Source organism: bacterium SCSIO 12741 (genome assembly GCA_024398055.1).
Classification (GTDB): Bacteria; Bacteroidota; Bacteroidia; order Flavobacteriales_G; family Salibacteraceae; genus SCSIO-12741.
Genome location: CP073749.1, coordinates 461373 through 519043, shown reverse-complemented (window position 1 = coordinate 519043; position 57671 = coordinate 461373). Strand labels below are relative to the sequence as shown.

At 44.4% G+C, this 57671-nt stretch carries 43 protein-coding genes (2 of these 43 cut by a window edge); 27 read left to right on the top strand and 16 right to left on the bottom strand.

The genetic code is table 11. From position 1 onward, the window contains the following. A protein-coding gene (locus KFE98_02255) for a hypothetical protein (GenBank protein ID UTW63003.1) crosses the window boundary here: on the top strand, positions 1-284 show its 3' portion. Its footprint begins 1 nt before the window's first position; 284 of the gene's 285 nt are visible here — the last part of the coding sequence; only part of the start codon is in view: it crosses the left edge, with 2 bases visible at positions 1-2; the stop codon is at positions 282-284. Positions 285-589: 305 nt separating this feature from the next. Here the strand turns inward: KFE98_02255 and KFE98_02250 are convergent, their stop codons facing one another. Continuing rightward, positions 590-1471 carry an alpha/beta hydrolase gene (locus KFE98_02250; protein ID UTW63002.1) on the bottom strand — a complete coding sequence of 294 codons (882 nt, stop codon included), beginning with the start codon at positions 1469-1471 and terminating at the stop codon, positions 590-592. 198 nt (positions 1472-1669) lie between these two features. Between KFE98_02250 and carB the strand changes: the two genes are divergently transcribed. The 3 genes from carB (at position 1670) to KFE98_02235 (ending at position 7493) form a co-directional block, all read left to right on the top strand. Beyond that, positions 1670-4492 (top strand): carbamoyl-phosphate synthase large subunit, encoded by a 2823-nt coding sequence (gene carB / locus KFE98_02245; protein ID UTW63001.1) that lies wholly within the window; start codon positions 1670-1672, stop codon positions 4490-4492. Beyond that, positions 4492-4785: a DUF4834 family protein gene (locus tag KFE98_02240; protein ID UTW63000.1), complete on the top strand. Its 294-nt coding sequence runs from the start codon at positions 4492-4494 to the stop codon at positions 4783-4785. Before carB ends, KFE98_02240 begins: the two co-directional genes overlap by 1 nt. A 68-nt stretch (positions 4786-4853) precedes the next feature. Further along, positions 4854-7493, top strand: a complete 2640-nt coding sequence (locus KFE98_02235; GenBank protein ID UTW62999.1) for a hypothetical protein — start codon at positions 4854-4856, stop codon at positions 7491-7493. 14 nt (positions 7494-7507) lie between these two features. Here the strand turns inward: KFE98_02235 and KFE98_02230 are convergent, their stop codons facing one another. Both KFE98_02230 and nadC read right to left on the bottom strand, forming a co-directional pair. Beyond that, the gene (locus KFE98_02230) at positions 7508-8443 is read right to left on the bottom strand and encodes a YihY/virulence factor BrkB family protein (GenBank protein UTW62998.1); all 936 of its coding nucleotides are present in this window, start codon (positions 8441-8443) and stop codon (positions 7508-7510) included. Between the two features lie 3 nt (positions 8444-8446). Beyond that, a complete protein-coding gene (gene nadC, locus KFE98_02225) occupies positions 8447-9289 on the bottom strand; it encodes a carboxylating nicotinate-nucleotide diphosphorylase (GenBank protein ID UTW64618.1) in 843 nt (280 codons plus the stop codon). Between the two features lie 52 nt (positions 9290-9341). Here nadC and rlmH point away from each other — a divergent pair, with 52 nt between their 5' ends. Next, positions 9342-9815 (top strand): 23S rRNA (pseudouridine(1915)-N(3))-methyltransferase RlmH, encoded by a 474-nt coding sequence (gene rlmH / locus KFE98_02220; GenBank protein ID UTW62997.1) that lies wholly within the window; start codon positions 9342-9344, stop codon positions 9813-9815. A 14-nt stretch (positions 9816-9829) separates the two neighbouring features. Here rlmH and KFE98_02215 read toward each other — a convergent pair whose 3' ends face one another. Further along, positions 9830-10747, bottom strand: a complete 918-nt coding sequence (locus tag KFE98_02215) for an NAD-dependent epimerase/dehydratase family protein (protein ID UTW62996.1) — start codon at positions 10745-10747, stop codon at positions 9830-9832. 4 nt (positions 10748-10751) lie between these two features. Beyond that, positions 10752-11774 carry a UDP-glucose 4-epimerase GalE gene (galE, locus tag KFE98_02210; protein ID UTW62995.1) on the bottom strand — a complete coding sequence of 341 codons (1023 nt, stop codon included), beginning with the start codon at positions 11772-11774 and terminating at the stop codon, positions 10752-10754. Between the two features lie 2711 nt (positions 11775-14485). Between galE and KFE98_02205 the strand changes: the two genes are divergently transcribed. Genes KFE98_02205 through KFE98_02195 form a run of 3 tightly spaced genes read left to right on the top strand, consistent with a single transcriptional unit; the run spans position 14486 to position 22462 of the window. Further along, the gene (locus KFE98_02205) at positions 14486-20560 is read left to right on the top strand and encodes a T9SS type A sorting domain-containing protein (protein ID UTW62994.1); all 6075 of its coding nucleotides are present in this window, start codon (positions 14486-14488) and stop codon (positions 20558-20560) included. Positions 20561-20606: 46 nt separating this feature from the next. Continuing rightward, a complete protein-coding gene (locus tag KFE98_02200; GenBank protein UTW62993.1) occupies positions 20607-21368 on the top strand; it encodes a hypothetical protein in 762 nt (253 codons plus the stop codon). Further along, positions 21365-22462: a glycosyltransferase gene (locus KFE98_02195; GenBank protein ID UTW62992.1), complete on the top strand. Its 1098-nt coding sequence runs from the start codon at positions 21365-21367 to the stop codon at positions 22460-22462. The genes KFE98_02200 and KFE98_02195 overlap by 4 nt, the downstream gene beginning before the upstream one ends. Here the strand turns inward: KFE98_02195 and KFE98_02190 are convergent. Together KFE98_02190 and KFE98_02185 are read right to left on the bottom strand one after the other, a co-directional pair. Continuing rightward, a complete protein-coding gene (locus tag KFE98_02190; protein UTW62991.1) occupies positions 22432-23337 on the bottom strand; it encodes a glycosyltransferase family 2 protein in 906 nt (301 codons plus the stop codon). The genes KFE98_02195 and KFE98_02190 overlap by 31 nt on opposite strands. Before the next feature lie 5 nt (positions 23338-23342). Then, positions 23343-24020, bottom strand: a complete 678-nt coding sequence (locus KFE98_02185) for an ATP-binding cassette domain-containing protein (GenBank protein ID UTW62990.1) — start codon at positions 24018-24020, stop codon at positions 23343-23345. A 294-nt stretch (positions 24021-24314) separates the two neighbouring features. Here KFE98_02185 and KFE98_02180 point away from each other — a divergent pair, with 294 nt between their 5' ends. The 3 genes from KFE98_02180 to gyrB all read left to right on the top strand — a co-directional run bounded on the left by KFE98_02180 (position 24315) and on the right by gyrB (position 31505). Next, positions 24315-27521, top strand: coding sequence for a tetratricopeptide repeat protein (locus KFE98_02180; protein ID UTW62989.1), 3207 nt, complete (start codon positions 24315-24317; stop codon positions 27519-27521). Positions 27522-27528: 7 nt separating this feature from the next. Continuing rightward, positions 27529-29262 carry a hypothetical protein gene (locus KFE98_02175; GenBank protein ID UTW62988.1) on the top strand — a complete coding sequence of 578 codons (1734 nt, stop codon included), beginning with the start codon at positions 27529-27531 and terminating at the stop codon, positions 29260-29262. 296 nt (positions 29263-29558) lie between these two features. Beyond that, positions 29559-31505: a DNA topoisomerase (ATP-hydrolyzing) subunit B gene (gene gyrB / locus KFE98_02170; GenBank protein ID UTW62987.1), complete on the top strand. Its 1947-nt coding sequence runs from the start codon at positions 29559-29561 to the stop codon at positions 31503-31505. A 65-nt stretch (positions 31506-31570) separates the two neighbouring features. Here gyrB and KFE98_02165 read toward each other — a convergent pair whose 3' ends face one another. The 3 genes from KFE98_02165 to KFE98_02155 form a co-directional block, all read right to left on the bottom strand. Then, on the bottom strand, positions 31571-32275 hold the full coding sequence (locus KFE98_02165; protein UTW62986.1) for a response regulator transcription factor: 705 nt from the start codon (positions 32273-32275) through the stop codon (positions 31571-31573). Continuing rightward, positions 32275-33750, bottom strand: coding sequence for a HAMP domain-containing histidine kinase (locus tag KFE98_02160; protein ID UTW62985.1), 1476 nt, complete (start codon positions 33748-33750; stop codon positions 32275-32277). Before KFE98_02160 ends, KFE98_02165 begins: the two co-directional genes overlap by 1 nt. A gap of 90 nt (positions 33751-33840) precedes the next feature. Further along, on the bottom strand, positions 33841-34671 hold the full coding sequence (locus tag KFE98_02155) for a T9SS type A sorting domain-containing protein (GenBank protein ID UTW62984.1): 831 nt from the start codon (positions 34669-34671) through the stop codon (positions 33841-33843). A 203-nt stretch (positions 34672-34874) separates the two neighbouring features. On the opposite strand from KFE98_02155, the gene KFE98_02150 reads away from it, so the two are divergent. Next, on the top strand, positions 34875-35186 hold the full coding sequence (locus tag KFE98_02150) for a hypothetical protein (GenBank protein ID UTW62983.1): 312 nt from the start codon (positions 34875-34877) through the stop codon (positions 35184-35186). On the opposite strand, the gene KFE98_02145 is transcribed toward KFE98_02150, so the two are convergent. The 3 genes from KFE98_02145 to KFE98_02135 are packed head-to-tail and all read right to left on the bottom strand — an operon-like array spanning position 35187 to position 36582. Then, positions 35187-35660: a periplasmic heavy metal sensor gene (locus KFE98_02145; GenBank protein UTW62982.1), complete on the bottom strand. Its 474-nt coding sequence runs from the start codon at positions 35658-35660 to the stop codon at positions 35187-35189. 2 nt (positions 35661-35662) lie between these two features. After that, a complete protein-coding gene (locus tag KFE98_02140; GenBank protein ID UTW62981.1) occupies positions 35663-35929 on the bottom strand; it encodes a hypothetical protein in 267 nt (88 codons plus the stop codon). After that, the gene (locus tag KFE98_02135) at positions 35926-36582 is read right to left on the bottom strand and encodes a sigma-70 family RNA polymerase sigma factor (protein ID UTW62980.1); all 657 of its coding nucleotides are present in this window, start codon (positions 36580-36582) and stop codon (positions 35926-35928) included. The genes KFE98_02140 and KFE98_02135 overlap by 4 nt, the downstream gene beginning before the upstream one ends. A 97-nt stretch (positions 36583-36679) precedes the next feature. Here KFE98_02135 and KFE98_02130 point away from each other — a divergent pair, with 97 nt between their 5' ends. The 6 genes from KFE98_02130 (at position 36680) to KFE98_02105 (ending at position 40536) form a co-directional block, all read left to right on the top strand. Then, positions 36680-36949, top strand: a complete 270-nt coding sequence (locus KFE98_02130; protein ID UTW62979.1) for a hypothetical protein — start codon at positions 36680-36682, stop codon at positions 36947-36949. 451 nt (positions 36950-37400) lie between these two features. Next, a complete protein-coding gene (locus tag KFE98_02125) occupies positions 37401-37820 on the top strand; it encodes a hypothetical protein (GenBank protein UTW62978.1) in 420 nt (139 codons plus the stop codon). Positions 37821-37933: 113 nt separating this feature from the next. After that, positions 37934-38380: a hypothetical protein gene (locus tag KFE98_02120; protein ID UTW62977.1), complete on the top strand. Its 447-nt coding sequence runs from the start codon at positions 37934-37936 to the stop codon at positions 38378-38380. A gap of 44 nt (positions 38381-38424) precedes the next feature. Beyond that, the gene (locus KFE98_02115) at positions 38425-38982 is read left to right on the top strand and encodes a DUF1572 family protein (protein UTW64617.1); all 558 of its coding nucleotides are present in this window, start codon (positions 38425-38427) and stop codon (positions 38980-38982) included. Between the two features lie 16 nt (positions 38983-38998). Next, complete coding sequence (locus tag KFE98_02110) at positions 38999-39685, top strand: methyltransferase domain-containing protein (protein UTW62976.1); 687 nt, start codon at positions 38999-39001, stop codon at positions 39683-39685. Between the two features lie 59 nt (positions 39686-39744). Next, positions 39745-40536 carry a hypothetical protein gene (locus KFE98_02105; protein ID UTW62975.1) on the top strand — a complete coding sequence of 264 codons (792 nt, stop codon included), beginning with the start codon at positions 39745-39747 and terminating at the stop codon, positions 40534-40536. 32 nt (positions 40537-40568) lie between these two features. Here KFE98_02105 and KFE98_02100 read toward each other — a convergent pair whose 3' ends face one another. Further along, the gene (locus tag KFE98_02100; protein ID UTW62974.1) at positions 40569-40988 is read right to left on the bottom strand and encodes a VOC family protein; all 420 of its coding nucleotides are present in this window, start codon (positions 40986-40988) and stop codon (positions 40569-40571) included. Between the two features lie 224 nt (positions 40989-41212). Between KFE98_02100 and KFE98_02095 the strand changes: the two genes are divergently transcribed. The 8 genes from KFE98_02095 to KFE98_02060 all read left to right on the top strand — a co-directional run bounded on the left by KFE98_02095 (position 41213) and on the right by KFE98_02060 (position 52288). Beyond that, positions 41213-42574 (top strand): serine hydrolase, encoded by a 1362-nt coding sequence (locus KFE98_02095; GenBank protein UTW62973.1) that lies wholly within the window; start codon positions 41213-41215, stop codon positions 42572-42574. A gap of 257 nt (positions 42575-42831) precedes the next feature. Beyond that, a complete protein-coding gene (locus KFE98_02090) occupies positions 42832-44193 on the top strand; it encodes a serine hydrolase (GenBank protein UTW62972.1) in 1362 nt (453 codons plus the stop codon). Between the two features lie 24 nt (positions 44194-44217). Further along, positions 44218-45360, top strand: coding sequence for a histidine kinase (locus KFE98_02085; GenBank protein UTW62971.1), 1143 nt, complete (start codon positions 44218-44220; stop codon positions 45358-45360). Continuing rightward, entirely contained in the window at positions 45344-46108 is a 765-nt protein-coding gene (locus KFE98_02080; protein ID UTW62970.1) for a response regulator transcription factor, read from the top strand. Before KFE98_02085 ends, KFE98_02080 begins: the two co-directional genes overlap by 17 nt. A gap of 152 nt (positions 46109-46260) precedes the next feature. Continuing rightward, complete coding sequence (locus tag KFE98_02075) at positions 46261-46704, top strand: MarR family transcriptional regulator (protein ID UTW62969.1); 444 nt, start codon at positions 46261-46263, stop codon at positions 46702-46704. A gap of 1 nt (position 46705) precedes the next feature. Beyond that, positions 46706-47827, top strand: coding sequence for an HlyD family efflux transporter periplasmic adaptor subunit (locus KFE98_02070; GenBank protein UTW62968.1), 1122 nt, complete (start codon positions 46706-46708; stop codon positions 47825-47827). Between the two features lie 2 nt (positions 47828-47829). Continuing rightward, positions 47830-50979 (top strand): efflux RND transporter permease subunit, encoded by a 3150-nt coding sequence (locus KFE98_02065; protein ID UTW62967.1) that lies wholly within the window; start codon positions 47830-47832, stop codon positions 50977-50979. 1 nt (position 50980) lies between these two features. Continuing rightward, on the top strand, positions 50981-52288 hold the full coding sequence (locus tag KFE98_02060) for a TolC family protein (GenBank protein ID UTW62966.1): 1308 nt from the start codon (positions 50981-50983) through the stop codon (positions 52286-52288). A 41-nt stretch (positions 52289-52329) separates the two neighbouring features. On the opposite strand, the gene KFE98_02055 is transcribed toward KFE98_02060, so the two are convergent. Then, positions 52330-53334, bottom strand: a complete 1005-nt coding sequence (locus tag KFE98_02055; protein UTW62965.1) for a hypothetical protein — start codon at positions 53332-53334, stop codon at positions 52330-52332. Further along, positions 53334-56834 (bottom strand): S8 family serine peptidase, encoded by a 3501-nt coding sequence (locus KFE98_02050; GenBank protein ID UTW62964.1) that lies wholly within the window; start codon positions 56832-56834, stop codon positions 53334-53336. Before KFE98_02050 ends, KFE98_02055 begins: the two co-directional genes overlap by 1 nt. A 181-nt stretch (positions 56835-57015) precedes the next feature. Here KFE98_02050 and KFE98_02045 point away from each other — a divergent pair, with 181 nt between their 5' ends. Then, a protein-coding gene (locus KFE98_02045; GenBank protein UTW62963.1) for a hypothetical protein crosses the window boundary here: on the top strand, positions 57016-57671 show its 5' portion. Its footprint extends 520 nt past the window's final position; only the first 656 of its 1176 coding nucleotides appear in the window; the start codon lies at positions 57016-57018; the stop codon falls past the right edge of the window.

The window sequence follows — 57671 nt, the reverse complement described above, 5'->3', positions numbered from 1 at the left end:
TGAGTATGATCAAAGCGGTTGTCCGTTTGAGAAAAATGGACAGCTTAATTCGGCGGGAAGCAACTGGGTCACCAGAAGAATTCGCTCGAAAAATGGAGGTATCTCTCAGAAGGCTCTACGAACTCATAGAAGAAGTCAAATCCATGGGAGTTCCCATTACCTATTCCCGATGTAAAAAATCTTATCGTTATTCAGAGGCTGGTAAAATTCGAATGTTTTTTGAAAATTCGCACCTGCAGGAGGAACAGCCCTTAGAACCGATAAGTAGAAAAACTTTGGGCTGAACCTCGCTGGTGCGGGTCGGGTGATGCTTGATTGTCACAAGTTTCAGCCTGCATACTAGTATTCGGTAAATTATTCCATTGGAATTTGGCCAGTGGTAACGGGTGAGAGGGACAGGAGGCCAGAAAATTCCAGTATTCGAAGAGCTCGAATTTAGTTTGCGTCATAGATGGAACGGTTTGTCCAAAATTGGATGCTAAGCTGTTTTAAGAATTAACCGTTCAGCTTTTTTAGAGGTTGGGTGTTTTTCACAAAATTCAAATCAAAGGTTCATTTCCAGGCTTAGAGGTGATTCATTCTACACCAGTTACTTGGAATCGCTACTCGAGGTTTTGGGTATAGCGAAACTGCCTTTTTCGAAGCCTACTGGCTCCATTCGTTCATCAATCAACTTGGCCACCTTTACAAAGGAGATTTGATGGCCACCCTCAAATTCGGTGATGGGATGTTCCCCATGCAATCGGGCGCAAAGTCGTTGCAAGGGTTTTAGAGGAATCAGCTGATCGCGGATACCAACAAAAAATTGAATGTTTACCTCATGCTTGGCCAAATCATTGACCAATTTATCCTGATCGGGAATCAATCGACGGTAGGTGAGCCAGGTATTGTAAATAAGGGTGCTGTGATCGTGGTCTTTCAGCATGTCGTAGGCAAACTGCGTCAGGTTTTTCGGTACGATTTTAAAACCCATCACTATTTGATATAGCCCGTCAATGACGGTATGGTTTTGAATAGACCAATGATGAAGACGTTGACCAAGAGCTGTCCGGCTCGAAAAATAGTACCAGGGGTTTATTCCTACTCCGTCGGGAGCAATGAGAAAAACGTGATCAATTTGCTCCGGTACCATCTCGGCCAAGGTGAGTACAAGTTTTCCTCCAAGGCTGTAGCCCAGCAACGAAAAGCGATCGAAACCTTCATCCTTTTTTAGCACATGAAGCAGTTCCATTAAGTCGCTGCGTTCAAAAGCAATGGGACGATTGGGAACTTCATCCGGAATGCTTTCCCCGTGAAAGAGTAGATGAACCGATACAAACCGAAATCGCTGTCCCAAGGTTGGAACCATAGCTTCAAAATCGCGAAAGTGCTTTCCAAAACCATGGAAAGACAACAAAACTTCAGGGCCCTCCCCGAAGGTACAGTACTCAATTTTCCAGTTTCCGAACCGGATTATTTTTGAATTGTTCATATTCATGGAAAACTTATTCTTTCCAGGCATATTCCGGGCCAACTAATTGCCTTAAATTCGCAGCCCGATAGTTGCGTTCAAAAGTCTGAATTTTTATCACTGCATCACAGTTCATATTGCAAAATTCAGGACTTGCATCCGGAAACTTAGGGACAACTCCCGGATGTCAAGAAAAATCTCTAATTCACCCCACTTATTATGCCAAAGGATACAAGCATTAAGCACGCTTTGATTATTGGAAGCGGCCCCATCGTTATTGGTCAGGCCTGCGAATTTGATTATTCGGGATCTCAGGCCGCAAGGTCTTTAAAGGAGGAAGGAATCGAGGTTACCTTGATCAATTCCAACCCGGCAACGATTATGACAGACCGGGTAATCGCGGATAACATTTATCTACTCCCATTGGAGCTGGAGAGTATTGAAAAGATTCTTCAGGAACATGATGACATTGATGTGGTGCTACCTACCATGGGTGGGCAAACGGCACTTAACCTCTGTATCGAGTGTGACAATGTTGGAATCTGGGAAGAATATGGTGTTCGCATCATCGGGGTGAACATCGATGCCATTGAAATTACGGAAAATAGACAACGTTTCCGTGAGTTGATGGATGACATCGGCGTGCCAATGGCTCCTCAGAGTACGGCAAAATCCTTCCTGGAAGGTAAGGAAATTGCTCAGGAATTTGGTTTCCCACTTTGTATTCGTCCGTCCTACACATTAGGTGGATCGGGAGCTTCTTTTGTACATGAGCAAGAAGATTTTGAGAAACTTCTCAACCGGGGACTGCACAGTTCTCCGATCCATGAGGTAATGATTGATAAAGCCCTTTTGGGGTGGAAGGAATTTGAGCTTGAATTGCTCCGTGATTCCAACGACAATGTGATCATTATCTGTTCCATTGAAAACTTTGATCCAATGGGTATTCACACCGGAGACAGTATCACTGTGGCTCCGGCGATGACCCTTTCAGATAGAACGTACCAGAAAATGCGTGACATGGCCATCAAGATGATGCGCTCAATCGGTGACTTTGCCGGTGGATGTAACGTACAGTTTGCAGTAAGTCCGGATGAGAAGGAAGACATTATCACCATTGAGATTAACCCTCGGGTTTCTCGTTCTTCGGCATTGGCTTCTAAAGCTACCGGATACCCGATTGCGAAGATTGCCGCTAAGTTGGCTATCGGATATACCTTGGATGAATTGGATAACCAAATCACCAAAACCACATCCGCCTTCTTCGAGCCTACTTTGGATTACGTAATCGTAAAAATCCCTCGTTGGAACTTTGACAAATTCAAGGGATCTGATCGCGAATTGGGTCTTCAGATGAAGTCTGTAGGTGAGGTAATGGGTATTGGACGTTCCTTCCAGGAAGCTCTTCAAAAAGCCTGTCAGTCTCTCGAAATTCGTCGAAACGGATTGGGTGCTGACGGTAAAGAGTTAACCAACCAAGATGAAATTTTGAAATCATTGGCGAGACCAAGTTGGAATCGCCTTTTCCATATTTACGACGCGATTAAACTCGGAATTCCTTTTGCAACTATTCATGAGAAAACCAAGATTGACTTTTGGTTCTTGAAGCAAATCGAAGAGTTGATCTCGATTGAAGCAGCTATTGAGAAGCATACCTTGGATTCCATTCCACGTGAATTGCTTTTTGAAGCCAAGCAAAAAGGTTACGCCGATCGTCAAATTGCACACTTGTTACGTTGTTTGGAAAGTAAGGTATACGAGAAGCGCCACGAAATGGACATTAAGCGGGTTTACAAACTGGTAGATACCTGTGCCGCCGAATTCCCTGCGCAAACGCCTTATTACTACTCGTCTTTTGATGGAGAGAATGAGTCAGACAATACCTCAGATAAGCCTAAAGTAGTAGTTCTGGGTTCTGGACCAAACCGTATTGGACAAGGAATTGAATTTGACTATTGCTGTGTGCATGGGGTTTTAGCTGCGAAAGAGTGTGGTTATGAAACCATCATGATCAATTGTAACCCAGAAACCGTATCCACCGATTTTGATACGGCCGACAAGCTTTACTTCGAGCCTGTGTTCTGGGAGCATATTTTCGACATTATCCGCCACGAGAACCCAATAGGCGTAATCGTTCAGTTAGGTGGCCAAACGGCGCTTAAATTGGCTGAGAAGCTTCAACGATATGGCATTAAGATTTTAGGTACTTCCTTCGAATCTCTGGATTTGGCAGAAGACCGCGGTCGTTTTTCCACGTTGCTCAAAAAATGCAACATCCCTTACCCTAAGTTTGGAGTAGTGGATTCTGCTGAGCAAGCCTTGGAACTTTCCGATGAGTTAGGTTTCCCACTTTTGGTTCGTCCAAGTTATGTATTGGGTGGTCAGAAAATGAAAATTGTGATCAACCGGGAAGAACTGGAACATCACGTGGTAGATATCCTTCGCGATATGCCTGAAAACCAAATTCTTCTGGATCACTTTCTCGATGGAGCCATTGAAGCCGAAGCAGATGCCATTTGCGATGGTGAAAATGTTCACATCCTGGGAATTATGCAACACATTGAGCCAGCGGGTATCCATTCCGGTGATAGTTACGCGGTGCTGCCTCCTTACAACTTAGGAGACTTTGTGATGCAGCAGATCGAAGACCACATGAATAAGTTGGCGGTAGAATTGAATACCGTTGGACTGATCAATATTCAGTTTGCCATCAAAGACGATAAGGTATATGTAATTGAAGCAAATCCAAGAGCTTCGAGAACCGTTCCATTTATCGCCAAAGCTTATCAGGAACCTTACGTGAACTACGCGACCAAGGTGATGCTGGGTGAGAAAAAGGTAACCGATTTTGATTTCAATCCGCACAAGAAAGGATACGCCATTAAGATTCCAGTATTTAGCTTCAACAAATTCCCGAACGTAAACAAAGAGTTAGGGCCAGAGATGAAGTCAACCGGAGAGGCAATCTACTTCGTGGATAACCTAAAAGATCCTTATTTCCGAAAAATTTATTCCGAACGGAACCTGTACTTGAGTAAGTAATGCTACTGGCCGTAACAAATGCGATAACGACCATATTAATCCTGCTTCTGACCTTTTACGGATTCAGGTTTTTGTTTCGCTATTTGACGCCAATCGTTTTGCGAATGGTGGCCAAACGGGTAGAGAAAAAGATGCGCGAACAGGCCCAAAATGGGCCTTCGCCATCCAACAGGGGTGAGCGGGTGAACAATACCCGTGATGAGGTGTACGTCAAGCGTCCGGCAGATAAGAAGAAAAAGTCGGGAGATGACTTTCCAGGTGGTGAGTACATCGACTTTGAAGAAGTAGAGTAGAAGAGGCCGGATTACCGGAGGATCTTATCTTTATTTTACTACGTTTGTAAACCTTAAATCAAGTACCTATGGCATTCTCCCTGGACTATAAAAAGCTATTGCCTCATGTGCTCGCAATAGTGGTTTTTTATGGGGTTATTTTCGCTTATTTCACCCCGGCCTTTCAAGGATATCAGTTAAAGCAAAGTGATATCTCCAAGTTTAAAGGTATGGTGAAAGAGATCAAAGATCACCGCGAAACCTACGAGGATGAACCCTTGTGGACCAATTCCTTGTTCAGTGGTATGCCTACCTTTCAAACTTCGGTATCCTATCCGTCCAATTTACTGCGCTTTTTAGACAGTGTTTTTACCGGATTTTTATATCGACCTATAGGCTCCTTGTTCCTTTGTTTTCTGGCCTTTTACTTTCTGCTGGTATCGCTCAGGGTCAACCCCTATCTGGCCATAGCCGGGGCACTTGCCTTTGGGCTAACCACGCATTTTGTCATATTGATCGAAGCGGGGCACAACACAAAACTTCGGGCCATTGGCTATCTGCCGGCCTTGCTGGCGGGAATCCTCATGATACTGGAAGGGAAGAGGTGGCTCTGGGGGCTACTCGTCTGTACGCTTTTTGCGTCCTTAGAAATCTTCGCTGGACACATTCAGGTGACCTACTATTTTACCCTGTTTATCATTGTATTGGTTATTGCTTACGGCGTGAAGGCGCTCAAAGAGAAGGTCCTCCCCGATTTTGCCCGAAAAATGGGATTGTTGGTGGTTGCTGCAGTTTTTGGAGTCCTTACCAATGCAGCCGTTCTTTATTGCTCGTATGAGTATTCCAAAGCCACCATGCGCGGTGGAAGCGAATTGACTTTACTCCCCAATGGTCAGGTTAATGAAAACAGGACCGAGGGTGGATTGGATGTAGACTACATTACCATGTGGAGTTTAGGTATTGATGAAACCTGGTCTTTGCTGGTTCCAAATGCCAAAGGTGGTGGATCCAAAAGCGTAGAAGTGAGACCTGGATTTCCTATTTACTCCTATTTCGGTGATCAGCCATTTACATCAGGGCCTACCTATTTAGGGGCTTTTGTATGCCTTCTCTTTTTCCTGGGATTAATTCTTGTAGAAGGCGAACTGAAATGGGCTGCGGCCATAAGTGTTCTGCTCTTCATCATGATCGCCTGGGGGAAGAACTTCCTGGCCTTTACCGAGCTTTTGATCAACATTCTTCCGATGTACTCCAAGTTTAGAGCTCCTACCATTGCGCTCATGGGAGTTAACCTTTTGGTGCCCTTAATTGGCTTCCTGGGATTGGATCGTTTATTGAAAAATCCAGAATTGCTGACCACCAAAAAGACCCGCGATGCTTTAGTAAGCGTGGTTGGTGGTGTGACTGTAGTTCTTCTCATTTTTACGTCTACACCTTCTACTTTGGTAGACCTGTTTAGTCAGGCCGAAATCAGCCAATACGATGGGCTGGTAGCGCAAGGAAAGGCCAGTGATGCCCAAGTGGCCAAGATGCAAGAGGAGATTGAAGATTTCCGTACCGATATGGTGTCTTCTTCAGCTACTCGAACCTTGATCATTGTCTTGATTGGAGCTGGATTAACTTTCGTTCTCGTTCGCCGAAAACAAACGATACCGCTCGCCATTGCAGTCGGTTTGCTGTGTACGGTGGACTTGTGGACGGTAGACAAGGAATACTTCAACAACGAAAAGAGTAGAGGTAAGTACGAAAACTGGGAAAAGAAACGAGACTACATGTACGCCGAATTGCCGGATGCAGCAGACCTTTCAGTGATGAATGCCGAATCTCGTGACAATAACCAATTGGCGGCTCAGATTCAAATGGCCGGAGAAGATGCTCGCAAGAATTTGGATAAGGATACTCGTGCTTTTGAGAAGTATGCAGTAGCTAACGAGCAGTTCCGTGTATTGGAGCAGAATACCAATTTCCGGGTGTTCAATTTAGGAGGCTCATTCGAAGATTCAAGAACTTCTTTCTTCCACAAATCCATTGGCGGTTATTCTCCGGTGAAGATGGGGCGCTACCAGGACTTGATTGACTTTTACCTAAGATCAGAAGGAAATCAGATCATCACTTCCTTGCGTGGAGGTGGTCAGGATATTATGCAGGTATTGGAGCGCTTAAAGGTGTTGAACATGCTGAACATGAAGTATGTGAAATACAATCCAGAAGCAGCTGTTATTCCAAACCCTTATGGCTATGGGAATGCCTGGTTCGTTCAAAGCGTGGTGACCGCAGAAAACCCGGATGAAGAGATTCAGAAACTGGGGCAAATTGATCCACGAAACACAGCTGTGGTTGATCAGAAGTTTGCCGGAAAATTGACTTCTCAGGATTTTGCCAGCAGCCAGGGTAAGATTGACATGCTTTCCTTCCGTTCCAATCAGATGAGGTATCAATCCAACAGTCCGTCTGGCGGGTTAGCGGTATTCTCTGAAATCTATTACGGTCAAGGGTGGAACATGTACATCGATGGAGCTCCGCAACCCCACATTCGAGTGAACTACTTGCTTCGTGCGGCTGAGATTCCTGCTGGAGAGCATGAGATTGAATTCCGATTTGAGCCTAAGAGCTATGCTGTAACCAATGCAGTGGGATATGCATCCTCAGGAATTGTATACCTGCTCTTTATTGGATTATTGGCCAAGGGTTTTATGAATTCCAAAAAGCCAGAAGAAGAAAACGCATAAGAGGAACTAAGTTCTTATTTGGCTTCTTCCCCTTCTTCTTGATGACGAGCTCGGCGAATGGAAACATTGAGCTCATATCCCACCAAAAGGGCTATACAATTGAAATAGATCCACAGCATGGTGACCATAACGGCTCCGATGGATCCGTAAATCTTATTGTAGGTCCCAAACCGATTCACGTAGGAGCCGAAGGCCAGGGAAACCAGAATCACCAGTATCGTGGTTAAGCTTGATCCTGCCGAGAAAAATTTCCAGCGACTCTTCTTATTAGGAGCAAAAAAGAAAAAGAAGGATACCGAAAAATAGATGAAGGCCAGGGTAATGACCCAATTGGTCACATTGAGTAAAAAGGCGCCTAAAGAACCCGTTACTCCCCAATCCACCATCAGTCGAATAAACTCCTGGCCAAACAGAATTCCGGCCATACTGATCAGGATAAGCGTTCCTAAAACGAGTACCAGAAAGAGTGCGATTAAGCGTTGACTTAACCAACTCCGTGGGGTGATTACATGAATAGAGTTGTTGAAATTGTCGATGGTGGTATTTACCCCGTTGGATGCAAAAAAGATACTCGCAATAAAACCAAAGGATAGCAAATCGAAACGGGAAATGTTGACCAGCTCTTCGATCGTATTCTGCACCAGAAAGTAAGCTGTTCCCGGCATCACCATCTGAATTTGAGCCAAGAGGTTGGCCTTAAAATCCGGAGCTGGAATGTAGGGAATGAGTGAAAAAATGAAGATGATCGCGGGAAACAAGGCCAGGAAGAAGCTAAAGGCCATACTCCCAGCCCGATTGATCAAATCGCCGTCAATCATACTTTTGAAAAAGAAGCGAAGGACATAGAACAAAGGAACCCTGTCGAAGCCTGGAAAGGAGAAGCGTTTGCTGTACGCCATCAACCTAAGCAGGAAATACTTGGCTTTTTGTTTTACCCTTTTTATGGTCATAATTTAATCGGCGATCAAACTTAAATCGAGGGCTTTTATTTGATGGGTTAGTGCGCCAACCGAAATAAAGTCAACGCCACATTCAGCATATCCTTTTACGGTATTTAGATTGATGCCACCAGAAGATTCGATTTCCATTCTGCCAGCCACCAATTCAACTCCTTTTCTGGTGTCTTCGTAATTGAAGTTATCGAACATCACCCGATCCGCCTTTCCGTTTTTTAAGATGGCAGCTACCTCCTCCAAATCCCGAGCTTCTACCTCTACTTTCAGGTTTAGTCCCTTTGCATTGAGGTAAGACTCGGTGGCATCCATAGCTTCATCAATTCCACCAGCAAAGTCGATGTGATTGTCCTTGAGCATAACCATATCGTATAAACCCATCCGGTGGTTTTCACCACCTCCAATTTTAACCGCTGCTTTTTCAAACAAACGCATTCCAGGAGTGGTTTTACGCGTATCCAAAATTTTGGCTTTGGTACCCTTTACCAATTCCACATAGGAATGGGTATGCGTGGCAATTCCGCTCATCCTTTGTAGGTAATTCAAGGCCAGTCTTTCTCCTTTAAGAATGGATCGGGCTGAACCCTTTACCGTAAATACCCGGTCTTTTAAATTTAGGGTATCTCCGTCCTCCATCAATGCCTCGAATTTTAGCTCGGAATCTACCTGTTTAAAAACTTCGCGGGCCACTTCCACGCCGGCGAGAATCCCTTCCTGTTTAGCGATTAGCACCGCAGCAGATTGAGCATCTTGAGGTATACAAGAGGCACTGGAATGATCCTCTTCTCGAATGTCTTCTCTGAGGGCCAGATTTATGTGTTCAGTAAGTGTCATGATAATCATTTCTAATAGGCAGCCAGGGCAAATGTATTGTTTTACATTTGGACAATCGCTCATGAAGATCAGAGTAATTTCAGTAGGAAAAACCCAGGAGAAGTACCTCTTAACCGGGATGCAGGAGTACCAAAAAAGGCTATCCCGATTTACCCGAATGGAATGGGTTGAAATTCCAGCACTTAGAAAGGGAAAATCCTTGTCTGAAAAAGAAACCAAAGACCAGGAAGGAAAGCTTATCCTCTCCGAAATAGGACCCTCGGATTTTGTAGTCCTATTGGATGAGAAGGGAAAGGAATACAGTTCTGAAAAATGGGCTCGCCAAATGGACAAATGGATGCAAGGAACCCACAAATCCCTGGTATTTGTAATTGGCGGAGCCTATGGATTTTCAGAGGATGTGTATCAGCGATCTCAAGACAAGCTCGCCTTATCCCAAATGACTTTTTCCCACCAGATGATTCGCTTGTTCTTTATCGAACAAATCTATCGTGGATTTACCATCCTCAAAGGGATGCCCTACCACCATTCTTAAGAAAGCGACGAGCTCTACCTTACCTTGAGCAACTTCTCAATACCCTTGTCCAGTGTGATAAGAGGGCGGTTTAGAAGCTTTTTCATTTTGGTGATATCTGGCTGTCTTCGAGCCATATCACCTTCAGGAAGAGGGGGTAAGTGCTTGAGCTCTGACTTCGAACCCGATTTCTCGATGATCAATTGAGCCAACTCAAGGATGGTTACCTGATGATCATTACCCATATTAACCACATCATTCACATAATGGTCACCTTCCATACAAGCTAATGTTGCCTGGATGTTGTCTTCAATGTAGCAGAAAGTTCGGGTTTGTGATCCGTTACCATAAATAGTGATAGGATCGTTTTTCTGAGCAGCCGAGAGAAATTTGGACATTACAAAATCTGTACTCTGTAATGGGCCGTAGGTATTGAAGAAGCGAAAAATGGTATAATCCAAATCGTACTCCTGCTTGTAAGCCTTGCAAAAAGCTTCTCCCGCATTCTTTACAATGGCATAAGGCAATCGACTGTTTAGAGGTGTGGTTTCCTCGTGTTGAGGAAGTTCTACAGGTTCTCCATATACTTCTGAAGAAGAGGAGTAGAAGACCCGTTTTACCCCGGTGTTTTTAGACAGGGTTAGAATGTTTTTGATTCCTTCCAAATCGTTCAATACCATGGCTGGGTTGGCCAGGGTTCTTTTTACACCCACCACAGCAGCGTAGTGAAAAACGTAATCAAAACTGTGTGAAGTCATGACCGGAGCTATATCCTCGAAATCATTTACATCACATTTGATAAACCGCACGTTTTCCGCCTTCGGAATGTTCCTCTTTTTTCCAGTTAGAAAATTGTCCACCAAAACCACAAAGTTGTTTGGGTTTTCAGCCAGCTTTGCTCCCAATGATCCAGGGATAAAACCGGCACCTCCGGTGATCAAGATTTTTGCCATCGAATTATTTTTCCTTATTAAGTTGTTGTTGCCAGGCCCATGCACTGGTCATCATTTCATCTATCGAATGTTGGGCTTCCCATCCCAACTCTTGGTGGGCTTTGGAACTATCGCTATAAATAGCAATAGTATCGCCCGAACGGCGAGGCCCAATTTTGTAATCCAGCTTCATTCCAGCATTGCGTTCAAAAGCTGAAATGGCTTCAAGTACGCTTACGCCTTCACCCGAGCCAAGGTTATAAAAATCTATGAACTCTTTGTTCGGGTCTTTGGCTAATTTTTCCAATGCCTGAATGTGTGCTCTGGCTATATCACAAACATGGATGTAGTCTCTGATGCAAGATCCGTCTCGTGTTGGATAGTCCAGACCATGAACAAACATTTCGTCGATCCAGCCACTGGCACGTTGTGTAATTACTGGAAACAGATTAGATGGTTTTTGGATGGGATATTCTCCAATCTTTCCACTTGGGTGAGCTCCAACCGGATTGAAATACCGTAAAGATATGGTTTGGGTAGAGCGTTTTTTGGCGAAATCCCGAAGTATCTGTTCACCTACAAGTTTGGTGTAAGCGTAGGGAGATTCTGTCGGAGAAAAAGGTGTTTCTTCATTGACCGGCAACGTGGTTACCGACCCATAAATAGAACAGGATGAAGAAAATATAAAAGACGGAATATCAAATTCTTCGCAACATTTGAGAATATGAATCAGTCCATTGAGATTATTGTCGTAATAAAGCAAAGGTTTTTCTACCGATTCTCCCACCGCTTTGAGGGCCGCGAAATGAATGATTCCATCAATGTCTTTTTCAGTTTTGAAAAAGCTTCGAAGAGCCTCAAAATCTCTCAGGTCAATAGGATGATTTATCACGGGTTTACCCGTCACGTCTTCAATCCGTTGCGCAAAATCGGGAAGAGAATTAAGGTGGTTGTCTATGGATAAAACCTCCCAATCGGTGGTTTGCTGAATCTCTGCAATGGTGTGGGAGCCTATGTAACCAAGGCCTCCGGTGACGACAATTTTCATCCAATCGGGTTAACTCCTACAAATATAAATCAAAGATATTAGCAAACTATTTCTTAATTTGTGAGTCTTACCTCTAGAATAGGGGCGTCGCAAAGCCATTTGCAACTAACTATCTATGAACCTTTTAATGGAGGGCGTATGATCAAACTTTTACCAGCAATAACTCTAATACTATCACTATTTATTACACCTGTTTTTGCCCAACAAGTCGATTGGGTAAAGAACGGTGGAGGAGATGCCCAAGACGTCTCATTCGAAGTGGTAGCCGATCAAGTAGGAAACAACTACGTTACCGGAGCCGTTACCGCAGGACCTAATTACAAACCGACATGGGGTAAGGATACCATTACCGGAAATGTGGCCGAAATATTTTTGGTTAAGCACGACGTTCGGGGTAACCAAAAATGGGTTTTGAGTGGTGGCGGATCCAACGCAGATGTAGGAACAGGATTGGCCTTGAACAAAAATTCAGATGAACTGGTTATGGTGGGCTACTACAAGAGTAGTAACGCCAAAATTGACACCTTCAATCTCCCTTCTGCTACCGCATCAAACGGACGTTTGTTTGTAGCCAAATTGGATACTACCGGAAAGATTTTATGGGTTAAAACCGCCGAAGTAGGAAACGTTTGGGTTTATGCCTATTCCTATTGGTGGGCGGCTTACCCAAGAGTGACCATAGATACTGCTGACAATATCTACGTAACCGGCGGTTTTCGTGGCACAGCGAAGTTTGATACAACCACCCTAAATGCGACGACCTTCAATCAATACGAAAGTTTTATTACCAAACTCGATAAAAACGGAAACTTCAAATGGGCCAAAGCGGTAACCGGTCCGGGTTACACCAACGTGAATGACATTACGATCGACAAGGCTCAAAACTTATACATGACCGGACGGTTTTATCAAAGTATGAACTTTGCTGGATCGAGCCTTTCTGTGCCTGCCAATTACTACAGCGCATTCATCGCCAAAATGGACGGAAACGGTAAGGTAATATGGGTCAAAGATGAAGGCGGTACTGGTTTTGATGACGGAGCCGGAATTGCAGTAGACAAACATAACCTGGTATACATGAGTGGCTCCTTTCAGAATACGGCCACTTTTGGAACCAAGAGCGTGACCTCCAAAGGAGGTTACGATATTTTTGTCGTTCGCTATGATACCTCAGGTGCCGCGCAATGGGTGTCCAGTGCCGGTGGTGTGAGTTATGACTATGCCTACAGCATGGATGTAGACAACCGAACCAATTGCGGAATCACTGGGCGATTTTTTAATAGTGCAGATTTTGGCTCTACCACCCTAAGTTCGATAGGGTATTATGGAATTTACTTCTCCCTGGTAGATTCTGCTGGGAAGTTTATTTGGGCCCAGCAGGCCGGAGGGAGTTCCTTTGATCAGGGAAACGCAATTAGCCTGGATTCCAACAAAAATATTTATGCATGCGGAGAGTTTAATGGTATTGCCGCATTTGGTGATAAGGTAGCCATCAGCAACAAACAAAGGGATGCTTTTATCGTGAAGGTGTCCGACTGTATCGATGCGGATACGGCGATTATCAAAGCTCCTCTTGGAACCGAAGTGTGTAACGGAGATTCCGTCCGATTGACCTCAAACAACAAGGCCTCATTAGATTACCAATGGATGTATAACGGCATCCCAATCGTGGCTGCTACCGACACTGTTTACAAAGCCCATATTTCCGGTAATTACAGCCTGGTGGTGTGGGACGATGGTTGTTATGATACCTCCCAAACCATTAAGGTTACGGTTAACCCTATTCCTAACGTAACCCTTTCCAATTTTCCCAATACCTGTATTGGTGATGCTGATTTTACTTTGACTCAGGGCTCTCCATCTGGAGGTATTTACAAGGGAATTGGAATCAAGAAAGACACCGTGTTTAGCCCATCAACCGCTGGGCTTGGGTCCTTTAATCTCAACTACATTTACACCGATTCCAACGGCTGTTCGGATTCAGCGAACAAGAATATTAGTGTTGGTGGACAATCAGCCGTGCTGTTCCCCTTCTCCGATGTGTGTGAAAATGCACCTGCTTTTAGCCTGTTTGGTGGGGCTCCATTAGGGGGTGTATACCAAGGACCAGGAGTAAGTAGCAACAAGTTTGACCCTTCAGTAGCAGGTGTAGGAACTCATACCATTTTGTACATCTACACGTCATTAGGGTGTCCGGATACGGCGAGCACTACCATTACTGTTAAAGCGGCTCCTAATGCTACGGTGAGTGCCATTCCCGATCAGTGCGAGTCGACCAATTTTATGGTTCTGTCCACCTATGGAACGCCGGCTGGAGGATACTTTATCGGAACAGGGGTCAATTTTGTATTGTTTTATCCTGGTACTGCAGGAGCAGGAACCCATAATATTTCTTACATCGTTAGTTCCAATGGTTGTAATGATACAGCCACTACCACCGTTGATGTGGATTCAGTTCCCAAAGCCACCCTGGCCAACCTAGCAGATAAGTGTATTTATGATGCCGCCTTTGCACTCAGCGGAGGCAGTCCAGCGGGTGGTTCTTATCGTATCAATGGAACGGCGACCAACACCTTTGACCCCAATGCCCTGGGTGTAGGAACGCATGCCGTTCAATACTTGTTTACCAATACTTGTGGAACCGATACGGCGAGTCAAACCGTTAAAGTAAACGCAAAGCCCGTTGTCACCTTTGCCGCTCTGGCGGATGTATGTGCCGGAAGTGCCGATGTTACTCTTTCTGGTGGATTGCCGGCTGGGGTACTTATTTTGGAAGCCATGTCTCCTCCGGGAAGTTTAGCCCTATATCTGCCGGAGTTGGAACGCATATAGTCTATTATACATACTCGGATGGAGCCGGATGTAGTGATACAGCTTCACAAACCATAGAAGTTCTTCCTAGTCCAACTGTGACCTTGGCCAACATCAATGCGGTATGTATCGATGCTGCGGCTTTTGCTTTAAGCGGTGGCAGTCCAGCTGGCGGAACCTATAAAGGAACGGGAGTAAGTGGAGGACAGTTTAATCCTGCCACGGCTGGAGCTGGAACTCATACGATCACCTATGTCTACACCAATGCGAACAACTGTACCGACAGTGCAAGCACGACAGTAACGGTAAATCCATTGCCAACGGTTACCTTCTCAGCCTTGAGTCCTACTTGTGTGGGAACAGCAGCCTTTGCCTTAAGCGGCGGAAGTCCAGCAGGTGGAACCTATTCGGGAACCGGAGTAAGCGGAGGACAGTTTAATCCCGCCACAGCAGGAGTAGGAACGCATACGATCACCTACACCTATACCGATGGAAATAGCTGTACCAACAGTGCCACTCAAACGATTACAGTAAATCCACAACCCACAGTTACCTTAAATCCATTCGCAGCAGTTTGTGCAGGTGATGCCGCTTTTGCTTTGAGCGGAGGAAGTCCAGCTGGAGGAACTTATTCCGGAACAGGAGTAAGCGGAGGACAGTTTAATCCAACCACGGCAGGTGCGGGTACACATACCATCACCTACAACTACACCGATGGCAATAACTGTAGCTCCAGTGCGACCCAATCGATCACTGTTCACGCTCAACCGAATGTGACTCTGGCCAATATCAATGCGGTATGTATTGATGCAGCCGCTTTTGCTCTGAGTGGCGGAAGCCCAGTCGGCGGAACCTACAAAGGAACGGGAGTAAGTGGAGGACAGTTTAACCCTGCTACGGCAGGAGCCGGAACTCATACGATTACTTATGTCTACACCAATGCGAACAACTGTACCGACAGTGCAAGCACAACCGTTACAGTAAATCCATTGCCAACCGTGACCTTCTCAGCCTTAACTCCTACTTGTGTGGGAACAGCAGCCTTTGCTTTAAGCGGGGGGAGTCCAGTGGGTGGAACCTATTCTGGAACCGGAGTAAGTGGAGGACAATTTAACCCAGCCACAGCAGGAGTAGGAACGCATACGATCACCTACACCTATACCGATGGAAATAGCTGTGCCAACAGTGCCACGCAAACGATTACAGTAAATCCACAACCCACCGTTACCTTAAATCCATTCGCAGCAGTATGTGCTGGTGATGCCGCTTTTGCATTGAGTGGCGGAAGTCCAGCCGGTGGAACTTATTCCGGAGCCGGGGTAAGCGGAGGACAATTTAATCCGACTACAGCCGGTGCGGGTACACATACCATCACCTACAACTACACCGATGGCAATAACTGTAGCTCAAGTGCGACCCAATCGATCACTGTTCACGCTCAACCGAATGTGACTCTGGCCAACATCAATGCGGTTTGTATTGATGCAGCAGCTTTTGCGCTGAGTGGCGGAAGTCCAGCCGGCGGAACCTACAAAGGAACGGGAGTAAGTGGAGGACAGTTTAATCCTGCCACGGCCGGAGCTGGAACTCATACGATTACTTATGTCTACACCAATGCCAACAACTGTACCGACAGTGCAAGCACAACGGTAACGGTAAATCCATTGCCAACGGTTACTTTCTCAGCGCTGAGTCCGACCTGTGTGGGAACAGCAGCCTTTGCGCTAAGCGGGGGAAGCCCAGCGGGTGGAACCTATTCTGGAACCGGAGTAAGCGGAGGACAGTTTAATCCCGCCACAGCAGGAGTAGGAACGCATACGATCACCTACACCTTTACCGATGGAAACAGTTGTGCCAATAGCGCTACGCAAACGATTACAGTAAACCCACAGCCTACCGTTACCTTAAATCCATTCGCAGCAGTTTGTGCAGGTGATGCCGCTTTTGCCTTGAGTGGCGGAAGTCCCGCCGGTGGAACTTATTCCGGAACAGGAGTAAGTGGAGGACAATTTAATCCGACTACAGCCGGTGCGGGTACACATACCATCACCTACAACTATACCGATGGCAATAACTGTAGCTCCAGTGCGACCCAATCGATCACTGTTCACGCTCAACCGAATGTGACTCTGGCCAATATCAATGCGGTATGTATTGATGCAGCAGCTTTTGCGCTGAGTGGCGGAAGCCCAGCCGGCGGAACCTATAAAGGAACGGGAGTAAGTGGAGGACAGTTTAACCCTGCTACGGCAGGAGCCGGAACTCATACGATTACTTATGTCTACACCAATGCGAATAACTGTACCGACAGTGCAAGCACAACCGTTACGGTAAATCCATTGCCAACCGTGACCTTCTCAGCCTTAACACCAACTTGTGTCGGAACAGCAGCCTTTGCCTTAAGCGGGGGAAGCCCAGCTGGAGGAACCTATTCTGGAACCGGAGTAAGTGGAGGACAATTTAATCCGGCCACAGCAGGAGTAGGAACGCATACGATCACCTACACCTATACCGATGGAAATAGCTGTACCAATAGCACTACGCAAACGATTACAGTAAACCCACAGCCTACCGTTACCTTAAATCCATTTGCAGCAGTATGTGCTGGTGACGCCGCCTTTGCCTTGAGCGGCGGAAGTCCAGCTGGAGGAACTTATTCCGGAGCCGGGGTAAGCGGAGGACAGTTTAATCCGACCACGGCAGGTGCGGGTACACATACCATCACCTACATCTATACCGATGGCAATAACTGTAGCTCAAGTGCTACCCAATCCATCACTGTTCATGCTCAACCGAATGTGACTCTGGCCAACATCAATGCGGTATGTATTGATGCAGCAGCTTTTGTTCTGAGTGGCGGAAGTCCAGCCGGCGGAACCTACAAAGGAACGGGAGTAAGTGGAGGACAGTTTAATCCTGCCACGGCCGGAGCTGGAACTCATACGATCACCTATGTCTACACCAATGCGAACAACTGTACCGACAGTGCAAGCACAACAGTAACGGTAAATCCATTGCCAACCGTGACCTTCTCAGCCTTAAGTTCTACCTGTGTAGGAACACCAGCCTTTGCCTTAAGCGGCGGAAGTCCAGCGGGTGGAACCTATTCTGGAACAGGAGTAAGCGGAGGACAATTTAATCCGGCCACAGCAGGAGTAGGAACGCATACGATCACCTACACCTATACCGATGGAAATAGCTGTACCAATAGCGCTACGCAAACGATTACAGTAAACCCACAACCCACCGTTACCTTAAATCCATTTGCAGCAGTATGTGCTGGTGACGCCGCCTTTGCCTTGAGCGGCGGAAGTCCAGCGGGTGGAACTTATTCCGGAACAGGAGTAAGTGGAGGACAATTTAATCCGACCACAGCAGGTGCGGGTACACATACCATCACCTATAGCTATACCGATAGAAACAATTGCAGCTCCAGTACAACCCAAACGATTACTGTTCATGGTCAGCCTACAGTTACCATTCCCACATTTGCTAATCGATGTGAGAATGGAACTATACTTACCTTGACCGGAGCAACTCCAGTTGGAGGAACCTATAAAGGAACGGGAGTAAGTGCTGGCCAATTTGACCCCAATGTAGCTAAGGCCGGTACCCATACCATTACTTACGTCTATACGGATGCTAATTCCTGTACAGATTCGGCTTCCTCTAATTTGAAAGTGGATACGGTACCGGTTATTAATTACCCAGCGCTTGCTGATATTTGTAGTTCCAGTCCGGCGGTAAACATTAATACTGCCACACCTCCTGGAGGAACCTACAAAGGCAATGGCGTAATTCTGAATAGTCAGTTTGATCCTCAAATAACAGGAATCGGAACCTTCACAATTTGGTACGTCTTTACCGATGGAAATTCCTGTACGGATTCAGCCTCACAAACGATTAAAGTGGATGTTTCTCCAAGTGTCAACTTCCAGTTGGTTGATTCTCTTTGTGTAAATGGAAGTCCGTTAACACTTTCAGCAACTCCGGCCGGAGGAACATTCAGCGGTTCAGGTGTTTCGGGTAATCAATTTGACCCTCAGGTAGCGGGCGTCGGAAAACAATACATTACCTACAGCTATACCCTAAGCAACGGTTGCTCTAATTCTTTAACCGATTCCATTCGCATCGACTCGTTAACGGCGATGACTTTTGCTCTGGCTGATTCCATTTGTCAAAATGCGAGTCCAATAACCTTAAGCGCATCTCCAATTGGAGTGAGTTATTTGGGTAATGGAGTAACCGGAAACCAATTTAATCCATCGGGATTAACACCAGGAGTAAACACCGTTTCTTGTACTTATACCAATTCCTTTGGTTGTAAGGATACGCTGGATGAAACGATTCGGATAGATTCAGTTCCCGTCATTCAACTTCCGGGTTGGGCAGCTTTGTGTAGCCGTGATACCCTGATTTTAACCGGCGGACTTCCTGCAGGAGGAAATTATTCCGGTCCTCAGGTTACCGGTTCAGTATTTTATGGGCCGGCTGCTCCGGGCAAATACCCGGTATCCTATCTGTTCACCAATTCTTTTGGATGTTCGGATAGTTTGATGGATTCCATTGAGGTCAAATCGTTGCCTTCCATAAGTTTAGGAACCGTTTCTATTCTTTGTGAAAATACCCCTGATTTCGTTATCAAAACAGGCTCTCCTGCCGGAGGAAGTTACCTGGGAGCTGGGGTTGTGAAAGATTCGATTTTTAGCGCAACTCTTGTGGGCTCTGGTTCCACTACCCTAGGTTATCGCTACACGGATACCAGTGGTTGTACCGATACGGTTTATACCACCTGGAACGTGGATACTTTACCGAATGTCACTTTTGGACCCATTCCTGATCTCTGTGAAAATGGAGGTCGCTATACTTTGATTGAGGGAATGCCAACAGGAGGAAATTATATGGGAACTGGTGTTGCAGGAGGAACTCAATTTGATCCTTCCCTTGGTTTCGGTGATTATAACCTGAAATATGCCTTTGTGGACGGCAATGGATGTACCGATACGACAGGCCAACAAGTACATGTGGATACCGTAGAAAGGGTTCAGTCTTTCACTCCCCAAGATTTGTGTTTCGGTTCGGCGCCAGTAATCCTCACTTCGGGATTGCCGACAGGAGGTGTTTATCATGGTCAGGGAGTTATTCAGGACACGGTATTTGTTCCCGCCGGACGACCTGCAGGTACCCAGACTATTTTCTACAGTGTTTCCAGCAGATGCGGCAGCGATACTTTAGCGGCTCAATTTGAATTGCACCAATTACCTCAAGCGAGCATTGATTCCCTGCCGCTAAAATGCCAGGGTGATCCAGAATTGAAACTGGCTCCTTATGGTCATCCAGCAGGAGGAAGCTTTTATGTGGATGGAATTAAGAGAACTACTTTGGTAAGTGGCGAATTGGCCTCAAGTTTTGACGTGGCTTATGAAATAACGGATACCCTAGGATGTACCAACAGTGCCTTGCGTCGGGTGGATTTGCTTCCCTTCCCAGATGCCACCATAGAGGGGAATATCGATTGGTGTAGTTCAGATACCGTTCGCCTGATAGTGGCGGATACCAGTCATGCTTACTACATCTGGAACAACGATACCCTGGGGGCAACCTTCGAAAAGCTGGCTTCAGCATTTGAACTGGGCAATCATTCTATCGACTTAAAGGTAGTGGACGAGCATGGTTGCTACCAAGAGAATTCCGCTCTGATCAGAATTGACAATTGCTCGGACGACTTGTCTTTGTTCCCGAATCCGAATAACGGTAAATTTCAGGTTGCTGTGGAACTTGATGCTGGTATGAATATCACCCTGAGCGTGGTCAATAGTGTGGGACAAGAGATTCTCAAAGAAGATACCTACGCACATGCCGGGCGTAACCTTTACGACATCGAATTGATGGATGGATCCGGTGGAACCTACGTTTTGAGAATTCGTTTAGAAGATGGAACCCTGTACATGCAAAAACTGGTGGTTCAAGAATAAGAGGTTTTTCAATTAGCCTTTTACCTTTGCGGCAAACTGCAAAGCTTTGAACAAGGTTGTATTTATGGGAGGAAAGAGAATTGGGCATATATGCCTGAAAATTCTCTTGGAACGTGCCGAAGAATTGAATGCTGAGGTAATTGCGGTTTTCGAAAACCGTTCTAAACTCAGTGCTCCGGAAGATTCCCTGGAGTCCGTGGCTAAGGCTCAATCCATTCCTGTTTACTACGATATGGAAGGCCTGTTTGAATTGGAGCCTTTCGATACCCTGATTTCTGTTCAATACCACGAGATTCTTTTACCTCGCCATATCGAACTGGCACGTCAGTTGGCCATAAATCTGCACATGGCTCCCTTACCGGAGTACCGGGGATGCAATCAGTTTTCCTTTGCCTTGATTGACGGTGCCGAGGAATTTGGAACTTCCATTCATCGCCTTACACCGAAAATAGATGGAGGGCCTTTGCTGTTTGAATCTCGGTTCCCCATTCCCGAAAATTGTTTCGTAAAAGACCTTTACAACCAAACGGTGGAGGCATCAATCCGGTTATTTGAGCAAAGCATTGCCTCTATTTTGAAAGGAGAAGTAACCGAAGTGCCTCAAGAAAAACTGGACCCCAATAGAAACCGGGGCTTCCACTTGAGAAAGGAAATGGCCGATCTCAAGGAAATTAATGCCAATTGGCCCCTGGAAAAACAAAAGAGGTACTTTCGGGCCACGTGGTTTCCACCTTTTGATCCACCCCAGGTAAAAAATGGAGACCAAATTAGTAATGCCGACATGGCTTGGTATAATTCGCTCGATTGAAAAAAATTGCCCTAACCGTTACCACCGATTTGGTTTATGACCAGCGGATGCGTCGAATCTGCACCTCTTTGCATGAGGCCGGATACGAGGTTACCCTCATTGGTCGGGTGAAGAAATCATCACCTAAACTGAGGAAACAGCCTTTTAAACAGGTTCGGTTGAGTTGTTTTTTCGAAAAGGGAAAGCTCTTTTACATCGAATACAACCTGAGGTTGTTGTTGTACCTGATGATTATCCGCATGGATATTATCTGTGGAATCGATTTGGATACTTTGGTGCCGGCTTTTATGACTGCTCGTTTGCGAGGTAAGCCTTTGGTTTATGATGCCCATGAATATTTCTCGGAAATGGAGGAGGTGGTCAATCGTCCGTCTATTCGAAAAGCTTGGAAATCCGTAGAACGGTGGATTGTACCTCAGGTTAAATATGCGTATACGGTATCGAAAGGATATGCTGAACTTTTCCGCAAAGAATATGGGGTAGAATTTGAGATTGTGCGCAATGCTACGGTACTCCGGGAATTGAAAACTGTGCCCAAGGACGAACCCTACATTTTGTACCAGGGTGCGGTCAATTACGGCCGTGGACTCGAACCCATGATTGAAGCCATGCACAAAATCGATTGTCAATTGATCGTTTGTGGGAAAGGCGATATTTACGAGAAATTGATGCATCGGGTAGAAGAGGAGCATTTAGAAGACAAAGTCAGTTTTAAAGGGTATGTGGAGCCGGATGAACTGGTGCACTACACGCTGGGCGCAACTTTAGGACTTACCCTGTTTGATGCCAAAGGATTAAGCAACAAATACTCCATGGCCAACCGTTTTTACGACTACATGCATTCTGGTGTTCCTCAAATCGCGATGAACTACCCGGATTACAAAATGTTTAACGAGGAGTTTGAGGTTGCTACCTTGGTGGATGATTTACAGCCCTTTACCCTGGCCAGCGCGATCAATCATTTATTGAAGGACAAAAAACGCTACGACCGGCTACACGAAAACACGCTTGAAGCCAGGAAGCATTACAACTGGCAACAAGAAGAAAAGAGATTGCTGGGCGTTTACGAATCGGTGGTTCGAGAAAACTTCTGATCCAATCGGATTAGGTGATACATTTTCCAGAGATCGAAATAAATCAGATTGGGGTTCATTCCGGTGAGGTTCTTTTCCATGGTTGAAAGGAAAAGTCCGAGAATGGAACGACTGATTCCGGCCAGGCCCCATTTCTTGAGGTTGAGGTAGTAATTTAAAATCCGCAATTCACGACCCGCAAGTCCTGCTCGGAAAAGACGGGTAAGGTTTTCCACTCCGGACAAGGACTTGATCAGGAAATCTTCCGAAGTATCCAGGCCGGCGTGTTCTACGGCATTGTCAATGTGGTGAAGGGGAATGTGCAATTCTTTTAGGCGGATTCCAATGGCCGTGTCTTCGTGTCCATATCCGAAGATTTTGCCTTTCGGCTGGGTGTTCAAAAACACCTTCTTTTCAATCAACAAATTGGAGGCGACGAAATGACTGTAGCGAATTTTCATCCGTTCTGCAGCTGATTTTTGCTCCCGGTGAATTCCATATTTCCAACGGAGAATAAGTCGTTCGTCAGCCGGTGCTTGGTCTTGGTAGAAGATTCCTCCGATAACTACCGGGTACTCCAGACAAGCCAGGTAATTCTTGAGAAAGTTGCGATTGTGAATCAGTACATCGCAATCCAGAAAGAGTAGGTGATCGTATCGAGCAGACTCGGCCAATAACAATCGAATGGCTGAACGACCGATGTTTTCAGTTAAATCACGGTAAGTTACCTCTGGCCACTCGGCTACCTGTTGGTTTGTTTTTCGAATTTCATCCGATGATCCATCATCGATGCAAAGGATTTCAATGGGCTTATCCACATACTGGCATTGATCGACCAGGGTTTTGATCAGATCAACGACTTCAAAATTGTATACTGGAATAAGTACGCTAAGCATGGAAATTAGGCCGCAGAATCATGAAGGATTCCGTCCTCACATTTTAGGGTACGTTGATGAAAGCGTTGCATTAAAGAATAGTCGTGGGTAGCCATAAGAACGGCATTCCCTTTTTGACTGATTCGGATTAACAGGTCGAGAATTTTTAGGGAGGTTTCCGGATCGAGGTTTCCGGTAGGCTCATCGGCAAGGATCAAGTCAGGGTCGTTTAGCAATGCCCGGGCAATAGCTACTCGCTGCTGCTCACCACCCGACAATTGATGGGGCATTTTGTAACCCTTGGTCGAAAGATCCACTTGGTCTAAAACCGTCTCAATTTGAGTCTTAATTTCTTTTTTGTTTTTCCAGCCGGTAGCCTTTAAAACAAAGGCCAGGTTTTCTTCCACCGACCTATCAGAAAGCAATTGAAAATCCTGAAACACGATACCCAATCGCCTTCTTAGAAAAGGGATTTTTGACCGCTTCAATTTGTTGAGTGAGAACTCACCCACACGGGCTTCGCCGCTTTTTAGAGGGAGTTCGCCATAAAACGTTTTGAGCAAGCTACTCTTACCGCTTCCGGTTTTTCCAATCAGGTAAACGAATTCCCCTTTTCGGATATTAAAACTTACGTCGCTCAGCACCAGGTTGTCGCCCTGGTAGATTTTTGAGTCTTTAATTTCCAGGATGCTTTCGTTGTTCATATTGACCTATTTTCTGCGGTAAAAATACAGGGATTTTCTTCCTAAACAAAGATGTAAAACCTCTTGACAAGTAGCCGGTTGACGGCTTGTTCATGTCAACAGAAAAGCGTTGAAAACTTCGGTATTGGCGGAATCTCTCCGGGAGAAACCTACTTACTTTTATGAGGTGAAAAAATGAATTTCGAAATCTGATTTTTCGATTTGCAGGTGAGCTATGGATTTAACCAAAACCCCTGGTAATGAGCTCAGAATTCAAAATTCAGCATTCAATATTCAAAATTAGTAGACGTTAGCTTGTCAAAGGAGATTGTATTGAAAAAAGCAATGGTTAGCATTCGGTGGTTTATCCTCGTGGTAATGGTATGCGGTATTCAGCTGAAGGGAATGGGGCAAAAGACCGAATTGTACCGCAATCCGATAAAACATTATAACCTGGGGCTGGAGTACTTTGAAAAAGAAAAGTACAGTGCCGCCCAAAAGGAATTTGAAAAAGTAGCCCAGTACTACGATTCGCGTACAGATGAAATCGCCATCAATAGCGAATACCTATCCGCCCTCTGTGCCATCCAATTGTTTCATCGCGATGCCTCTCTTTTGCTTCGTGAATTTATCCGCAATCACCCTGAAAGCCCCAAAGTAAAAAATGCCCGCTACCAATTGGGGATTTACCATTTCCGCAAACGGGAGTGGGACAAGGTCATCGATTGGTTGGAGCAAGTGGACCCTTATGACTTAAACGAAGAGGATAACTACAACTACCACTTCAAGTTGGGTTATGCCTACATGCGGAAGAAGCAAATGGAAAAAGCTTCTCGCTTATTCTACGAAATCAAAGACGTAAACAATCCCTACACCAGTCCAGCGCGGTATTATTTTGCCCACATCGCTTACCTGGATGGGAAGTACGAAACAGCACTTCAAGATTTTAAGAAGCTGGAACAGCACCCCAAGTTTGGTCCCCTGGTGCCTTATTACCTGACTCAAATCCTGTATAACCAGAAGAAATACGACGAATTGATCGAGTATGCAGAGCCCAAACTGGACTCCGTCATCGAAAAGCGTAAACCTGAAGTGGCTCGATTGATCGGGGAGGCTTATTACTACAAAAGAGATTACGAGCAAGCTCTTCCTTACTTGGAAATGTATGCCAAGGAATCACGGATGTTGAATAATGACGACCGTTATCAGCTTGCCTTCACTTACTACAAAACCGAGAACTACGAAGAAGCCTCCAAGCTATTTAATCGATTGATTGGCCTGGACAATGAAATGGCTCAACTGGCAGCCTATCATTTGGCGGATTGTTTTTTGAAATTGGATCAAAAAGCGTTTAGTCGTGGAGCATTCCGTAAAGCCTATGATTTAGGATTTGATGATGATATCAACGAAGATGCTTTGTTCAACTATGCCCGATTGAGCTACGAAGTTTCACTCGATCCAACAGGGAAGTCGGTTGAGGCCTTCAAAGAGTACATTGAGAAGTATCCTAAAAGCCGTCGATTGGATGAAGCCTATCGTTATTTGATCGCTGTGTACCTGACCACCCGTAACTACGACGCAGCGCTTCACTCCATAGAACAAGTAAAGAACAAGACACCTAACCTGAAGGAAGCTTACCAAAAGATAGCCTACAACAAGGCCATCATGCTGTATCAGGATAAGGAATACAAGGAGTCCATTTCCTATTTTGATCGTTCCCACCGCTACCGTTCTGATGGCAAGCTGAGCGCCTTAGGCTTTTACTGGAAAGGAGAAGCTCGGTTTCGGATGAAGGAATACGAAAACGCCATTGAAAATTACCAGACCTTCATTTTTCAACCGGCCGCCATTCTTACTGGGAAATTCAACGAAGCGAATTACAACATTGGTTATAGCCATTTCAAAAAAGAACAATTTGGCGAGGCCATTACCTGGTTTAGAAAGTTCATTTACGACAAAAACGAAACCGATAGCCTGAAGATTAATGATGCCTACCTCAGAATTGGGGATTGCTACTTTATGACCCGGGATTATTCCTTTGCCATCGACTTTTACCGTCAGGCAGCAGATATTGGACGATTTGATGCAGACTACGCCTTGTTTCAAACTTCGATTTGCCAGGGACTGCAGAAAGATCTAAAAGGAAAAGTGGCTACCCTTGAGCGTCTGGTAGCACATCATGAAGGATCCACACATTTAGATGCAGCCTATTACGAGATGGGCCGGGCTTACAACATTTTGGGTAATAACGATAAGGCCCTGGAAAGCTTTAATACCGTTATTGAAACCAGCATCAACGACAACGTATACCGCAAACGAGCCCTGAAGAGTTCAGCGTTGATCTACTTCAACCAAAACCAAGCCGATCAGGCAGTAACGGCCAGTTTAAAAATTATTGAAGACTATCCCACCTTTGAGGATACCCGGGAAGCACTATCGATTCTTGAGAGTATTTACATTGAGCGCGGACAGATTGCTGAATACCGAAAGCTATTGGCTGAACTTCCCTTTATGGACGTAGCTGAGGCTACTTTAGATTCCACGGTATTTGCTGCTGCTGAAATGAAATACGGGGAGCAGAAGTACGATGCTGCCGTTGTAGCTTTAAAACAATACCTCAATCAGTTTTCTCCGGCTATTTACATGCTGAAGGCAAACTACTATTTAGCGGATAGTTACTTCCGTTCTGAGGATTACGATTCGTCCATTACCTACTACGAAGCCATTGCGGCATTCCCACCCAATGGGTATTCCGAAGAGGCCGTTTCCAAATCAGCGGATTATTGGTTCTTGAAAAAGGACTACGAAAAAGCCCTGCCTTACTACACCCAATTGGAGAAAGTGGCCACCAATGCGCCAAACATCCGAAAGTCAGTTGAAGGGCAATTGGATTGTAGCTACAAACTCAACCAGAGAGAGCGTGCCGTTAAAGCGGCTCACAATTACCTCGAATACGAGTTTGAAGAATTGCATTACTACACCTTGGCCCATTTGATTACCGGTAGGGACTACATGCGAAGAGGAATTTCCGATTCAGCGCTGTATTCCTTCCAATTGGTTTCGGATACGGTGCTCAATGAAATTGGAGCGGAGGCCAAATACAACCTGGCTCGCATTCACTACGACCGCGATAGTTTGAAGCTGGCGGAGAAGGAGATTTTCGAATTGATCAACCAAACGCCGTCTTACAAAAATTGGTTGGCCCAGTCCTTCTTATTGCTGGCGGATATTTACGAAGAGCGTGACGACTTCTTCCAGGCCAAAGCCGTACTTAATTCCATGATTGAAAACTACGCTGATGATCCTGCACTTTTAGCACAGGCCAAGGAGCGATTGGAAAATCTGGAGACCAAGGAAAAACAACAGCAAGAGGAAGAAGAACAAGAGACTCCTGAAGTAGAACTCGACTTTGACGATGTGGAAATATCGGATGATGAGATTGATGAGCTTTTTGGAGATGATGAAGAAGTGGAAGATATCGTGATTCCAGAAACTGAAAAGGAGGACACCGATGGAAATTAAGCAAGAAATGATCAGAACGCTTGGGATTGCAGGTATCGTCTTGTTTGCAAATGTGTCTGCATGGAGCCAGAGCGATGACGGAAGTTTGGGCAACGAGGTAGTAAAAACTACCACCACCTATGTACCCGTTGTAACCGAGGCTTTCAAACTCAGCGATAATCCACAGATTGTAGATACTGTCATAGAAGTTAAGCAAACAGCAGAATACAAAATCAAAGAAAAAAGAGCAGAAACCACTTTTGAGGCTAAGCCGATTAAGCCGGCCAAAATGAAAGGGGAGCGCCTGAACAAACTTTACCGCAGTTACCTGCTCTTGGGAATGGGTAATAACCTGACCACCCGTGGCGAATTGGTGATCAATTCCATCCGATCCAAAAAATGGGATTATGGATTAACCGCCTGGCACCATGGATCAAATGGAAATGTGAAAGATCGAGGCGATGCTGGATTTTCGGATAACTATTTCAATGCCTATGCCCGCAAATTTTTCTACAACTCGATTGTTTCAGGAAACATCCGCTACAACTTAAACACCTTGCACAAGTATGGTTTCAATCCTTCCGATTACTCAGAGACCATTCAAAACGATAGCCTAAATAAGGACATCACCGCTCAGCGTTTTCAGACTATTGAGCCTACGCTCAAGTTCAAGTCCTATTACAAGGATTCCAATAAGATCAACTACGAGGGGATGCTGAAGTACTACCACTACCGGGATCGCTTTTCCAGTGCGGAAGACAATGTTCAAGCCGAATTCGTTCTTGATCGCTTCGTTAATCAGGAGTTTGTAAAGGTGAAGGCCTGGATGGATTTTAACCAATTTAAGATGCATCCCGAATCATTGCCAACGCGCACCACTACCAATACCATGTTGGGATTGATGCCAGTGCTTGAAACCACTCGTGGTGATTTTAAACTTCGGGCTGGTGCTCAATTGGTATTTGGATTTGGAAACCGCAACGATGTATTCGTTATTCCCGATTTGTATGTGAAATACGATTTGGTGAAAGATATCCTGATTCCCTACGCCGGTTTGAATGGGGGAGTATCGCGTAACAACTTCCGCTCGCTTACAGAAACCAACCCCTACCTCGTAAGCGATCCAACTACGAATCTGGAACATGTAAAGTACCGGGTTTATGGAGGTATTCGTGGAGCCTTTAGTTCCAAAGCCTCTTTCAATGCTCGTGTTTCGCATCAGGACATGGATAATTTGGCTCTTTTTGTCAATCCGGTAGATTCCCTTGGTGGAGTAGCTATTAACAACGAATTCAACGTTATTTACGACAATGGTAGCATCACTTCCGTTTACGGTGAGTTTGGTTGGCAGAATGTGGGTAAGTTCAATTTTGTCCTAAGTGGTGAGTACTTCCGCTATAACCTGAAAAACCAAAAAGCCGCCTGGAATATGCCCGACTTTAAGGCCAATTTGAATACGACTTACAACCTGGCTAGGAAGATCAGTTTAAAAGCCGATATCTTCTTCATTTCGGAAAGAAAGGCCCGTACCACTGGTGGAGTAGGGCATGAAAATCTGGGCGGAGGTGTTTACGCAGAAACCCTCGATGCTCTAATCGATGTGAACCTATCAGCGGAGTACTTTTTTACCCGTCGTTTAACCGCATTTGTTCGCCTGTACAACCTGGCCAATTCCAATTACAACGTTTGGCGCAATTACGATCAGCAGGGTTTGACGGTGGTAGCCGGGGTTAGTTATAGTTTCTGGGGCACGCGGAAATAGTTGTGAATTTTCAATTTTCAGGGACAACTCCGAGCTCAAAGAGCGCTCACCGAAGGTAATTTTCAATGTTGATTTGGAGTCGGAATTGAGTTGGATAAAATTGAAAATTGATCATTGAACCTTACCATTTAAAATTCCTCCACCAAATGTTAATTAGATGTTGAAAAAATAGTGCTTTTCAACCCCCTCAAAAGGCCCGTAGGACAAGCAATAGGCTATTTTTGTTAGATACGTGAGATAACCGTTTTTTCGACGGTTTTTTCTTTTTATAAAAACGGATTGAAAAGCAGATTTTCATGAGCGAAGAAAAAAAGGATTACGGCGCCGGGAATATTCAGGTCCTCGAAGGACTGGAAGCCGTACGGAAACGTCCTGCGATGTACATCGGGGATGTGGGATTCAGAGGGTTGCACCACCTGGTTTATGAGGTAGTTGACAACTCCATCGATGAGGCATTGGCCGGCTACTGTTCCAACATTGATGTGTTTATCAACGAAGACAACTCGATTACCGTAAAAGATGACGGTCGGGGTATCCCAGTTGATTTCCACGAAAAAGAGCAAAAATCGGCCCTGGAAGTAGTAATGACTGTACTACACGCCGGGGGTAAATTTGATAAGGATACATATAAGGTTTCTGGTGGTCTCCACGGGGTAGGGGTTTCTTGTGTTAACGCACTGTCTACCCACTTGAGAGCTGAAGTTCACCGTAACGGGAAGGTCTATGAGCAAGAGTACTCCATTGGGGTACCGAGCTATGATGTTCGCGAAATTGGTGAAACGGAAATTACCGGTACTTATGTGACCTTTACACCTGACGATAGCATTTTTGAGACCACGGAGTACAACTTCGATACACTGGCTCATCGTATGCGTGAGTTGGCTTACCTGAACAAGGGGATTGTGATCACCTTGACCGACAAAAGAGCCACAGATGAAAAAGGTGAGCACGTTTCTGAGCGTTACTACTCAGAAGGGGGATTGAAAGAATTTGTCACCTTCCTGGATGGAAACCGCAACCAGATCATCAATGATGTGATCTACATGGAAGGTGAGAAGAGTGGAATACCTGTGGAAGTAGCCATGGTGTACAACGATTCTTATTCTGAGAATGTCCATTCCTATGTAAACAACATTAATACCCACGAAGGAGGAACACACTTGGCTGGTTTCCGTCGTGGATTAACCAATACCCTAAAGAAATTTGCTGACGATTCAGGAATGCTTCAGAAACTCAAGTTCGAGATTTCTGGTGATGACTTCCGTGAAGGTCTTACAGCTGTGGTATCGGTAAAGGTGGCTGAACCTCAGTTTGAAGGTCAGACCAAAACCAAATTGGGTAACCGGGAAGTTACTGCTCCGGTTTCGCAGTCGGTATCTGAAATGTTGCAGAATTACCTGGAAGAAAACCCCAAGGATGCCCGAATCATTGTTCAGAAGGTGATCCTGGCAGCTCAAGCTCGTAACGCCGCTAAAAAGGCCCGTGAGATGGTTCAGCGTAAAACCGTTTTGGGGGGAAATAGTCTTCCTGGAAAACTGGCTGACTGTTCTGAAAAAGATCCTGGTGTTTGCGAGATCTACCTGGTGGAGGGAGATTCAGCAGGTGGTACGGCTAAGCAAGGTCGCGACCGGGTATTCCAGGCGATTATGCCTTTGCGTGGTAAGATCCTGAACGTGGAAAAAGCCATGCAGCACAAGATTTTTGAAAACGAAGAAATCAAGAATATTTACACCGCCCTTGGGGTAAAGGTAGGAACCGAGGAAGATGAGCGAGCGCTCAACTTGACCGGACTTCGTTACCACAAAATCATCATCATGTGTGATGCCGATGTGGATGGGTCCCACATTTCTACTTTGATTTTGACATTCTTCTTCCGTTACATGATGCCGTTGATCGAAAACGGATATGTGTACATCGCTACTCCACCGCTTTACTTGGTGAAAAAAGGAGCCAAGGAACAGTACTGCTGGAATGACGACGATCGTGATCGTACTATCCAACAGTTCAAAGGAGCTGGAAACGAATCTTCTGTGAAGGTACAGCGATACAAAGGTCTGGGAGAGATGAACGCGGAGCAATTGTGGGAAACTACCATGAACCCAGAGCACCGCACACTACGTCAGGTTACTATCGACTCTGCTGCTGAAGCAGATCGTATCTTCTCCATGTTGATGGGAGATGAAGTACCACCACGTAGAGAGTTTATTGAAAAGAACGCGAAATACGCTAAGATCGACGCGTAAACGTTTAATAGATACTTAAGTAAGGGGAGCACTAAACCGATCGTTCGGAAATAGGCTCCCTTTTTTTATGCATTTTCCTCAGGCGATATCATCCCAGGTGAGGGCGTAGCCAAATCCGTAAATGGTTTCCAGATTGAGTCCGGGAAACCCCGAATGATCTTTCGAATGCGGGTGAGGTATACATCCAAACTTTTGGAAACGAAGAAGTCGCTTTTGCCCCAGACTTGTTTCATTAAATCTTCCCTCGACACCGGATTTTGATTGGCCTGCATCAGCAATTCAAAAAGGCCACACTCGGTAGTGCTCAGTTTAACCCGTTCATGCGGCGTTTGCAATACCCGACGCGATACCTCCAGGCAAAAAGGACCAAGTCTGGGCTGTTCCTGGGCAGGGCTGGGACGGTAGCAGCGTTTCATAATCGCGTGGATTTTGGAAAGCAATACGTCCGCATCGAAAGGCTTGGTAACATAATCTTCAGCTCCTACTTCATAACCCAAAAGCATGTCGCTTTTTAGGTTGCGTGCCGTAAGGAAGATAAAGGGAATCTTAGGATTGTTTTTACGAATGGATTTGGCGATGGAGATTCCATCCATATCGGGTAGAACCACATCAAGGATGCAAAGATCAAAGGGTTCACTTTCTATTCGGTTGAGGGCCTTTTCTCCGCTGGGACATACGGCCGTGTTGAAATCATTCTCCGTAAGGTGCTCATCGAGCAAATAGGCGAGGTTGACGTCATCTTCTACCAGAAGTATTCTATTGTGCTTCATCAGGTGGGTAATTCGATCGAAAAGGCACTGCCTTTTCTGACCTGGGTTTCTAATTCTATGCTCCCCCCATGCATGTTTACTATCATTCGCGAATAATAAAGTCCGAGTCCGTAGCCGTTTTTGGACCCCTTATTTCCGTGGCTTGCGAACTTTTCAAATATCTTGTTTCGATCGTCATCTGCGATCCCTTTGCCGTTGTCGTAAATTCGGATGGAAAGGCCTTCTGAGTCCTTTTCCACATCAATTTCCAGTTGATTGGCACCACTGTGTTTAATGGCGTTGTTGATCAGACTTTGAAATACATTCTCCAGGTGGAATGCATCTCCTCGGGTCAAAATAGATTCTTGCGATAGACTCAGAGTTAAGTTAATGCCCGATTCCAGAAGCGTATCGCGGTTGCGTTCGGCCAGCTCTTGAAGTAGATTGCCCAAGTCTACATCGCGGAAATCGAGCAGCAATTCATCTTTCTCAATCAGGGCCGTTGTGAGAACCAGATTTATACCGGCCTGCAATTTTCTCCCCTCGTGTTGCAGAATGCTACCCGCTTTTTTGACCTTTTCATCATCCGTTTTAAGCAGCTTTTGGGCCACCAGATTAATGTTCGATATCGGCGTGTTGAATTCATGGGTGATTCCATGGACAAAGTCTTTTTGGATGCGGAGTAGCCGTTTTTGTTGGACTTGTAATCGAATCAGGTAAAACAGGATGGTCATGGAAATTAAGACCAACAAGGCCCCGCTTAAATAGACATTCCAAATCTGCTTCGCGAACAGGTCAGTCTTATTGGTTACCTGAACAAACAAGGCCAATTCAGGCACCAATTGATCCTCAGAATACATTCTTCCCGTGACATCCCAATCGGCAAGAGGCGAGGCTATATTTCCTTTAGAGAAGACTACATCTTCGCTTTCGGTCAGTTGAATTTGGTAGGCTAAATCAGCCTCTGGTTGGTATTGTTGTACCGCATGATGCACCAGCGAATCGAAAATGAGGGTATCCAACAGTCGAATTCCTTGCTTGTCGGTGATATAGCGCTTATACGTCTCCCTAACATAACGTTCAAATCCACTAAGTGATGAATCTGCCTTAAAAGCCGGAATATCATCAAACTCAAATTGCATCAACACATGTAAATGGGCAGGACCTACCAAGGGCATTTGTTCGAAAGAGCGAACATCACCTTCAGAAGTAGTTACCCGAAGCGGAATTTTGTCCGGAGCGTTTTCATCGGCAATGGCCGGGTGTTTCAGAAAGAAAGAATCTAATTTGGGTAGGGATAGATCCGCGTGGAGATTAAAACAGTAATACCGGGCTTCGTATTCCTGCAGAACCCGCTGAACCGCAAAGTTGGCCTTGTCCAAAAACAGGTCTTGCCTTAGCTCAATAGAACGCTGGCCCCAATAGATGAGCAGAAGCAACAAGCCCAGGAGGGCGGCTACCAGCGAGCTAACAAATACCAATAATTTCCGGTCCAAAGGTGCAAGCTTTAATGGCCATACAAACAAAAAGCCGCAGGCCATAACGCGAATGACCTGCAGGCTTCATAAGTGGAACCGCCAAGGGAATTAACGGGCTATAAAAAAGCGCTGTTTAACCCAATCTTGGCCTGTTCGGATGGAGAGGATGTACTGGCCGTTTGGCAATGACGAAACGTCCAATTGCACATCCCCTGGACTTACCTCGCCCAACTGTCTTTCGCGACCATAAATATCGGTGATTGAATAAGTTGTGCCTTGTTCCAATTTGTAATCGAGGTTCAAAACTTCCTGAGCGGGTTGTGGGAATACATGAAGGGTGGAAGACCGCGGATTGTCCTCTAGTCCCAGCGAGGCTCCAATCAACAGGTCATAGTCTTCCACTTCTCCATGTTGACCAAGGGCATGGGTAGGATGATTTAAGTAACCACACGGTTCTGGATCAATATGCCCCATGGTAGATGGCATGTCGCAGTATATCCGCATACGTATCGTTCCGGTTTTAGCGGTGGTTGGCACATCTATAGTTAGGTTGTGGGTTCCGGTGTTTGGCATGTAATACACACGTTCAGAAGCATCATCAAACTCCTCATCGCCATTCCAGTCTATCCAGATGACTCCGTGCATGCCTTGCCCGAGATTATCGGCCAATTCAACATTAAGCTGGTATCTCGAACCAGGGGTAAGCTCGGGCTTGGGAAGTTCGTCCCAATGCCGGTAGCCGATGTCTTTTCCTTGTCCGGTAGGGAGGTTGGTGGAATTGTTGAGGTTTTCGATTTGAACGTTGGCAATGTGTGTGAAGGGCTCGCCTACGCCTCCCATACTTAGAAATCCTGGAGGAGTACAGTACTGGGCCAGCAGCAAGCTCGGGGCCCAGACTAAGAGCAAAAAACTCAGGTAAAAAGGAGTATTCGTTTTCATAGGAATTAGCGTTTGTGTTTGCCTAAATGACGGCGCCGTTTCCCATTGGGTTTATTAACAGGATCGTAAAAGAACCTAACAAAACCTTAAAAGTTCGAAGGGGTTATTGGAGAATGTATACCCGACAATTTCCGAACTTTTCGTATCTTTAATAGATTACTAACCAAAGGAGTACCCTCTCCTTCATTTTAATACCAATCATTATGGGCGGACCAGGCGCAGGGATGATCTTTCACATGATCACTACCCTCAAAAACAACCGAGCCCTTCTCAAAAAGAAGAGGGCCTTCAAAAACAATGTACTTTACCTAAAGCATGAACGGGAAGGAATTCGTTCCATCCCAATTAGCGATAAACAGCTTCAGAAAATTCAGGCAGAATTGCTGGAAGAACAAAAGGAAAGAGCAAGGAAACGATGGTTATTGTTAGCACTGTCGGCCTGCCTCACCGCAGGGCTGTTTTACTTAATATCCGAATACCTCATGGATTTCTGGAATTGGGGACAGCCCATGTAGTTATGGATGTTTGGGTCTCTTAGGTGGATGGGGAGGACCTGACATCATTCTACCCATGATTTTTCCTATCTCCTGATCAAAAATCTTTTTTTGTTCATCGGAGAGCAATCTTCTCAATTCCGAAAAGTGCTGGTAGGTTTGACGCTCAATTTGGGTTTGAAGCTGTCCAATTTCTGAGGCCAAAGAATCAGCCTTTTGTTCCTGTTCTTGCGTTTCTCCAAATTGATTGAAGAACTCATCGTGCAACTGTTTGGATTGCTGCTGAAAGGCCTTCATCTGCAATCGATGCGATTGGATTAGCGCTTGGTAGTTCACCCATTGATCTTCCGTGAGATTCAATTTATCCTTCAATACCTTATCCGGTCTGGGATGAGGAGGATGGTGAGGTTGAAACATAAAAAAGCTGAGTACACCCACGTTGAGAACCACCAGGATCACCACCAATATCAATACTATGCGAGATCGATTTTGCATGCTCATTCGTAGAGATAAAAGGTGTTGTTGCTGGATGGGGTCGGGGACGTTTCCTGCCTGCTTCCTGAGATAACGATGGTGTTAACCAACAGCAACAAGACGCACAATCCACTCAATGAAAAGGTTATTATTTCCTGACGTGACCAAGCCCTTAGTTGAGGTTGTTGGATACGTTGAATGATGCGTTCTTCCCAAAATGGAGAAGCTTCTGCACGCTTCATTCCTTCCAGGCTATTTAGCACTTCTTCGACTCTCTCTTCCTTCTTCATTTGTTATTTGGACGTTTGTTTTTTCGATTTCCTTCGGAGAAATGAAAATGATTTGACACTATTTTTTTGAGACCCGCCTTCGATCGACTCAAGAGTGATTCAACTGATGAAACGGAAGTTTCCAGGATCTCCGCAATCTCTGGTTGGCTTCTGCCTTCAATGTGCCGCAGGACATAGGCTGCTTTTTGACGTTCAGGAAGTTGATTAAGGGCGGCGTAAAAAAGTGCTGCGTTTTCCTTTTGTTCCAGTAAAACTCCCGGATGATCGAAATGAGCTGGTTCCAACCCTCGTTCTTCCTGGAGAAAACTCAAGCTAAAAATGGACGCCAATCTCTTTTTGCGTTTTTTCTTTCGAAGATGATCCAGGGATTTGTTTACCGCGATGCGATATACCCAGGTATAGAGGCTTGATCCGTCCCGAAATTTGGAAATGGATTGAAATACTTCAAGAAATACATCCGAGTAAAGTTCCTCAGCGTCTTCTTTGTTTTGAACCAGGTTTAACACCACATTATACACCCTATCCGAATAGTCCTGGATAAGTTGTCGCAAGGCTATTTCACTCTTTGCTCTGAGGGCTTCTATTAACTCCGATTCCGTCAATGCGGTTACGCTTTCAAGGCCAAAAGTATAACGGGCACGCCCAGTCACCATGGGATATTCTGTCCAAGTTCTAAATCCCTATATTTGAGTGGGTTGTTCGATTTCTCTGAGCGAACTCTTCAGCCTTCGATAACTTAAACTTACAACTATGAAAAGACTAATCTTTATTTCTTTATTTACTTTTTTCGCTTTTGCACTGTCGGCCCAGCACAACCAAGTGTGGGTTCAAAACAACAGCGGATTTGACTTCTGTGTTGGTGCTATCTCTTATGCAGGATGTCCAAATGGCACTCCCGTAATGAGTTCCCCTGTAACTCATATTCCACCGGGAAGCGGAGCCATGTTTCAAGGTGATCCAGCTCACCCCTTTACCACTTGGTTGCGCATTCTTTGGGATGATACCGGGGGAGTTGCATGAGCCTTTGTGGCGGAGCGGGTTGGACTCAAATAGGTCCGGCATTTGGAGTTTGGTCAACTACTTTTAATAATCCATGCATGGGAGCATCTGTTCAAATTGATTGGAACAGCGGTGGCCCTTGTATAGATGCCGTAGTAGAAATTAATTAACCATTTGAAAACGAAATCCGGTGGCTCAGAGGCCGGGTTTCTCTTTGAATCATTCAACCTTTCAACGCTACCTAACCACTGTCCAGCCTTTACCCTCCAATTTCTCTCAATACGTGCTCATTCTGAGGTAGATATCGGTCACTTCAATTTGATATCCTTTCCACTGGGAAACGAAAATTACAAGGTGGGAGAGTAACCTTACCTATGAGCGTTTTGTTAGGTCTAATTATCTATATTTGAGTGGGTTGTTCGATTTCTCTGAGCGAACTCATCGACCTTTTTGAACACTTAAACTTAAAACTATGAAAAAGCTATACCTTATTTCTCTGTTTACATTATTCGCTTTTGCCCTATCTGCTCAACACAATCAGGTTTGGGTACAAAACAACAGCGGATTCGATTTCTGCGTTGTTGCTGCATCCTATGCAGGTTGTGTTAATGGAATGCCCATGATCACTTCACCTTTAACCCATATTCCACCCGGAACAGGGATGATGTTTCAAGGAGATCCAGCTCACCCATTTACCACTTATATGCGTCTCGTTTGGGATGATACCGGAGGAGGTTGTACCAGTTTATGTTCACCCGCTGTGTGGTGGCATATTGGGCCAGCTATTGGGCTTACAACAACAACGATGACGAACCCCTGTGCCGGGGCTACCGTAACCCTAAATTGGGGCAGTGGTGCACCGTGTTTCGATGCGGTAGTTACCATCAATTAATCGCTTCAGTTTCCGGTGGCTCAGAGACCGGATTAGACATTTTGAACTGCTCGCATTTGCGGGCAGTTTTTTTTGTCAATTATTACATTTGGCTTCGAACAAAACATTGAGCCATGTACACAACCAAAAATAACCGCGCTAAACTGACCAGAAACTTCTTCCTTGGGGGACTTCTTCTTTTTGTTGGCTTGGTTCAAATGGCTATTGCTGCTACCCGTGGTCAGGGGCTTTTTCAAAATTGGGGGGATATTCTGAATCATGGCTTTTTTGTTCTGTTCGGTATCTATGTGATCGTTCATGCTAACCAAAGAATAAAGAAGCTCCGTAGTTATGATTTTGAAATCGACGATTCCTTTATTCGAGGTCATCAGGATGGCGAAGCTTTTAGTATCGATCGGGAGAAAGAATTGGCATCCTATGAGCGAAAATTTGACAAGCTCAAACTTCATCTGGATGGCGCTGATCAGGTATTTATCGATTTGGAATTATACAAGTTTTCAGAGGAGGAGATTGCTGAAGTTGATCAGAAATTAGAACAAGGTAAATTTTGTAAAAAATAAGCCTTACCTTCTTCGCTTTGATAGAACGAATGGAGAAGAAGAACATCGAGGCCAATTACATAATTAGTGCCCGAAAACAATTTGAATACTACCAAGCTCTGGGGAGCAAAACTTTTGACCAACTATCCGATGAGGACCTTTTTAAAAAAGATCATTCCGATGGAAATTCGATTGCCATAGTGGTCAATCATATGTGGGGTAATATGCGCTCACGCTGGACCGATTTTTTAACCGCCGATGGAGAAAAAGAGTGGCGTCAGAGAGATCAGGAATTTGAAGACTTGATTCAATCCCGGGAGGAGCTTCTTACCAAATGGGAGGAAGGCTGGAATTGTCTCTATTCTGCTCTGGACTCGGTGAATGAGGACAATTTTTCCACTCCCGTCTACATCAGGAATCAGGCGCACACCATTGTTGATGCCGTTAACCGTCAGTTGTGTCACTATGCCTATCATGTGGGCCAAATTGTTCTGATGGGAAAACAATATCAAGGATCCGATTGGCAGAGTCTTTCCATTCCCAAAGGGCAATCCAAGGCCTTTAATGCGGAGAAGTTTTCACGGGGAAAACATGGCGGTCATTTTACCGATGACATCAAATAGCCATTAGTTTAGCAGCATGAAAACGTTAGGAGATAAAATACCCGAGCCCAAAGAAGGAATGACTCCTCAGGAATTGGCCAAACAACTGCGTCAACCCGAAGGTGATTTGGGAAAGAAGGTAGCCGAGGTAATGAATCAGGGTAACGAACACATTACCCGAAATGCCTATCAATTGCTTAAGGCCCAAGACGGAGAACAGATTTTGGAAATTGGGATGGGTAATGGATTCTATATCCCCGAACTTTTAAGCCAGTCGGAAAACCTGAGTTATACGGGTGCCGATTTTTCTGCAACCATGGTAGAAGAGGCTCAACGACTCAATAATACCCTTGTCGACCAGCAACGGGTGCGATTTGTGGAAGCGTCTATTGAAAAGCTTCCATTTGCCGAGCATTCTTTTGACGTCATTGTGAGTACAAATACCCTGTATTTCTGGCCTCAGCCTCTGGATAACGCAAAAGAGCTTTTGAGAGTTCTGAAACCTGGTGGAAGAATCGTAAATGGCTACCGCGATCGAGATTGCCTGGAGCAAATGGAAGCCACGAACTACGGCTTTAGCAAGTACGATAGGAGTGAAGTGGAAAAGCTCTTTCGCGATGCCGGATTTCGAGAAGTAAGTACTGAAATTATAGACGAGCCCGATCGCGAATTTGCAGGAGAAGTGATGCACCTGACGGGATTTTATACCCTAGGATTAAAGTAGAGTTCGGTCGGCACTTTTTTGGCGGAATTTTTGCTTGATGCTTAAATAAAAGAGCTACCATGAAAACCTACCACTGGATCATCCTGTTGTTTCTCGGGATGATGGCATCAGCCTGGATTACGCACACCGTCAGTCAGCCAGAAATAGATCGTGAACCCTATTGGCATCCCTTTGAACTCAATCCGAATTTAAACCTCAAGGCCCTGGTCGATGATGGGTATCGATGCGTGTCTATGCCCTGTGGCCAACCTCAATTCGTTAAGACGATAGGGGATACTTCCATTCAATATGATGTTAGTTCGCTGACCTGTTCAAACCAATATTATGATTTAGTTGAAAGACTGTTGGAGCAGGAAAGGGAAGAATTCAATTCAGAATTCCTATCTGATTTTGTGGAAATTGATCCGGCCCAAGACACCGTGGAATCTATTGATACAAATAAGGTCGATCCCGAAAATCCATTTGCACAGGAAATCAGTAAAAATCCCTATTTCCCCTATATCTATGATGATATTAAGGATTGCGAATACGATATTCATTGGCGGGTTTTTAGTTTTAAAATGGATTCTTTAGATAGTTTAGGAGTCGCAGATTATATTAGAAGTAAGGGCGGATATCCATTTCGTGCAAATCCTTGGTCTCCTGATGAGGGAGGTATATTTTGGGCTCATTTTGCCAAAACCGGAATTTATTTCCGCTGTCACGTCGTTCCAGAATATAATTATGAAATGGACTCTATCCTGGGCTACGAGTTTCAAATAATTAGGGAAATTCCTCTTTTGGATAGAAATAGATTGGTAGCGAAAGAGAAAAGAGGTGAGTTGACAAGGTATGTTGATCTAAATGAGTAGATTAAATGTCTTGACTCTTGTTACGATGCAACTTAAAACGTAGTCTTACCATCATCATCGTTAGTAAACACAGAATCCTCTGGTTCCCATAATTCAATCTTTACGCCATCCGGATCCAGAATGTGTACGAACTTACCATATTCAAATGCCTCAATGTCATCCAACACGGTGATGCCTGAAGCCTTCAATTCCTGAACCAACTCCTCGATGTTTTCCACCCGAAAATTGATCATAAACTCCTTTTTGGAAGGATCCATGTAGGTGGTGTCCCTATCCATTGGACTCCATTGAAGGTATCCTTTGTGGTCAGGATTGTCACTCAATCTAAATTCGAAGAGGGCGCCATAGTCGTTGGTGGTTAATCCCAAATGATCACGGTACCAATCTCTCGAAGCTGCGGGGTCGGCAGATTTAAAGAATACGCCGCCAATGCCAGTTACTTTCTTTTTCATTCTACCAAGGTAGGGAAATCAGTTTTCAATCTCGAATCTCGAATCTCGAATCTCGCTTCTCACTTCTTCTGCCTTGATCCGAGCGTCCTTCTCCAATTCTGGTTTCAAGATTCGAGATTGAAAATTCAAAAATTTCTCATTCACTCCTCCATTTCCCCGGTTCGTCGGAAATGACTGGGTCGCCCGCTTGAGGGCCGGTAGATTTGGTCTCAAATTACTAAGTCATGAAAACAAAACTTCTCACTCTACTCGTCCTTGTCCTTTTTTCTTTTACCTCCAAAGCTCAAATGAGCGCCTACCTGGCCGACACCTTGGATGCTCTGTTTCACCAACGCGCTGATTTACTTAAAATGAAAGGAATTGGAGCTTCGGTAGTTTTTCCGGATGGAAGTGTTTGGACTGCCACTCATGGCAACAAAGGAACTGACTCGCTAACTCCTGATCTCTTGTTTGAAATAGGTAGCAATACCAAATCCATGACCGCTGCGGCTGTGTTGTTGTTGGTTGAAGAAGGTAAGTTGTCTTTAGAAGATAGTATTGGAATGTATCTGCCACCCATCAAGAATATGCCTGGCAATGCCACCATTCGCCAAGTTCTGGCCCATACAAGTGGCATGGCGACTTTTGAATTGCACCCCGATTTTTACCCCTTTGTTAACCAAAACTGGACTTCTCGAATTGATCCTGACAGTGTGTTATACAAATACCTTGACGTTCCGAATTTTAAGCCAGGGGCCAAGTGGGCTTACTCCAACTCCGGGTATACTGCAGCTGGGTTGATTATTGAAAAAGTAAGTGGAATGAGCTATCAGCAGTTCCTACGAGAAAAGCTCTTTGATCGCTTAGGTCTGGGTGACACTTATTTATCTTTTTATGAGCGCTACGCTACAGAGAATCATGTGGGTGTTTGGTGGCCTGACGGTACTTACGATTCCATTCCGTCCACTTCATTTTTGACTGCGGCTTGGGCTGCAGGAGGTGTAATTGCCACGCCGGCTGATTTTGGAAGATGGTGTCAATCCTTGTTTGGCGGTCAGCTTTTAAAGTCTTCTTCCTTACAGGAAATGACTGATACTAAGCCCACAGGAACGGGTTGGAATTATGGTCTGGGTGTGATGAAACGCAGCTACAAGGGCCGTGATTATTACAGCCATGGTGGAACTACTCTTCAGCATAGTGCCATGGAGTATAGTATTGAAAGTGATTTTAGTGTAGCTGTTATCGGAATAGAAACAGATAAGGCCGGTCAACCTGTACAAATGGCCAACTTTCTGATTGATTTGATGGAAAGTGAATTGCCGAATGTTCCGGTAACCTTTTTGGGTGAAGACGAGCTTACCGATTCTCAACTGACCCTAAATGTGTATCCGAATCCAGCTGTTGATCAAGTTACGATTGAAACTTCTCAAGAAAGAGCTGCTCAGATCAGCGTTTATTCTACTTCTGGTGAATTGATTTACGAAACATACTCAGACTTTGGACGAGCTGTGTTGTTAAGAGAAGAATTGGGTTCAGGAATGTTCATTGCTCGGGTTATTAACCCTGAAAATGGGCAGGTTTTTCATAATCGATTTTTGTTTAAATAAAGTGCCGAATAAGCAATAGGACAATTTAGTTTCCCCTTTCTTTTCGACTTCCAATTCTGGGTGACTTACCAGGGTTGGAAGTCTTTTTGTTTAATAGCTTGATAGTCTCCTAATATCAAACCCGAAGATGTGAATAGAACCAATGCAGATGGGCATTTCTGAGCATTTTTGATTCACGCCGTTAAATTCCCGGTTCGTCGGAAATGCCTTCTCATTCGGCGTAGCCTCCCGTAAGTTTGATCTCAAATTACTACACAATGAAAACGAAATTATTCTCTCTATTAATTCTGATCCTTTGTACTGTTTCATCCAAGGCTCAGATGAGTGCCTACCTGGCAGATACTTTAAGCGCATTGTTTCACCAACGGGCCAGCTCTCTACAAATGAAAGGAATTGGAGCCGCCATCGTATTTCCCGATGGAAGCATTTGGACTGATTCTCATGGCAAACAGGGAACCAAAGACCTAACTCCTGATTTGCTTTATGACATTGGAAGCAACACAAAGTCTATGACAGCCGCAGCCATGTTGTTGCTAGTAGAAGACGGAAAGGTTACTTTGGATGATACCATTGGTCAGTATTTACCGGCCATCAATCACGTCCGGGGAGACATTACCATTCGCCAACTATTGGAGCATACCAGTGGAATGTACAGCTACACCGAACATCCCAATTTTGTACCTTGGCTCAATGCCAACTGGGCGAATCCGCTTCCTTCAGATAGCATTCTGCCTCGGTTTTTGCAGCAACCGGATTTCGCACCAGGTACCGATTGGTCCTACTCGAACTCAGGCTATGTTGCTGCTGCCATGATTATTGAGAAAGCAAGTGGTAAGTCCTACCATCAATTTTTGAGAGAGCGCATTTTTGATCCACTCGGTCTTGAGGATACCTATTTGGCGCATTATGAGAATTATACAAAAGACTATTCCGGTGTTTGGTTTCCTGACGGATCCTTTGATGATAAGGTTCCTGTAGCGATGTTGACCTCAGCCTGGTCGGCCGGTGGAGTAATAGCTACTCCAGCCGATTTTGCCAAGTGGTGCCACCAATTGTTTGGAGGACAACTATTAAGTCAGAAGTCCTTCGATCAACTAACCGATACCAAAGTACGCCCCAACGGATGGAATTATGGATTGGGGATTATAAAAAGTAGAATTCTGGGAAGGGAATACTACGGACATGGGGGAACAACCCTTCAACACAGTGCTATGCAGTACAGTGTAGAAAGTGATTTCAGCGTGGCGACCATCGGCCTGGAAGCAGATAAAAGCAATCAACCTGTGATAATGGCCAGCATTTTGATTGGTTTGATGGAAAGCGAATTGCCCAATGTTCCAAGAACCTTCTTAAGTACCGATGGTGCCGAAAAAGAAAGGGAGTTTGAAGCTCGTATTTATCCGATGCCCGCTACCGAGCAGGTCTTTATCGAAACTGCTGCACCTGCCCATATTGAAGTGAGCGTGTATTCTACCAGTGGAGCACTTGTTCTTGAGGCGGAATCGGAATCAGGAACCCTACAATTACTTCAATCAGAAATAGGGTCAGGGCTTTTTATTGCCGAAATCCAGAATAAGGAGACCGGAGAAATCCTGCATCAACGTATCCTTTTTAAGTAAACTTGTGGCTAAGTAGTTTAAGCAATGAACAGAATTTCCAGATGGCAGCAAAAAACTTCCAATCCGTGGCTCAAGGCCATGATTGGAGGTTTGCCCGTCTTGATGTGGGTGAATTTAGTGAGGCTGGCATTTGCCATTCTGATTATCATTCTCAATGAGACCTTGGCAAGTGGGAGCACCGGCGCATTCGTTTATGAAGCATTTGCCCTCACAGAATGGAACATAGTCATACTCGTTGTGATCAATACCATTTTTCTGGCGGAGTATTTTTTACACCGGTCAGGTTTTTTGAAAAAAGGGACGGTGAAGATATTGGGAACCATTTTCGGTTTCTTTCTGGCCGGCATGTTCATTGATTTTTGCTACCAGATTATTGGACCCTATTTTGATATTGAATACGACATAAGTCTAAATTATTTTGAAATCGAATTGCCCGCTTATATGACCAATACTGTAAACTATACGCTTCTGGGTATTGTGGCCTCCGTACCGGTTCTCATGCAGCATCAGCGCACCGAGAAACACCGGCTGGAGCTTAAGGTTAAGGAACTCGAAATGTTTCGCTTGGAACAATTGAAGGACAAGGCCAAGCTGGAATCGCTTCATGCTCGGATCAATCCTCACTTTCTCTACAATTCCTTAAACTCGATTGTGTCTCTCGTGCACCTTGATGCCGATAAAGCCGAAGAAATGATTTTGGCCTTGTCAGAATTGTTTCGGTACAGCCTTCACTCGTCAAAAGGAAACTATGCAACCGTTGAAGAAGAGTTGAAAATGGCTCGAATTTATCTCGACATAGAAAAGATTCGATTTGGAGATCAGTTGAAATTTGTTTTGATTTCCGACACGGCTGCTCGTAAGTTCTTAATTCCAAAATTCATCATTCAGCCCTTGGTGGAAAATGCCATCAAGCATGGGACATCCCATGTAGAGAAAGGAGAAATTACTTTGGAAGTGAAGCTCGATGATGATAAACTCTATCTAACGATTACCGATAATGGTCCTGATTTTAAACCTCAGTTTGCTACCGGATATGGACTATTGAGCGTACAAGAAAAACTGGATCTCCTGTTTCCTGGCTCAGCCAAAATCGAAATCGTGCCTGCCGACCCCAAAAAAATTACCCTTACTTTTTCTCAATTAGTTACTGATGAATCTGCCCTATAAAGCTCTGATTATTGACGACGAAAAACTCGCTCGACATCGATTGCGGGAAATGTTGAAGCCTTACCAGGAGTGGGTGGAGGTAATTGGTGAAGCTGAAAATGGCAAAAAGGGATTAGAGCAGATCGAAGAACTTCAACCCGACCTCCTGTTTCTTGACATTCAAATGCCGGTTATGTCTGGTTTTGAGATGCTGCAACACCTGAAGCAATCCCCCAAGATCATTTTTGTAACAGCCTTTGAAGAATATGCGCTAAAGGCTTTTGAGCAAAATTCCATCGACTATTTGTTAAAGCCCATAGTCAAGTCCCGTTTGGCGATAACCATGGAAAAACTGAAAGAGCAATCCCGTTATGGTCAGTGGTCGGCAAATACCATTATGGAACTGGTAGAGGCAAATCGGCCGGCTCAAAAACTTCAATCCCTATCGGTGATGGTAGGGGACCGCTTGGTTATCCTAAAATTGAATGAGTTGGTCTACTTCAAAGCTGAGGACAAATACGTCACAGTCTATTTGAAAAATGGAAAAACTCATTTGCTCAATAAGTCCCTAACGCGATTGGAGAAGGAACTGCCAGCCGACTTTTTACGGATACATCGCACCTACATGATCAACCGTAATTATGCGCTGGAAATGCGCCGTGGCTTCAACTATAAATGGTCCGTGGTGATGGATCATGAAGAGGGCGTTTCTCTGCCCTGTGGCAACAGCTATGTGAATGACCTAAAGGAAAGTTTCGGAAGTTCCTAAGTACCCGTTGGCCGAATATAGGCCTTGCCATTCCCCCTTCTTTTTACCCGTTTAACACATGTCAGGAAGTTCGGATACAATTTGATTTCTGAAATGGATTTGTTTAGTTAGCTTTGCAACCGTTAATACATTAACTGTTGTAACAACACTTTATGGATCCTACTAATTTAAATTCCAATCTGGGTTACCTGATTACCTCGACGGCGGCGGCTATGCATTCGTTGATGCAGTCCAGGCTTACCGAGGCAGGCATTGATATACCTTTTGAGCAACTGAGGACCCTGGCCTTTTTGTGTAAAAATCCGGGAATAAACCAGCAGGAGATGGCCGATTGCTTGAACAAAACAAAGCCAGGAATCTCCCGATTGGTTGATCAATTGGAAAAGAAAGACCTGATCCGCCGCGAAGAAGATGGTGAGGATCGACGCAACAAAATCATTTTTGTAACCGACAAGGGTGTTGAAGCCCGCGACCAATTCATTCCTTACGCCAAAAAGGAACTCCTACTTATCGATGACAAGCTGGGTGGAGAAGAAGCCCAGGTTCTCAAAGATTCCCTGATCAAATTAAAATCCATTCTACACGAAATCAAATAACATGAGAAACAGAATTGTAACCATAAGCATTGGAATTATCGTGGTGTTATTGGGCCTATATCTTTCCGGATTTTTGGCCAGTCAGAAGGAACGTCCAGAAAGGAATGATGCAGGGAGTAAGGCTCCTGTGGTTCTGGTACGAAAAATTCAAAACGATTCCATCCCCAATCGCATTGACGTAAGCGGTAAGTTGGTGGCCCGTAAGCGGGTTGAGTTGTTTTCTGAAGTTCAGGGTATTCTGCTTTCTTCCTCGCGGGAATTTAAGGAAGGAGCCACTTTTACCCAAGGTGAAGAAGTGCTCAAAATTGACAGTTCGGAGTATTATTTGAATCTAATGGCGGCTAAATCGAGCTACCTGAATTTGTTGGTGCAGCTTGGCCCCGATATCAAATATGATTTTCCAGATGCTTACGAAAGCTGGCAGGCCTATGTAGGTTCGATTGACCTGAATAAGCCGTTGCCGCCACTTCCGGAAACCGAAGATGCTAAGCGTCGCAACTTTTTGACATCCCGGGATGTGTACAATCGTTACTACACCATCAAAAGTCAGGAAGAGCATTTGTCGAAGTACAGCATCTATGCACCTTTCAATGGAATGCTGAGTGAAGGAAACCTCGAACCGGGTGCTATGATTCGTGTTGGACAGCGTCTCGGAACTTTGATTCAACCGGGTGAATATGAGTTGGAGGCAGCTGTAAACGCCAACGATGCTTCATTGATCCATTTGGGTGATCAGGTGGTCCTGCATTCAGAAGATCTCCCAGGCGAATGGATAGGAACGGTAAAACGTAAGAGTGCCAGTATTGATCAAACCACGCAGACCTTGAAGGTTTTTGTTCAGCTGAAGGGTGAAAATCTGAGAGAAGGTATGTACCTCACAGGAAGTGTGATAACCGACGATTTTCCGAATGCCGTGGAAGTGCCAAGAGAGCTGATGGTAGATCTTAATAAAATGTACCTCGTGCAAGATTCTTTGTTGATTCTATCCGAAGTCAATTTGATCAAGATTGGCAAAAATCGGGTGGTGATCTCCGGATTAAAAGATGGTGATGTCATCCTAAATCAGGTGTACAGCGCCGCCTACAATGGAATGAAGGTTTCACCCAAACAAATAGCTAAGTAATCGTGAGAAGCCTGATAGCCTATTTCATACGTTACCCGATAACCGGGAACGTATTGATGTTTCTGATTCTAATTTTCGGTGGATTTGGTTTGCTTTCTTGGAAAAAAACCTTCTTTCCTGTATCAGAGAGTAGAATCATTTTGGTGGAAGCCACCTATCCTGGATCATCTCCGGAAGAGATTGAAAAGGGAATTGTTTTAAAAATTGAGGACAAGCTACGCGGGGTAACCGGTGTAGAGAGAATATCTTCCGTTTCCCAGGAGAATCGGGGTGTGATCACCGTGGAAGTTCTTAAGGAGTACGACACCGATCTGGTGCTGCAGGATGTTAAGAATGCGGTTAATAGTATTCCCTCCTTTCCCGATGAGATGGAACCTCCGGTCATGTACAAACGAGAGGCTCTGAGTTTTGCCATCTCCTTTTCGCTAAGTGGGGAAGTAGACTTACGCACCTTGAAGCAGTTCGCTCAAAAGGCCGAAAGTGATCTGCTCGGCATCGATGGAATTTCGAAAGTCGAGCTATCTGGTTTTCCCGATGAGGAAATTGAGATTGCCCTTAGGGAGCAAGATCTGCAGGCCTACAACTTAACATTCACTCAAGTAAGTGATGCCGTAAGAAGGGCGAATCTTGAAACAACAGGAGGAAAGCTTAAAGGAAGTCGGGAAGAGCTGAATATCCGGGCCGTAGCCAAAGGTTACTACGCCGATGATCTTCGTGACATTGTGGTAAAAACACAACGTGATGGTCGTATCGTTCGCCTGGGTGACGTGGCCAACGTACAAGACATTTGGGCTGATAACCCCAACCGAAACTTTTTGAATAGAGAACCTTCGGTAGTGGTGACCGTCCGGAATACCATTGAGGAAGACATTCTTCAAATTGCCGATGATGTAAAAGTTTACGTCGACGATTTCAACGAAAAGAATGATGTGGTCAAAGCTACCGTGGTTAGGGATGGTTCTGTCACCTTGAATGAGCGTATCGACCTGCTGGCCAAAAACGGATTAATCGGGTTTATCCTCGTATTGATTTTCCTGGCTTGTTTCCTTCATATTCGATTGGCTTTTTGGGTGGCTCTGAGTATTCCCATCAGTTTTATGGGAATGTTCCTTATTGGAGCCTTCAGCGCGGTGACGATCAATGTTATTTCTCTTTTCGGAATGATTCTCGTTGTGGGTATCCTGGTGGATGATGGTATCGTAATCGGAGAAAATATCTACAAACAATATGAACGTGGAAAGCCGGCTCTTCAGGCGGCTATTGATGGAACCATGCAAGTATTGCCGGCAGTATTTTCCGCTATTTTAACGACTGCAGTGGCCTTTTCTACCTTCTTCTTTATGGATGGTCGTCTGGGTGAATTTGCTCCCGATATGGCCTTTGTAGTGATTTCAACGTTGGCCTTTTCTCTGGTAGAAGGTGCATTGATTCTTCCGGCACATATTGCTCACTCCAGAGCCCTTAGCCCTAAGGCTACAAAAAATGCTCTGGAAAAGGTCTTTGACCGGACGATGAATTATTTGCGGGACAAGATTTATGCTCCCATTCTTGAGTTCTCACTGCACAATTGGGTTTTGGCCCTCTCTATTCCAACAGCGTTATTTTTCATAACCATTGGTGCCATGAATGGTGGAATAATTCGTCGGACCATTTTTCCTTCAATTGAGCAGGATTTTATTACCGTAACCCTGGAAATGCCTTCCGGTACACGTGAATATATTACCGAAGGATCCCTTCGCAAAATTGAAGCTGCGGCCTGGGCAGTAAGCGACTCGATTAGTAAGACCCGGGAAGACTCCGGTCAGGTTATCGAAAATGTTTTGGTGAAATTAGGCCCTGGCGCCAATGCGGGTGAAGTTAGCATTCGATTGATGACCACCGAGCAGCGGAACATGAAGAGTTTTACCATTTCCAATTTGATTAGTCGCCAGGTAGGTCCGATGTATGAGGCAGAAAAGTTATCATTTGGAATCCAAACTCCTTTTGGAAAGCCAGTTTCAGTTTCTCTTTTGGGGAATAACCTCGAAGAACTGAGTCAGGCGAAAAACGAACTCAAATCCGAGTTAAAGAAACTCACCTCGTTGAAAGATGTGATTGATACCGACAAAGAAGGACCTCGGGAAATCCGAATCAAATTGAAAGAAAAGGCCTATTTGCTTGGGTTACGTCTTCAGGATGTAGTGACTCAGGTTCGGCAGGGTTATTTTGGTCAGGAAGTGCAACGTTTGCAACGTGGATTGGATGAGGTAAAAGTATGGGTAAGATTCGATTTGCGCGACCGGGCTTCCCTCGATCGATTGGAAAACATGCGTATCCGTACAGCTGACGGCATGGAAATTCCTTTCCGGGAGATTGCCGAATATGAGTTAGAAAAAGGAATTGTGGCCATCAATCACCTGGATGGAAGAAGAGAGGTTCGTATCGAAGCCGATATCGCCGATCCCGATGTTTCTGCGTCCGATATGATCGCTGAAATCAAGGATAATATTTTGCCGGATCTTCTTCAGAAGTACCCCAGTATTTCAGTGTCGTACGAAGGCCAGAGTAAGGAACAGCAAAAAATGGGACGCTCAGCAGTCAAGGTGATACCGATTATCTTGATTTTGATGGCAGCTATCATCATCTTAACCTTCCGCTCCTTCTTGCAAACCTTAGCCGTTTTTCTCACCATTCCCTTTGGCTTTATTGGAGTAGGTTGGGGACACTGGTTCCACGATCAGGCGATTAGTATGCTATCTATGTTTGGAGTGATCGCCCTCATTGGAGTCATGGTGAATGATAGCTTGGTGTTTGTGAGTAGAACCAACGAACTGATCAAGGAAACCGGAGATGTGATGAAAGCCATTTTCGAAGCTGGTCGCTCTCGATTCCGGCCGATTATTCTAACCTCCGTTACCACGGTAGCTGGATTGGCTCCTTTGATTTTGGAAACATCCTTTCAAGCTCAATTTCTTATTCCTATGGCCATTTCAGTCGCCTACGGTTTGATGATTGCCACCTATACCACCTTAATCGTTCTTCCCGTATTGCTGGTCATGATCAATCGATTTAGGATGTTTGGTTTCTGGAGCTGGAATGGAATTTGGCCCAGTCGCGAACAGGTAGAGCCGGCGCATAAAGAATTGAAAAATGAAAACGAAAAACTTTCCTAAGATGAAACAGAGTTTGATAGTAGGATTATTAAGTCTGCTTGTGTTTTCGGGCCAGGCGCAAATAGTGGGATTAGACCAAGTCATGCAATTGGCCTTGGAGCATAACCACAACATTCGTGTTTTTCAAAACAATGTACTCATTGCTGAGAACAATGCTGATCGGGGAAATGCCGGACAATTACCAACCGTTAATCTTCAAGGTGGAGCGAACTATTCGAACAACAACACCAAGCTGGAGCTTTTGGGTGTTCCCGAACCTATTGAGGTTAATGGGGCGGAGTCCTTCAACTACAACGGATCTGTAGGTGTGAACTGGACCATTTTTGATGGAATGGCCATGTTTAAGAACTACAAGAAATTGGTGTTGATGTATGATTTGGAAAACGTGAAGACCCGGGCATCCGTAGAGGCTACTTTGATTCAAGTGGTCAATACGTATTACCTGGCTGCCAATGCCGCCAACAATGTAGAAGTGGCTCGTCAGTCCGTTCAGATATCCCAGGATAGAACCAATCGGGCAGAGGCCAAATTTGAGTCAGGCGGAAGCAGCAGTATCGATTACTTGAGTGCCAAAGTGGACTTAAATAGTGATAGCGTTACATTGGCCAATGCCGAAGCTCAGTTGCTGCAGTTTAGCGAGCAGCTCAATATGCTTACCGGTTACAAGCTTCCCTCCAAATTTGAAATTGACATGGACGTGGATATCGTAGAAACCATGTCTTTGGAAGAGCTGGAAAAGAATGCCTTTGAAAACAACGCTCAGTTGCTGAATGCCGAATACAACAAATTGGTTGCCGAGAAAGACCTGGAATTGGCCAACAGTACCTATATGCCGGTTATTGCTTTAAACGGAAGCTATGGGATAAACGGAGCCAACAACGAGGTGGGTAACCTACTTGAGAGTCGGAATACTGGGCTTACCGGAGGGGTAACATTGGTGTACCCCATCTTTCAGGCTAATCAGCGGAAAATTCGGGCCAATAATGCCAGGGTTCAGTACGAGAGCTTTCAGGAGCTACAACTTTTGGCCAAGGATCAGTTGACCATGGATTTAAGAAATGCCTGGGTAGAATATGAAAAGGACAAGACCGTGCTCAAAATGGAAGAAAGTAACCTGCGAAATGCAGAGGCAAATTTCTCCCGAACACGTGAGTTGTACCAAATCGGTAAAGTGACGAATACCCAGTTTAGGGATGCTCAGCTGAATTACCTAAGAGCACAAGTAAGAATTGTAAGCAGCAAATACGAGGTAAGAACCAGTGAGTTTGAACTTTTGAGGCTTTCAGGGCTTTTGATACAGAAGAAGTAGTTCTGTGGATTTTTTGCCGATTCAATTAAGATTCATTAGTACTATTGGAGTAGAATTTTTTCGTTGCATCCGTCAGGATCTAATTGAACAATTATAGATTTTTCAATTACCGAAATTACTGACTGACCTTCATGTCTCCGTTGGATAACCTCAGCAACAATTTTGTTGGATTCCATTGAGTAGGATAGAAATGCATAGCTTTTAGAATCACAACCATTTTGAACCTTAGTTTCCGAACCTTCGGTGTTTTGGGTGTATAGTCCGACATTGGATCTTGAAAAGACGAATTCAGAGCTATTTTTCCATTTGGCATCCAATATTTGGCCCTTTCCTTCAAGGGGTGAATCCAGTTTTTTCCAATCGTCAATATTAAAATTACCCCATTGCAAGTATTCAAAGCTAGGGTATGATTCGAGGCCAATAATTTGATTCGATTCGTCCCAATCTGCGAAAAATAGATTTTTACCCAATAGTGTATCAATGTGATTCCCTGCTGAATCCAGTATGATTGAAAGCGCTTCGGACGTCGGTTTATTCGCCGGAGCGAAATTGCCCAAAATCTTGGTTCCGTCATGATTCCATGTGGCATGTTGGTAGCCCGAAACGGAATCTAATCTTTGAAGATTAAGCCCATTTTCTCTGATTTTCCAGAGTGAATAGTCATCTGACACAAATAGAATCCATCCATTACTTCCCCAATCGGGTTGTCCAATTATACCTTGGTTTGATACAATAAGTCTCTGTGATCGGGAGGATATTTCAAATACTTTTAAGCTTTTTTGTCCATTCGAATGGTCAATGTCAATGAATGCAAACTCATTGGAATTCTTTGGGTTAAAGCAAGGAGCCTTCTTTTGCACAGAATCCTTGACAAAAGTTACAATCACTGGATTCTCGTAAAGCTTTTGAATGAAGTTTTCGCACCCATCTATTAAACATGGATTTTCAACATTGGAGTCAGTATCGCAATCAATAACAGGTTCGTCTTTTTTACAAGCACTAAAAAGGATCAAACAGGCCAATAAAACTCTCGATATTTTATGCATTATGAAGAAATAATTAGTTTTTGTATCCATTGACCATTAGGTGACTTAGATTGAAGGAAATATAGCCCAGGAATCAATCCTTCAGTTTCAATTTTGATCTGAGTACTTCCTTTTTGAATTACATGATGACCGAATTTACGAATTGTTTTTCCGCTCATATCAATCAAAACCAGATCCAAGTCCATATCTGTGCTAGTGTTGAAGGATGCCGTTATTGGGGTTCCGGATGCAACAGGATTAGGCATCACCATCATAACATCATTGTTTTTATCTAACTCTTGCTGACTTAAGGCGTTTTCGTTATAAAGTAGAAGAGTATAAGCAAATGTTCCGATAGTGGAATTATTTACTGGAGTCCATTTTCGCACTATTTCCGGAGTGAATTCGGCCCATATTTCATAGAACCCACCAGAAAGAGTAGCTTGATTTTGATTGTATGATTCTAATTTGATTTCTGATGGTTGGTGATAAGATAGTTCGGCTAAATCTGGATTAAAAAATGTTGAGGAGGTATTTCTTACCCAGGCATCTATTGCAATCCATCCAGATGGAATATTGTGATGGATGGTTTGAGTGAGCTTATATACGTTTACTTGGGTTAGGTAAGGATTTGGGATCCTAAGATCCTCGTAGCTTTCTGGTAAGTTAAGAGAAGTCGTAGTGCGATATAATGAAGCCGACGATGTATTAACGTTTACTTCCACATGGTAAATTCGATATTGATTCTTTTTCATATGCTGCATAGTGGATCCAATTTGAATCAACCCCCATCCGGTTTCATTGTCATAATTCACAGCAGATTTGTCGACTGAATATTTTTGTAACATATGTTCAACATCCTCGGGATCCAAATTGTTGAAGGTTGCTGTTTTAGAATTGTGATAGCTTAACATTAGTCCGGCGGATCCAGTAACATGCGGTGCAGATAGAGATGTACCATTTGCAGGTAAATTTGGATTATTAGATAGATAATTACCGTATCCTGATGCAATAGTCCCATGTAGAACCTCATAAGAGGCAATAGTCCCTGGAGCAAGAAAATCTAACCCATATCCATAGGTGCTAAAGCCTGCCCTGTTTCCACTGCTATTGGACGCGCCAACTTTAAGAATCCAGTCATCGTTGAAACTTGCGGGGTAAAGTCTTTGATTTATTCCTGAATTTCCTGAAGCACAAACATTAATTACACCACATCTTGCTGCGATTTTAAATGCTCCTTTTAAAATGAGGCTGTATTTACTAGTGGCCCAACTGTGATTAGCAATATGAAAGCCATATCCATAATTTGTTCCCAAAATGGAAACTGAGCCATCAAAAATGGCTGAAGCAATTACATCATCTGTAGCAAATGAATTCCCCTTGTCATTTATTATTTTCATTGAGTATAATTGGCAACCGTAATCTTCATTATTTGAAGAATTTCCACCAGCAATACCGCTGATTCCTTTATTGTTATTTCTCAACGCTGCTGCTATACCGGAGACCGCAGTTCCATGACCCACAGGGTCAGGATAAAATCGGTTGATTGCAGTTTTATTTTCGGCAAAATCCCACCCACCAAATATTTTGGTTTTCCCATTTAATTTGAAATCTTCATGCTTCCAATTGATTCCTGAGTCATAAATTCCAATTTTTATATGTTTTTTGCCTGTTTCAAGGTCCCAGGCATTTTCCGCGTCGATGCTAGGAGTCATTGAGGCTATTCCAGTCCATGGAATTAATCCACTTTGAGAAACTCCATATAGAGGGTCATTAGGAGTATTCAACAATTCATAGGCAAAATTTGGGTGAACATATTCAATATATGGTGATTGATGGAGGGCCAGACTCAGGGTATCTTCATCCAATGATTCTTGAAAAATTAGGACATAAGTGGCCCAAACTGGTGGAAGATTAATTGTATCGCCTGATCTATCTAATGACAGGCTATCGGAAGGAAGTAACTCTTTATGAACTTTAAGGGCAATTACAGAATCTGTATTTATCCATTCTTGTAGGTCAATTGTTAAACTATCAAAGGCTATCGAATCAAGAATTTCAGGTAAGAAGCCAAATGTGCAATTTGGATTATTTGCTACTTGACTGCGAATTGCATTTGGATTGAATTGAATAATAATTTCCCCGTCACAATAATTTGGGTGACCATTTGAGTCTATCAAGTATTCCTTGATGCGGTTGTATGTTGTGATGGAGTAAAGTTTATTTTGGCTTGATCCTCCGCTCGACGTGCTGCTCAGAGTAGTCTGAACCCAAATTTCATTGTTAGCAGGTATATGTAAACCGTCAATTTCTTCAATTATATTTTCTTCTCGTTTATTCAACGTAAATGGTCCCCATTCAATATTTCCATTTAGGTCGAATGAAGTCAGATATGTTCTTGTAAGGTTATTCGAATCTTTTTGGTTTCCAGAAACTACTACTCGTTTAGATGTATCCGAGTTTAGAATTGTAATTCTAAAAGCTGATGATTCTATGTTGTTTTCTTTAATATCAATTTTTTTCCATTGTTGATTTCCATGTTCATCATATTTGGCAAGAAATGCTAATTTCTCATCAAAACTTGAAAGGATTGATCCACAGACATATAGGTTGAAACTTGAATCCTTTGTCACTGAATTTATTATTTCATTTCCATCAGGTTCATCAAATCGTGAGGACCAAATTTCCTGAAGGTTTGAATCCAACCGAACGATTTTACCTGATAGACTGTCCTGACCTACTATTACGAACCCTTTGTCTTTAAAGGAAATGAGATCTGTTGGAAAGCTAAGTGAAGCACCGTTACTTGATAAATGCAAGCCTTGCTCAATACCATCATTAGAATATAAAATGGAAATAATTTTTCCTGTGACCTTGGAGGACGAAGATCCGCCGGTAATTAATATTTGGCTCCCATTGAATTCACATTTTAGAGGTGAGTTTTCTTCATTCTGGTAATCCCGCTGTGCAGTCCAAACAATGGATCCCAAAGAATCCAATTTTACAGTATAAAAATCTCTTTTATTTAATGAATCGGTCACAAACCCTGTTACAATGATTTCATCAGACGAGTTAATAGCGATATCTATGGGAATATCTTCGAGTCCGACGTAGTCAACTTCAAACTTCCATAATTGGCTCCCATTTGGTGAGTAACAAATAATAACCCAATCAACGTTATTCAGAGAGCTATTCTGTGCTCCGGCAGCAATGATTTTACCATCACTTAACTGGGCTATAGCAGTACCATAAGCTGATTTGTTAAAAGGATGATTATATAAGGATTCCCATACGACGTTACCCTCGGTATTAATTAATCGAGTCACCATATCAACCGACTGCAGATTGGGTTTATTAGATACCTGAATCAATTGACTTGGCCCATATAATTCAGAAGCGGTATGGTCAATACTTATGGATGCTCCCAAAGTAGTGGACCATGAGGATTTAACGTATCGTTGGCCGTTGACATTAAGGCATATAAATATGAATAGAAATAAGTAATAATGAGTTGGTTTCATAGTTTAATGGTTTGAAATTTAGTGCATTAAGGTGTTGATGAATATTATGGTTCAAGGTACAACATTTTCGGCATTTAAGGATATTGGTGAATAATAACCTTAGCCTTAATTGTTGTAAATTGCATTGGTATAATTGTCTTTATTAACGCCAATTGTTGTCATTAAACCAAACTCCATCATAATGAAAACCCTGTTAACCGGCCTGCTGGCCTTACTGTTTTCGACCGCCCTTACTGCCCAAAATGTAGAACTTCTTTATGCCGATGATCAATACGATTCCATTACGCGGATTGAATTTGATGAAAAGGCTTTGACTGGTAAGGAGATGTATGTCATCGGGAAAGCCTATTACATGACCGAAAGGGAAGAGGTGGCACTCAAATGGTATGACAAAGCTGAAGCCAAGGGTTTTGATCACCCGGATCTGGATTTCTTTCGAGGTTCTGCCTATCGGTTTTTGGGTAAGCCCAAGGAAGCGTCAAAATACTACTACAGAGCCATTGCCAAAAATCCGGAAAGTCAGAAGTACCGCAGTGACATGGCCCTCATGTACTACTTTGCAGATGAACTTGACTCGGCCTACGCAATCGCCAGTAAAGCGGTTGGATTGTCCTATCAAAACGGAGCGGCCCATTTCATCGTGGCCAACGTATTGGATCAGCAGAAAAAGGATGCCGAAGCCCTGGTGAAATATTACGAGGCTTTAGAGGTGATTGATCCCTACGATCGTTATTATAAATACTGCCAGGAGTTTGCCGGAAACCTCGAAATCCATGTCAACAAGGATACGACCAAGGCCATTGAAAACTACCGTAAGCTGCTGTTCTATCATCCCAA

Bases quoted from the DNA above. Each gene is read 5' to 3' on its own strand.
- KFE98_02185 (UTW62990.1), bottom strand. From the start codon at position 24,020: ATGAACAACGAAAGCATCCTGGAAATTAAAGACTCAAAAATCTACCAG.
- KFE98_02250 (UTW63002.1), bottom strand. From the start codon at position 1,471: ATGAACAATTCAAAAATAATCCGGTTCGGAAACTGGAAAATTGAGTAC.
- KFE98_02165 (UTW62986.1), bottom strand. From the start codon at position 32,275: ATGAAGCACAATAGAATACTTCTGGTAGAAGATGACGTCAACCTCGCC.
- KFE98_02060 (UTW62966.1), top strand. From the start codon at position 50,981: ATGAAACAGAGTTTGATAGTAGGATTATTAAGTCTGCTTGTGTTTTCG.
- KFE98_02135 (UTW62980.1), bottom strand. From the start codon at position 36,582: ATGGTGACTGGGCGTGCCCGTTATACTTTTGGCCTTGAAAGCGTAACC.
- KFE98_02070 (UTW62968.1), top strand. From the start codon at position 46,706: ATGAGAAACAGAATTGTAACCATAAGCATTGGAATTATCGTGGTGTTA.
- KFE98_02230 (UTW62998.1), bottom strand. From the start codon at position 8,443: ATGACCATAAAAAGGGTAAAACAAAAAGCCAAGTATTTCCTGCTTAGG.
- KFE98_02240 (UTW63000.1), top strand. From the start codon at position 4,492: ATGCTACTGGCCGTAACAAATGCGATAACGACCATATTAATCCTGCTT.
- KFE98_02205 (UTW62994.1), top strand. From the start codon at position 14,486: ATGTGCCGGAAGTGCCGATGTTACTCTTTCTGGTGGATTGCCGGCTGG.
- nadC (UTW64618.1), bottom strand. From the start codon at position 9,289: ATGATTATCATGACACTTACTGAACACATAAATCTGGCCCTCAGAGAA.
- KFE98_02125 (UTW62978.1), top strand. From the start codon at position 37,401: ATGAAAAAGCTATACCTTATTTCTCTGTTTACATTATTCGCTTTTGCC.
- KFE98_02075 (UTW62969.1), top strand. From the start codon at position 46,261: ATGGATCCTACTAATTTAAATTCCAATCTGGGTTACCTGATTACCTCG.
- KFE98_02090 (UTW62972.1), top strand. From the start codon at position 42,832: ATGAAAACGAAATTATTCTCTCTATTAATTCTGATCCTTTGTACTGTT.
- KFE98_02050 (UTW62964.1), bottom strand. From the start codon at position 56,834: ATGAAACCAACTCATTATTACTTATTTCTATTCATATTTATATGCCTT.
- rlmH (UTW62997.1), top strand. From the start codon at position 9,342: ATGAAGATCAGAGTAATTTCAGTAGGAAAAACCCAGGAGAAGTACCTC.
- KFE98_02110 (UTW62976.1), top strand. From the start codon at position 38,999: ATGAAAACGTTAGGAGATAAAATACCCGAGCCCAAAGAAGGAATGACT.
- KFE98_02100 (UTW62974.1), bottom strand. From the start codon at position 40,988: ATGAAAAAGAAAGTAACTGGCATTGGCGGCGTATTCTTTAAATCTGCC.
- carB (UTW63001.1), top strand. From the start codon at position 1,670: ATGCCAAAGGATACAAGCATTAAGCACGCTTTGATTATTGGAAGCGGC.
- KFE98_02145 (UTW62982.1), bottom strand. From the start codon at position 35,660: ATGCAAAATCGATCTCGCATAGTATTGATATTGGTGGTGATCCTGGTG.
- KFE98_02235 (UTW62999.1), top strand. From the start codon at position 4,854: ATGGCATTCTCCCTGGACTATAAAAAGCTATTGCCTCATGTGCTCGCA.
- KFE98_02155 (UTW62984.1), bottom strand. From the start codon at position 34,671: ATGAAAACGAATACTCCTTTTTACCTGAGTTTTTTGCTCTTAGTCTGG.
- KFE98_02085 (UTW62971.1), top strand. From the start codon at position 44,218: ATGAACAGAATTTCCAGATGGCAGCAAAAAACTTCCAATCCGTGGCTC.
- KFE98_02190 (UTW62991.1), bottom strand. From the start codon at position 23,337: ATGCTTAGCGTACTTATTCCAGTATACAATTTTGAAGTCGTTGATCTG.
- KFE98_02215 (UTW62996.1), bottom strand. From the start codon at position 10,747: ATGGCAAAAATCTTGATCACCGGAGGTGCCGGTTTTATCCCTGGATCA.
- KFE98_02055 (UTW62965.1), bottom strand. From the start codon at position 53,334: ATGCATAAAATATCGAGAGTTTTATTGGCCTGTTTGATCCTTTTTAGT.
- KFE98_02175 (UTW62988.1), top strand. From the start codon at position 27,529: ATGATCAGAACGCTTGGGATTGCAGGTATCGTCTTGTTTGCAAATGTG.
- KFE98_02080 (UTW62970.1), top strand. From the start codon at position 45,344: ATGAATCTGCCCTATAAAGCTCTGATTATTGACGACGAAAAACTCGCT.
- KFE98_02095 (UTW62973.1), top strand. From the start codon at position 41,213: ATGAAAACAAAACTTCTCACTCTACTCGTCCTTGTCCTTTTTTCTTTT.
- KFE98_02140 (UTW62981.1), bottom strand. From the start codon at position 35,929: ATGAAGAAGGAAGAGAGAGTCGAAGAAGTGCTAAATAGCCTGGAAGGA.
- KFE98_02105 (UTW62975.1), top strand. From the start codon at position 39,745: ATGAAAACCTACCACTGGATCATCCTGTTGTTTCTCGGGATGATGGCA.
- KFE98_02130 (UTW62979.1), top strand. From the start codon at position 36,680: ATGAAAAGACTAATCTTTATTTCTTTATTTACTTTTTTCGCTTTTGCA.
- KFE98_02150 (UTW62983.1), top strand. From the start codon at position 34,875: ATGGGCGGACCAGGCGCAGGGATGATCTTTCACATGATCACTACCCTC.
- galE (UTW62995.1), bottom strand. From the start codon at position 11,774: ATGAAAATTGTCGTCACCGGAGGCCTTGGTTACATAGGCTCCCACACC.
- KFE98_02120 (UTW62977.1), top strand. From the start codon at position 37,934: ATGTACACAACCAAAAATAACCGCGCTAAACTGACCAGAAACTTCTTC.
- gyrB (UTW62987.1), top strand. From the start codon at position 29,559: ATGAGCGAAGAAAAAAAGGATTACGGCGCCGGGAATATTCAGGTCCTC.